Here is a 56,633-nt window from a genome sequence, read left to right on the forward strand (position 1 = left end):
GAGCTTGTTCACGCCCTCGTCGACCGTCGGCGCCTTGATGCGCAGGGTCTTGCGATACCGCTCGGCGACGATGGACTCTTCTCGATCGTCGACCACGCCGCGACGGGCGATCTTGGAGAGCTTCGCCGAGACGATCGAGCGCTTGATGGTGTCGAGCAGGTTCAGTCCCAGCACCTTGCGGTCCTCGCTCACGTACGCCAGTCCCTGCCGGATGGCGCTGGCGACGTCGGGGATCACGATCTCCTGGCCGTCCTTGAACACGGATCCGGAGAGGAACGTGCCGTAGGAGCGTCCGAAGATGCTCATGGCGAACTCGGTGCGCCCCGCACCCATGAGGCCCGCGATGCCCACGACCTCGCCGCGGCGCACCTCGATGCTCGAGCCCTTCACGACCATGCGCTCCGAGACGGTGGGGTGCTGCACCCACCAGTCGCGCACCTCGAAGAAGACCTCGCCGATCTCGGGGGTGCGGTCGGGGTAGCGGCTCTCCAGGGAACGGCCGACCATGCCGCGGATGATGCGGTCCTCGTTGACCTCGCCGCGCGAGATGTCGAGGGTCTCGACCGTGCGGCCGTCACGGATGATCGTGATCTCGTCGGCGATCTGCTCGATCTCGTTGAGCTTGTGGCTGATGATGATCGAGGTCATCCCCTTGGCCTTGAGGCCAAGAATGAGATCGAGCAGGTGCTGCGAGTCGTTCTCGTTGAGGGCCGCGGTGGGCTCGTCGAGGATGAGGAGCTTGACGTCTTTGCTCAGCGCCTTGGCGATCTCCACGAGCTGCTGCTTGCCGACGCCGAGGTGCTTGATCGCCAGGTCGGGGTCTTCGGCGAGCCCGACGCGCGCCAGCAGTTCCGCGGCCTCGGCCCTGGCCGCATGCCAGTCGATGACGCCGCCGCGGCTCTTCTCGTTGCCGAGGAAGATGTTCTCGGCGATCGACAGCTCGGGGATGAGCGCGAGCTCCTGGTGGATGATCGCGATGCCGGCCTCTTCGCTGGCCGCGATGTCCTTGAAGCGCTGCTCCTGACCGTGCAGCAGGATGTCGCCTTCATAAGTACCGAAGGGGTAGACGCCCGAGAGCACCTTCATGAGCGTCGACTTGCCGGCGCCGTTCTCGCCGCAGATCGCGTGGATCTCGCCGGTGCGCACCGTGATCGACACGTCCGCGAGGGCGGTGACTCCGGGGAACCGCTTGGTGATGGCGCGCATCTCCAAGATGGGGCCCGAGACGGCGGGCATCGTCGCTGTGCTGCTCACTGATCTTCCTCGATACGAGACTGTGGTTCAATGTGACCGTTCACATAGATGGGATACATCGTGCAACGACCGTGCGTGCCTGTCAAGTCACAGACGCCGATCGCGTCGCGACCGTGTCACGATCGTGACCCGGACGACTCACGCACGCGCAGTTCGGGAGCGAGCAGACCGAACACCGGCACCTGCTCTCCGCGGATCTGGGCGAGCAGGATGCGCACGGTGCGCCGCCCCACCTCGGGGAAGTCCTGGTGCACCGTCGTCAAGGGCGGGTGCACGTGCGCGGCGACCGGGATGTCATCGAAGCCGACCACACTCACGTCCTCGGGGATGCGCAGGCCCGCATCGCGGAACCCGTGCATCAGCCCGATCGCCATCACGTCGTTCGCGGCGAACACCGCGGTGAAATCGCGCCTGCGGGCCAGCTCCGTGCCCGCGAAATAGCCGAAGTCGGCCGTCCAGTCCCCTCGGATGGGCGGGAATGTGGGCAGGTCCGCGTCGCGCAGCGCGTCGAGATAGCCGCGCATCCGCGACTCCGCCTCGATCCAGTCCTGCGGTCCCGCCAGGTGCAGGATGTCGGTGTGGCCCTGGGCGATGAGGTGGTCGGTGATCATGCGCGCGCCTGCCACCTGGTCGGCCGACAGGCTCACGCCGTCCGAGCCCGATGCGGTCTGCAGGCTCACGAAGGGCACGGAGACCGCCATGCCCTTGAGCACGCTGTACACGCGCACCTGCGGGGCGAGCACCACGATCCCGTCGACGTGCTCCCGCACGAGCTGGCGCACCGCGGCGCCGATCGCCTCAGGGCTGCTGTCGGTGAGGTTCAGGGTGCTGACCGAGTACCCCTCCGCGCGCGCGGCGTCTTCGATGCTCGCGATCGACGACGTCGGCCCGAACTCGCCGATCGTCGCGGAGAGGATGCCCAGGGTGTTCGACCGGCTCGTCACCAGCGCGCGCGCGGCGAGGTTGGGGCGATAGTCGAGCACCGAGATCGCGTCGAGCACCTTGGCCTTGGTCTCGGGACGGATGCTCGGATGCTCGTTGAGCACTCGGGAGACCGTCTGATGCGACACCCCCGCGAGCCGCGCCACATCGCGGATGCTGGGCATCCGCGCGCGCTCCGAGGAGTTGCTCGACACGTCGGCCTCCCGGGATGTGCACGGTCACATGGGTGCTCCCATTATGCACCCCGCGCCGCGCGGCGCCCCGGCCCGGCCACGGATCGGCGTCACGCTCACTCCCGCGGAGCGAGCCCGCCGTACAGCAGCTCCTGCGTCTGCGGGTCGCGCACGACGAACACCTCCTCGCCCGCGCGGGGGATCTCGATGCGCGAGACGAGCGTGTTGATCGCGGTCTGCACGCCGTCGATCTCGATCATCATCACGACGTTCGGATTGCCGTTGACGGTCATCCCGCTGTCGTAGAGCGAGATCACCGGCACCGTCTGCGGCACCGCTCCGGCCGCGACGAGGGCCTGGTAGCGCTCGGCGGCGTGGATGCCCGAGCTCGCCTCCTTGATCTGGTCGGTGAGCTCGGTGCCGAGGAACGCCTTGGTCATCTTGCCCATGAGGCCCCGCCCCTCGACGATGTCGTCGAGCGACTTCTCGGCCTCCTGCTGACGCTCCTGCATGCTCTTGCGGGTGAACAGTCCCATGATCGACTCCCGTCATCGTGCGTATCGCAGCGGGTCGCTGCACGACCGACGCTAGAAGGCCCGGCGGTGCTCCCGATCACGGATCGCACGGCGTTCATCCGCCGTTCGGCGGCTGGTGGCCGGCTGTTCAGCCGATGATCCGCGCACCGGGCACCGGCCCGTACGCGTGCATGGCATCGCGGCCGTTCTCCGCCAGCCGGTCGCACACCGCGGAGGCGGAGGCGGGGTTCTCGCAAAGCAGCGCGATGGTCGGGCCCGACCCCGACACGATGCCTCGCAGCGCGCCGCAGGCGACCCCCTCGTCGATGACGGTCTGCAGATCTGGCCGCTCGAGCAGCGCGGCCACCTGGAGATCGTTGGCGAGTTCTGCCGCGAGCGCGTGCGGATCGCCGCTGCGCAGCGCCTGCAGCACCGGGGGCGGAACGTCGAGCGAGCGGGGCGGCTCGTCGGCGAGGGCGCCGTTGTGCTCGCGATACTCGTCGAGTCGCGCGTAGACGGCGGGCGTCGACAGCCCGCCGTCGCTCGTGACGAGCACCCAGTCGTACCGCCCGCGGGCGAGGGCCGTGGTGAGTCGGTCGCCGCGGCCGGTGCCCACCGCCGTACCGCCCATCATCGCGAAGGGCACGTCGGCGCCCAGGCGCGCGGCCAGCTCGTGCAGGCGGGTGGTGCTCAGCCCCGTCTCCCACAGGGCGTCGCAGGCGAGGAGGGCACCGGCCGCATCGGCCGATCCGCCGCCCATCCCGCCCGCGACGGGCACGGACTTGCGCAGCTCCAGGTGCACGCCGCCGGTGTAGCCGGTGGCCGAGGCGAGCAGCTTGGCCGCGCGCATCGCCAGGTTGCGGTCATCGGTGGGCACACTGTCGGGGTCGGCGGCACCGGTGACCTCGAGCGAGAAGTCGGCGGCATCGGTGGCGATGACGTCTTCGCCCAGCGACAGCGCCTGGAAGACCGTGGCGAGCGCGTGATAGCCGTCATCGTGGCGGCCTCCGACGCCCAGGTACAGGTTGACCTTGCCCGGCGCGCGCACGTGCACGGAGCGTGTGGCGGCCGGGAGCGTCATCACAGCTCCGCGGATTCGGCCCAGAGGTCGACGTCGATGCGGCCGGCGAGCTCATCGATGCGCGCCCGTTCTTCGACGGTGAGGTCGGGGGCGTCGAGCGCCGCGAGGTTCTCGTCGAGCTGCTCGGGACGCGAGGCGCCGATCAGCGCCGACGCCACGACGTCGTCGCGGAGCACCCACTGCAGGGCGAGCTGTGCGAGCGACTGCCCCCGCTCCTTCGCGATGTCGTTCAGCGCGCGCAGGGTGTCGACCGACTCGGGCTTGAGAGCTCCGGTCGGCAGCGACGAGCGCTGCTGGGCACGCTCGGCCGTGCCGTCGCCGAGATACTTGTCGGTGAGCAGTCCCTGCGCGAGGGGCGTGAACGCGATCGCGCCCATGCCGGCGGTGCGCAGCGCATCCGTGAGCCCCTCTTCGACCCAGCGGTTGAGGATCGAGTACGCCGGCTGATGGATGATCAGGGGCGTGCCCAGGCGCTGCGCCGCCTCCACGGCAGCGGCGGTGCGCTCGGCGCTGTACGAGGAGATGCCCACGTACAGCGCCTTGCCCTGGCGCACGAGGGTGTCGAGCGCACCGACCGTCTCCTCGATCGGGGTGACCGGGTCGACGCGGTGCGAGTAGAAGATGTCGACGTAGTCGAGCCCCATGCGGGTGAGCGACTGCTCGGCGCTGGCGAGGATGTACTTGCGGCTCGCGAAGTCGCCGTAAGGGCCGGGCCACATGTCCCATCCGGCCTTCGACGAGATGATCAGTTCGTCGCGGTAGGGCCGGAAGTCCTCGGCGAACAGCCGGCCGAAGTTCTTCTCGGCCGAGCCGTACGGCGGGCCGTAGTTGTTGGCCAGGTCGAAGTGGGTGATCCCGCGGTCGAACGCGTGCCGCAGCAGGGCGCGCTGGTTGTCGAGGGGGATGTTGTCGCCGAAGTTCCACCACAGCCCCAGCGAGATCGCGGGCAGGTACAGGCCCGAGGATCCCACCTGGCGGAACCGCGCCCTCTCGTAGCGGTCGGCGGCCGCCTGGTAGGGGCGGTGGAGTTCGGGGACGTTCGATCGGAAGCGCGATTCGGTCACCTGCTCAGGGTATCCCCCGCGCACGGGTATCGGATGGTCGCGGCAACGGGGCGCGATGCGCTGCCGTTCGGCGGCTCACTCCTGTACAGCGTCGGCGAGCGCGGTGCGGCCTATGGCGTGGGGATCGCGAAGAGCGGGTCGGTGGTCGGCGCGCCCGTGGGTGAGCCTCCCGCCTGCTCCACCGTCATCGCGACGGTGTCTCCTGCGCGCACATCCCCGTCGAGCAGGGCGATCGCCTGCCCCTCGGCCGGCTCGGCGAGAAGTCCCGCAGGCAGAGCGGCGCCGCCACGGATGACCCACAGCTGATAGTCCTGTCCCTCGCCGAGCAATTCCAGCCCCTCCGCGACCACGACGCCCTCGCCCAGTTCGACCGACCAGTGCACCGTGGCCGTGCCGCCGTCGTCGAGGGCGGCCGACGCCTGCGCGGCGTCTCCGGCCGCCTCGATCTTCTCCAGTGCGACGACCGACGGCGAGCGGTTCAGCTGATTGCTCAGCGCCACCGTGCCGTAACCGATCCCGGCTAGCAGTGCCAGCCCCGCAGCCAGCGCGAAAAGGATGCGCAACCCCCGCCGACGGGGCGGTTCGACCGTGGATCCGGCCGACGGCTCCCCCGTCTCCTCTGTCGCCGAGATGGCGGAATCGGGCGGCGTCTGCGGGGTCGACGCGATCTGAGCGAGCAGCCGGTCGCGCACATCGACCTCGGGAGTCGCAGGACGTACGCCGTCGGCGAGCCCGGCCGCCGTCTCGGCATCCGAGGCGGCGATAGCCCCCCACTCGGGATGCTCGCGCAGCGCCGAGAGGTACCGCGCCTCATCCGCGTGCGAAAGAGCATGCAGCGCGTGACCCGCGGCGAGCTCGGCGAACTCCTCCTCGTTCATGCCGTCACCCCCATCTCCGTGCGCAGGCGCGTGAGCCCGTCTCGCATCCGTGTCTTGATCGTTCCCAGCGGCGATCCGACGAGTGCCGCGATCTCGCTCTGGCTGTAGCCGCCGTAGTATGCGAGGACGAGGGTCTCGCGCTGCACGTCCGGCAGTCTGCCCAGCGCCGCCACGACCTGTTCTCCCGCGATGCCGAGTTCGACTTGCTCCGCGACACCGTCGTGCTCGATCGCGATGTCCTTCAGGCCCGCACGAACATCGCGATCGGCGCTCGCCTGCGACGCCCGGACCCGGTCCACGGCCCGGCGATGTGCGATCGTGAGCACCCAGGTTCTTCCCTGCCCCTTGTTCGGAGCGAACCGCGCAGCGGATTGCCACACCTCCAGGAACACCTCCTGGAGCACCTCCTCGGACTGCGCCCGGTTGACGAGCACGCGAAGGATGAGCCCGAACGCACGGGCGGAGAGCATGTCGTACAGCTCCGCGAACGCTGGCTGGTCCCCGGCGGCGACGCGAACTATGAGGGCACCGGCGTCGTCTTCCGCCGATCCATCCTCGGATACGTTCACGCCGTCGATGACCATTCCGACAAGCATGCCTCATCCTCCACCGTGAGCCGGTACCGTCACCCGAACGTGAAGGAGTAGACCTGCACTCCTTCGGACACGTCGACCTCGAGCACTCCGGTCCTGACGGCCGAGTTGCCGAGGACTCCGTAGGAGCCCGGGTCGCCATCGACTGTCACCGTCTTCTGCTTTCCGTTCGCCCCTCGGATGACGACCTCGCCGGATCCTGCCAGCACCATCCGCACCTCTGCGGCGTGGTAGGCGAGACGGATCCTGCCACCGCGCGGCGTCGACGGCTGCGCATATTGCGTCTCGATGGTCCAGTCCCCGTCGAGGGCGAAGGTGTCGTCGGCCTGCTCCGCGGGGAACGAGAACGATCCCTGCCCTGCACGATAGGGCACGCCTCCTCCGAAGTTCACGTCCTTGGACGAGCCGAGGAAGCTCTCCGGGGTGGTCGATCCCACGTCGGGCGTCTCATCGGCGACGTTCGATTCCGCGGGCAGCACCGCATCGGGATTCGCGTCGAGGAGGAGTTCTCGGATCATGCTCTCCGTGGCGGCGTAGTTGCCCTCGCCGAAGGAGATGTGGCGCACGGTGCCGTCTGCATCGATGAGGTAGTGCGCCGGCCAGTACCTGTTGCGGTAGTTCGTCCAGGTCGAGAGGGAGTTGTCGAGCGCGACGGGGTACTCGATGCCGAAATCGCGCATACCCGCAGCGACGTTGTCGGCGTTCTTCTCGAAGGCGTACTCGGGAGAGTGGATGCCGATGACCTCGAGCCCGAGGTCCCGGTACGCCTGGTCCCACGCCACGACATGCGGGATCGACCGCTGGCAGTTGATGCACGAGTAGGCCCAGAAATCGATGAGCACGACCTTCCCTCGAAGATCGTCGAGATCGATCGCCGCGCCGTCCGGGGTGTTCAGCCACTGTTCGATGCCCTTGATCGACGGCGCCGGTCCGCACGATTCGAGCTCGTCCGCCCCGTTCGTGCAGTTGTCGAGCTCACGGTTCTCATCGGTGACGAGCCCGCCGAGATCGAGCGCATCCGAGACCTGATCCGAGTCGGCGATCTCCTGCTGGATCGGTGCGGTGTAGTCCGGGAGCAGCCGCTGCAGCGCCTGCGGCAGGTTGAACACCAGCCCCACGGCGAGGGCGATCATCGCGATCCCCGCGGCGATCCTGAGGCCCCGCTCCTTCGCGCGGAAGGCGCGGATGCGCTCGACCACGCTGCGCCCGGCCAGAGCGAAGACCAGCAGGGGCACGGACACACCGATCGCGAAGGCGACGGTCAGCATGATCGTCCCGATCCCGATCCGTCCGGTGGATCCGGCGACGATGATCGCTGCGAGCACAGGGCCCGCGCAGGGGACGAACACCGCGCCCAGCGCGAGCCCCACCCCGAAGCCGCTGCCGCGATTGGTCACCTCGCGCTGCCCGAAGCGCTGGAAGGGCCGCTCCAGGATCTGCTCGAACCTCGGCACGATGAGTCCGATCCCGATGACGACGAGCACCGCGATGCCCACCCAGCGGATGATGTCCTGCGGCAGGTTGAGCAGTCCGAGCAGCAGCGAGCCTCCGAGCGTGACGAGCGTGAAGCTCAGCACCAGCCCGGCGATCACGAGGTAGGGCCGGCTGCGCCTCGCCGGAACCGGTTCTCCGTCGAACTTCGCCGACTGTGCGCCTCCGGTCAGGAAGATCACCGGGAGCACCGGCAGGATGCACGGTGAGATTCCGGTGATGAGCCCGCCGAGCAGGCCGATGATGATCAGCTCCATCAGGTCCTCGCTTCTGTCACGAGGTATTCGCGTCACAGCGCCGATCGGATTGGAATCGCCCGGATCGGGAATGCCCCCATCCGATTCCGGCCGGGCTCCGAACAGCAGTCGACGCCACGGAGAGGCCGTGGCTCAGTTCTGAAGGAGCTCGACATGTTCAGCACCAAGAAGAAGGTCACTGCGGCACTCACCCTCACGGTCGCCAGCGCGTTCCTGCTGTCCGCCTGTTCGATGGGCAGTGCGCCCGCGGAGGAGTCGCCGGCACCCAAGGCTCCGGAATCCTCCGAGGCGACGCCGGAGACGATGGATCCGGCGGCGAACCTCGTCGGTCCCGGGTGCGCCGCCTACGCGGATGAGGTGCCCGACGGCGCGGGGTCGATCCAGGGCATGTCCCAGGATCCGGTGGCCGTCGCCGCATCCAACAATCCGCTGCTGACGACGCTCGTCGCCGCGGTCAGCGGCCAGCTCAACCCCGACGTGAACCTCGTGGACACGCTCAATGGTGACGAATTCACCGTGTTCGCCCCCGTGGACGACGCCTTTGCGAAGATCGACCCCGCCACCATCGAAGGGCTGAAGACCGACAGTGCGACGCTGAGCTCGATCCTCACCTACCACGTGGTTCCCGGCCAGATCGAGCCGGCCGACATCGCGGGAAGCCACACCACCGTGCAGGGCGCGGACCTGGAGGTCACCGGAAGCGGCGAGAAGTGGATGGTCAACGACGCCAACGTCATCTGCGGCGGAGTGCAGACAGCCAACGCGACCGTGTACCTGATCGACTCGGTGCTGATGCCCCCGGCCGCGTGATCTCCCGCCGGCGTGGGATCGCCGACGCGGGGACGGTCTGGCCGTCGGCGGGTCTTCCGTCGGCGGCCGTTCCGTGTGCCGGCGGCTCAGCCTTGCACGCCGGCGAGCGCGATGCGATGGTAGTCGTCGACGGTGAGCGCCTCGCCGCGGGACGTGGGGGCGACGCCGGCACGTTCGAGCACCTCGGACGCCGCCGCGGCACTGCCGAACACGCCGGAGAGCGCCTGACGGAGCATCTTGCGGCGCTGGTTGAAAGCTGCGTCGACCACGGCGAACGTGCGGCGGCGCTCATCCTCGGACCCGCGGGGCTCGGGGGCGCGCACGAACCCGACGAGGAGGCTGTCGACGTTCGGCACCGGCCAGAACACCTGCCGCGACACGGTGCCGCACAGCCGCCACGGCCCGTACCAGGCCGCCTTCACGCTCGGCGCACCGTAGATCTTCGATCCAGGGGCGGCGGCGAGGCGCTCAGCGACCTCGGCCTGCACCATCACCACGCCGCGCCGGATGCCGGGGAAGGTCTCCAGGAAGTGCAGCAGCACGGGCACCGAGACGTTGTAGGGCAGGTTGGCGACGAGGATCGTCGGGTCGCCCGGCAGCTCGGTCACGCGCAGCGCATCCGCATCGACGACGGTGAGCGCTTCCTCCGCGGCACCGTGCGCCCTGGCCGTTTCGGGGAGGTGCGCGGCGAGGCGATGATCGATCTCCACCGCCGTGACGGATGCGCCGGCTTCGAGGATCGCGAGGGTCAGCGAGCCGAGGCCCGGGCCGATCTCGACGACCCGCTCCCCCGGCTGCACGTCGGCGGCCTGCACGATCTTGCGCACCGTGTTCGCATCGACGACGAAGTTCTGCCCCAGCTTCTTCGTCGGCGTGACGTCAAGCTCGGCGGCCAGGCGGCGGATCTCGGCGGCTCCGAGCAGCGACACGGTCATCCCGCCATTCTTCCGCATCGCACCGGATGTCTGCGGGCACTCCTAGGATCGAGCGGTGACCTCCCTCGGCGAGCTCATCGCGCCACGGCGCATGGGCACGGGCTTCCGCTGGCTGCTCGCCTCCTCGTGGACGAGCAACGTCGGCGACGGCGTCGCGCTGGCCGCCGCGCCTCTGCTCATCGCGTCGATGACCTCGTCGCCCATCCTCGTCTCGCTCGGCGCGGTGCTGCAGTTCCTGCCCTGGCTGCTGTTCGGGCTGCACGCGGGCGCGATCGCCGACCGGTTCGACCGGCGCCGCCTGGTGATGCTCGCCAACGCCGGCCGTGCCGTCGTGCTCGTCGCGCTGTGCGCATTTCTCGTGACCGGCACCGCGAACATCGCGATCGTGCTCGTCGTCGCGTTCCTCTACGGCACCGCCGAGGTGTTCGTCGACACCGCTGGCAGCACGCTGCTTCCGATGCTCGTGAAGCCCGCCGACTTCGGCATCGGCAACGCCCGCCTGCAGGCCGGCTACCTCGTGGCGAACCAGTTCGCGGGGCCGCCGCTGGGCGCCTTCCTCTTCGCCGCCGGCACGGCATGGCCGTTCCTTCTCGAAGCGGTGTGCGTGTCACTCGCGATCGTGCTCATCTCGCGGATCGCGCGGTCGTCCGTCGCGCTGGCGGCCGCAGATGAGCCGACCGAGGCGCGCAAGCCCGTGCACACCGACATCGCCGAGGGCGTGCGGTGGTTGTGGCGCAACCGCCCGGTCCGGATGCTCGTCATCATCATCCTCACCTTCAACGTCACCTGGGCGGCGCCCTGGGGAGTGCTCGTGCTGTATGCGACGGAGCATCTGCACATGGGCGCTGTGGGGTACGGGATGCTGACCGCCGCGTCGGCCACCGGCGGGCTGTTGGCGACGGTGCTGTTCGGCTGGCTCGAGAGGCACGTATCGTTCGCCGCCCTCATGCGCGTGTGCCTGTCGCTCGAAGTGCTCATGCACCTCGCCTTCGCCCTGACGACCAACGGCGTCGTCGCGCTCGCCATCATGTTCGTCTTCGGCGCGTACGCGTTCGTCTGGGGCACGATCTCGACCACCGTGCGCCAGCGCCTCGTTCCGACCGCACTGCAGGGGCGCATCGGCTCGGTCAACATGGTGGGCGTATTCGGCGGAATCGTGATCGGGCAGGCCCTCGGCGGCGTGATCGCGCAGTTCTGGGGCCTGACCGCACCGTGGTGGTTCGCCTTCGTGGGCGCGGCGATCACCCTCGTGCTCGTCTGGCGGCCAATCTCGCACATCGCCGCGGCGAAGCCGGTGCGAGCGGATGACGACGGAAGCGAAGCCGCTTGACCTTCACCCGGGGTGAATGCTGAGCATTGGTTCCATGACGACGTCAGAACAGCCGTTGCAGACGATCAGCGCATTCAGTCGCGCCGTCGGGTTGAGCACGAGCAGCATCCGCGACTACGGCGCAATCGGCCTCCTCGTCCCCGCGGAAGTACACCCGGCATCCGGGTACCGCTACTACGCCGATGCCCAGCAGCGGCGAGCGATCTGGATCCGTCGCCTGCGTGAAGCCGGACTCGACCTCGACCGCATCCGCACCGTCGTAGACGCCGAACCGCAGGATGCCGAACGCATCCTCGACGACTGGCTCGCGGAGATCGATGCCCGGGCAGCGGCTGCGTCCCAGGTCGCCGAAGACCTCCGCGCCGAGTTGCGCGCGGCAGGCGGCGCATCCCCTGCTCGGACCTGTCGCGTTCGGGTCGTTGTCGAGGCGGTCGTGGCTGCCATCCAGCAGGTCATGAGGGCGTGCTCTCGGGAGGATGACTCCTTCGCGACGGTGCTGCTCGAAGCGGATTCCGGACGACTGTCGATCACTGCGACCGATCGTCGGCTGCTCATCCGCCGAAGCGTCCCCGCCGTCACACTCGGCGATGCCGGTCGCTTCTGCGCTCGCCCTGACGAGCTGCTTTCCTGGCTCGATGCTCTCGCGCCCGGGCTATGCGAGTTCGTGATCGAATCGTCGGATGCGCGGAAACCTGGCGGCGATATCCCCCGTTCCATGCTTCTTGATGCCGATGGCGTTCCCATCGCCGTGCCATCCCGTATCGATCCGTTCCCGAGCCCGGAGCGACTGATCGACGTCGCGGACGTGCCCCTCGCACGAGCCGCCTTGCAACGAGCGGGCGCTGAGGCGCTCCTGAGCGACGCGACGACGGCAAACCTGCAGCTTGAGTTCGCGGACGGCACAGCCCGCCTCATCTCGGAGAAGGCAACGCTGACCGGACGCAGCAACGGTGAGACCCTGCGCCTCAGAGTCGCGCGATCACCGTATGCGACGGCCGTGCAGGCGACGATCGGAGATCAGCTCACCTGCACGATCTACGCGGAGCCTCGACACATCGCGTGGACCGCCCCGTCCCAGCCCGACTTCGTCGCCCTGGCCACCTACCTGCCGGCGTGAGCGCGACCGCCGTGCATCCGGGGTTCGCCGCCTGGGTGGGGGCGACGTTCGCCCTCGAGCTCGGCTCCGGCCTCCTCGCCTTTGCGCTGACCTGGACGGCATCCGGCTACGGTTCGTTCGAAGCGGCGATCCTGCTGGCGCTGACGATCGCGCCCACCGTCGTCCTGACCCTGTTCGCCGGCACGCTCTCGGACCGATTCGGCCCTCGCCGCGTTCTCGTCGTCACGACCAGCGGCATGGTGGTCATCGCCGGATCGATCGCCACCGCGACGACCGTGCTTCCGGGGGAACCCGGGGTGCTGCTCGTCGCCGCGGTGCTGATCGGCACGGTGTCGGCGTTCTTTCGGCCCGCGGCCGGTGTCTTTCCCCGACTCTTCGTCGCCGATCACGACCTCGGAATCGCGATGGCACGCGTCGGCCTCGCCAGTCAACTCGCGCGCACGATCGGGCCGCCGCTGGGCGGCATCCTCCTGGGAGCGCTGACCCTCAGCGGTGTTGCCTGGCTGGATGCGTTCGGCTCATTGGCGATGCTCGGCGCCCTGTTGCTCATCCATCCTCCGAAGCGGGTCCTCGAACACGTCGATCGCGTCACGCTGCGGGAGGCGTTCGCCGTCGTCCCCGCCATCCGGCGCGCCAGCGGCGCCGGCGCCGTGCTTCTGGGGATCGCGATCGTCGCTGGCGCCGTGATCCCGGTCGTGACCCTCGGTATCCCTCTCGCCGCGCGGGAACGCGGCTGGACCGTGGTCGATGCGGGGATCATCGAGTCCGGGTGGATCCTCGGCGGAATCGTGTGCGGAGCGTGGTTCGCGTGGCGCGGCACGATCATGCGCGTCATGCGGCCGATAACGCTGGGCCCGATCATCGTCGCCGCGGGTCTCGTTCTCCTCGCCCTCGCGTCACACCCCCTGGTCGCCACGATCGGCACGGCCGTTCTCGGCGCTGGCGTCGTCGTGTTCACCGCCCATGCGTTCCCGACGTACATCCTCCTCGCGCCGAAGGCCCTGATGACGCGGTTCCAGAGCGTCCTCATCTTCATCCAGCTGACGCCTCAGCTCTTCATCAATCCGCTGATCGGCGCGGGTGTCGACCTGTTCACGACAGCGCCGGTCATCATCGGTGCCGGTGTCCTTGCCATCGCCGCCGCCGGAGTGATGCTGGCGAACAAGCGCCTGCGCGCGCTCGGCGAGGATACCGGAACTGAAGACGGCTAGAGGGCGGCGAGCCGGGCATCCAGACCATTGCGGACGGCGGGCCACTCGTGCGGGAGGATCGAGTACGCCGCGGTGTCGCGCAGCGATCCGTCGGGCATGATCCTGTGGTTGCGGAGAACGCCGTCGAGCTTCGCGCCCAGCCGTTCGATCGCGGCGCGGGACTGACGGTTGTGGAAGTGCGTCATCAGAGAGACGGCGATGGCGTCGCAGGTGTCGAAGGCGTGTGCAAGCAGGAGGCGCTTCATCGACGGATTCACCTCGCAGCCCTGCGCATCCTTCGCGATCCAGGTGTAGCCGATCTCGACGCGACGGTTGGGCTGATCGATGGTGCAGAACGTCGTCATGCCCACGACCTCGTCGGTGGCGAGCCTGCGCACGGCGAAGGGATTCATTGCTCCCGCGTCGCGCATGGCGAGTCGACGATCGATCTCTGCGGGCACCTCGTCGGGTGCCGGGACGAACGTGTACCAGGGCGAGACGAGCGTGGCCGAGGCACGTGCGAGGTCACCCGCATGGTCTGCTCGCAGCGGCTCGAGCCGGACGCGGCCATCGTCAAGGGTGATCTCATCGAGAAAGCGCACCCGCTCAGCGTAGTGCCCCGGAAGAGTGTGGATCTGCGCGAAGATCTTTCCCTCATTTCTCGAATATTATCGCGAATGTCAGTGGCGTTTGAGATAATTAAGCATGGCAGATTTCTCCGGGCTTGTTGCTCTGATTCCGACGCTTCGGAATCGGATGCCGGAGGACGCCGGCGTGGAAGGCCTGCAGGATGTCGTGGCGCGGTTGGGCGGCGATGACGTGGTCGCCGTTCTGGAGGAGGCCGCGCAGATCGGGCTCTGGGCGCAGCAGGTGCAGCTCGTCGCATCGGGCGTGATCGCAACCCGCTCCTCGCGGGAGGCGGGGCATTCCGGGTTGGCGCAGTCGCGCGGGCATCGCACACCGGCGGCGCTGGTGCAGGAGATCACCGGGACGACGAAGGGCGAGGCCGCACGGGTCGTGCGGGTCGGCACGGACCTGATCGCACCCGCTCCGGTGCCTGATGCAGCGGCGACGGCGAATGACACTCCGGGCGCGACGCCGGACGTCGCGTGGTGGGAACCTCTGCGAGGTGCCCTCCATGCGAATACCATCTCGTCCGCCGCGTATGACGCGATCCGCCGTGGGCTCGGAGAGCCACCCGAGGCAGGCGAGGAACTGAGCGACGAAGCACGGACGGGGTTCGCGGAATCATCACGGGAGGCGTGGCGGCAGGCGGCCGAGCAACTGGTCGGCGAAGCGTCCGAGCGGACCGTGGAGGAGCTCGCTCAGGCTGCGCGCACGGTGCGGGATCTGCTGGACCCGGAAGGCGCCGAAGCGAGGTTCCTCGCCCGGTTCGAGAAGCGGTCCTTCCGCCGATGGAAGGACGCGGACGGTCTGAACCGTGCGTCGCTGATCCTCGATGACGAGGGGGCGGCGTTCCTGGACAGCGTGGAGAACGCAGCCCTTCGCCCCCGGCGGGGCGGGCCGCGGTTCGTCGACCCGGAGGAGAAGCGCGACGCGGACGCGCTCGTGGAGGATGCGCGCACGAACGACCAGCTCTCCTACGACCTGTTCATGGACATCCTCCGCGCAGGGGTCCTCGCCGACCCGGCAGCGGTGTACGGCACCCGGCAGGCCGGGGTTCGCCTCGTGCAGGTCATCGACCCGATGGGATCCCCCTTCCCGGTCGGTCACACAGAAGACGGTCTCACCGCTCTTCCCGCCGCGGCGATCGACCAGAACATCTGCAACACCGGCACCGTAGACGTCACCATCGACGCGTGCGGGAACCCGCTCGACGTCGGACGGGAACAGCGCCTGTTCACCTCCCGGCAGCGGATCGGACTCGCGATCCGTGACGGTGGATGCCGGTGGAAGGGCTGCGATCTACCCGCGTCGTATTGCGAAGCCCACCACATCGACGAATGGGATCGCGACGGTGGGCGTACCGACATCGACAGGGGGATCCTGCTGTGCCGGTTCCACCATATGAACCTCCACCATGGCGGCTGGCGCATCACCCGATCAGGCAAGAACGATTTCGAGCTCCACCCGCCAGGCGGCAAGCCCCCGATCCTCCTGTCGCCGCGTGCGGCACTGACCGTCGCATGGGCAGGGATCGACCCGCCACCCCCACGATTCCGCCCCACGGCCGCCTGAACCGGTGCGTTCACTCGAACGAGCCGTAGACCTCGATCGTGTTCGCGGCGAGCTGGGCGCCCAGCTCATCCGCATCCATCCCGAGCTCCGCCGCCATGAAGCGCACCGTGATCGGCACGAGGTACGGGGCGTTCGGGCGACCCCGCAAGGGCACCGGCGTGAGGAACGGTGCGTCCGTCTCGACGAGGATCCGATCCCGCGGCGTCACCGCCAACGCGTCGCGCAGGTTCTGCGCGTTCTTGAACGTCACGTTCCCCGCGAACGACAGGTAGTACCCCGCCTCCGCGCACACGCGCGCCATCGTGTCGTCGCCCGAGAAGCAGTGGAACACGGTCTTCTCCGGAGCACCCACTCGCGCCAGCGTCGCCAGCACGTCGTCATGCGCATCCCGGTCGTGGATCTGCATCGCCAAGCCGTGCTTCTTCGCCAATACGATGTGGGCCTCGAACGACTCGAGCTGCACCGCGTGACCCGGCTCGTCGGTGCGGAAGTAGTCCAGCCCCGTCTCGCCGATCGCCCGCGTCCGCGGATGCGCCGCCAGCTCGTCGATCACGGCGAGCGCCTCATCGAGGCGCCCGGCAGCCGCATAGGTCGGAGCATCGTTCGGGTGGATCGCCACGGCCGCCAGCACGCGCTGGTCGGACTCTGCCGCGGCCACCGCCCACCGCGACGACTCGACGTCGCCCGAGGACTGCACGACACCGGCGATCCCCACGGCCTCGGCACGATCCAGATGCTCGGTGAGGGTCAGCGGATCGTCGCCGTCCACGATCTCGAGGTGGCAGTGGTTGTCGTAGACCGGCACGGCGAGCGGCTCGGGCGGCACCGGGTAGCGCAGATCCTTGCGACCCTCACCGGATCGCTCTCGGACGTACGTCCCGGGCTCGTCAGTCATCGTGTGAACGTCACGCCTGCGACTCCACGCGCGGGAAGAGCGGGGCGAGCGTCTGCACGCGCGTGTCCACCGGCAGCTGGCTCCAGCGGCCCGCCTCGCGGATCGGCTGCGCCGTCAGCGCACCCAGTGCACCCTCGGCGCCCAGCGCATCCCACAGCTTCGCCGTGGCCTGCGGCATCACCGGCGACAGTAGCACGGCGAGAGCCCGCAGCCCCTCGGCGCACGTGTACAGCACCGTGCCGAGGCGCTCGCGCTGCGCGTCGTCCTTCGCCAGCGACCAGGGCTCGTTCTCGGTGATGTAGCCGTTCAGCTCGTCGACGATCGTCCAGATCGCCTCGATCGCCTCGTCGATGCGGAACCGTTCGATCGCCGCATCCGCCTCGGCCGCCGCATCCGCGACGACCTTCTGCACGTGAAGATCCTGCTCGGAGTACTCCCCCGCTGCAGGAACGACGCCGTCGAAGTAACGCTCGACCATCGCGATCGTGCGTGAGGCGAGGTTGCCGAAGCCGTTCGCGAGCTCGGCCTGGTAGCGCGCCGAGAGGTCCTCCCAGGAGAACGAGCCGTCCTGCCCGAAGGCGATGGCGGAGAGGAAGTAGAAACGGTACGCATCGGATCCGAAGACGTCGGTGATCTCGGTCGGAGCGATGCCCGTGAGCTTCGACTTCGACATCTTCTCGCCGCCGACGAGCAGCCAGCCGTGCGCGAAAACGCCCTTGGGCACCTCGACGCCGGCGGCCATCAGCAGCGCCGGCCAGATCACGGCGTGGAAGCGCAGGATGTCCTTGCCGACCACATGGTACGCGGGCCAGCGGCGCGCGAACTGCTCTTCATCGGAGCCGTACCCGACCGCGGTGGCGTAGTTGAGCAGCGCGTCGACCCACACGTAGATGACGTGCGACTCGTCCCAGGGCAGCGGAATGCCCCAGTCGAACGTCGAGCGCGAGATCGAGAGGTCCTTCAAGCCCTGCGACACGAAAGAGACGACCTCGTTGCGCGCCGAGTGCGGGCGCACGAAGTCGGGCTCGTTCTTGTAGAGCTCGAGCAGGCGATCCTGGAACTCGCTGAGCTTGAAGAAGTAGTTCTTCTCCTGCAGAAGCTCCAGGGGCTTGGAGTGGATGGCGCAGACCTTCAGCCCCTCGAAGGGCCCGGTGCCGTCGACGATCTCGGACTCGGGCTTAAACTCCTCGCAGCCCACGCAGTACAGCGCCTCATACTCGCCCGCGTAGATGTAGCCCGCGTCGTACAGCCGCTGGAAGAACACCTGCACGTTGCGCTCGTGCCGCTCCTGCGTGGTGCGGATGAAGTCGTCGTTGGCGACGTCGAGCGTCTCCAGCAGCGGGAACCAGCTCTCGGAAACGAGCTTGTCGACCCACTCCTGCGGAGTGACGTTGTTCGCCGCGGCGGCGCGAAGCATCTTCTGGCCGTGCTCATCGGTTCCCGTCAGCATCCAGGTGTCGTCGCCCGACTGCCGGTGCCAGCGGGCGAGCGTGTCGACCGCCACCGACGTGTACCCGTGGCCGATGTGCGGCACATCGGAGGGGTAGTAGATGGGCGTGGTGATGTAGAACGATTCGCCTGCGGGCATGGCTACGATTCTAGGCCGACGCGCGTTCGCCGCCGCGCCGCGTGACGACGGGCCGCACCGACGATCACTCGACGGTCAACCAGCGAACAGGCGGTACTCGGTGGGGTTGTCCGGCAGGTACCAGTTCCACCCCGACTCGATGAAGACGACCACGGCGTTGATCGCGATCGTGAACAGCAGCAGCCCGATCACGATCCATACCACCGTGCGCAGCACCGTGCCCTGCGGGGCCAACGGAACGACCCAGCGCCCGAGTGCCAGCACGACGCCGCAGAAGACGAGCACCACGACGAAGGTCACCAGCGCCCAGGTGTACAGGTGCATGCCCAGCACCGCGGTGCCGTAGCCGGGGTCTCCCGGGGCGATGTGCAGCAGCACCTGGCGCGACGACATCGCCATGCCCAGCACCGCGCCGAGGATCGCGATCCCCGACCCGGTGGCCAGGGTGGCGAGCGTGCTCTGCCCGCGCAGCGCCCGCACCACGATGTAGAGCGGGCCGAGGGTGACGATCATCATCGCCATCCGCTGCGCGATGCACAGCGGGCAGGGGAACTCCCCCTGCGCGAACTGGTAATAGAACATCGCCGTGCTGAGGATGCCGACGTAGGCGAGGATGAACGCCGTGTGCGCCCAGAACGACAACAGTCCGAGCAGACGCGGCGTGGCGACGGGTTCGGAGTCGAACGAGTCGGCGGACACGGGGGAGACGACCTCGGGCGTCTCGGCTGCGGCGCTCACAGGCTCACCCCCAGCGTGTCGGTCGCGTGGTGCAGGAACAGCGCCAGCGCGAACCCGAAGGCGACCGCGACGCTGAGCAGAACCACCCAGGTTCTCCGCGCACGGATCGCGGTGACCGCGGCCACCATGATGAGCAAGAACACGATCGCATCCACAACGACTCCCCTTCGTCCCCCTGTTGATCACACTGTGCCCGACCGCACGCCTCCCGGCAAGAAGATCCGCGGCGAGTCAGCGGGGTCGAGAGTCAACGCGATCGTGCGGCGAGCGCCTGCTGGTACAGGTCGCGCGAGCGCAACCCCGTGGCGGCGGCCACCTCCGCGCACGCGTCTTTCAAGCGCATCCCGTCGGCCACGAGCCCCTGCACCTGGGTGAGCGCGTCGTCCGGGGAGACGTCGACGGCGGATGCCCCCTCGACGACGATCACGATCTCGCCCTTCACGCCTTCACCGGCCCAGGCGGCGAGCTCGGCGGCCGTACCGCGACGCACCTCTTCGTAGAGCTTGGTCAGCTCGCGGCACACGGCGATCCGCCGTTCGGCGCCGAAGGCCGCCCCCATGTCGGCGAGCGCCGCGGCCAGCCGTGCGGGCGATTCGAAGAACACCATCGTGCGCGGTTCGGCCACGAGGCGTTCCAGCGCTGAACGCCTCTCCCCCGGCTTGCGCGGCAGGAACCCTTCGAAGGCGAAGCGGTCGGTGGGCATTCCCGAGATGGCGAGCGCCATGAGCACGGCGCTCGGCCCCGGAATCGCCGTCACGGTGACCCCGGCATCCACGGCCGCGGCGACCAGCCCGTATCCGGGATCGCTCACGGCCGGCATCCCCGCGTCGCTCACGACCACGATGTCGTCGTCTGCGGCGAGCGCGACCAGTTCGGCGGCCTTCGTCTTCTCGTTGTGGTCGTGCAAGGCGATCAGCCGCGGACGGTTGTCGATCCCCAGCGCACGCAGCAGCTTCTGCGTGGTGCGGGTGTCTTCCGCGGCGACGACGCTCGCGTTCTCGAGCACCTCGATCAGCCGGGCGGACGCATCGCCGAGGTTGCCGATCGGAGTCGCCGCCAGGATGATCACCCGCCCAGCATAGGCTGGAGCGGTGACCGCCCCGCTGCTTCCGCCCGTCGCCGAGCGGCCCACGTCGTGGGAGCGCACGCGCGACGCGTGGATCCTCGATCCGCGTCGGCGCCGCCTGCTGTCTTGGCTCGCACCGACCCTGCTCACGGTGTTCGCGGGACTGCTGCGACTGATCGGCCTCGGGCATCCGCACACCCTCGCCTTCGACGAGACGTACTACGTCAAAGACGCCTGGTCGCTGTGGGTGCAGGGCTATGAGGGCACGTGGGGAGACGGGGCGAACGAGCTCTTCGCCGCGGGCGACACGAGCGCGCTGGAAACCGACACGAGCTTCGTCGTGCACCCGCCGCTGGGCAAGTGGCTCATCGCGCTGGGCATGGCGTTGACCGGGCAGGGTTCCAGCGCGGGATGGCGTCTGGCGACAGCCGTGCTCGGCACTCTCACCGTGCTGCTCGTGTACCTCGTGGCCAAGGAGCTGACCCGTTCGTACACCGCCGCGATCCTCGCGGGCCTCTTCGTCGCCGTCGACGGGCTGGCGATCGTGCTCAGCCGCATCGCGCTGCTCGACGGCATCCTCACCTTCTTCATCATGCTCGGCGTGCTGTTCGTGCTGTTCGATCGACGCCGCACCATGCCCGTGCTGGAGGCGGTCGCCACCGTTTCGGACGGCCCACGGATGTGGGGGCGCGTGCTGTGGCGGCGGCCGTGGATCCTCGCCGCCGGCGCCGCCTTCGGCGCGGCAACGGCCGTGAAGTGGTCGGGACTCTACGCGCTCGCGGTGTTCGGGCTGTACCTCGTCATCACGGATGCGCTCGCGCGTCGCCGCGCAGGAATCGTGCTGTGGCCGACGGATGCCGCCTTCCGCCAGGGACCGGTGACGTTCCTCATCTACATGCTCCCCGCCCTCGCGGTGTACCTCGCGTCGTGGACGGGGTGGTTCGTCACGCGCGGCGGCTACGACCGCTCGAGCGATCCCAATCCGCTCGTGGCGCTGTGGAACTACCACGAGGCGATCATGGCCTTCCACGTCGGGCTGACCTCGGGGCATCCGTATGCGAGCCCGGCCTGGCAGTGGCCGCTGCTGCTGCGCCCGACGGCCGTGTGGGTGGGCGGCAAGGACGAGACGTGCCTCGGATCGGACCACTGCATCGCCGCGATCTCGAGCATCCCCAACCCGCTGATCTGGTACCTGGGCGTCGCCGCCGCACTGTACCTGCTGTTCCGCTTCGTGCGCGGTCTCGGCGATGGCCGCTACATGCCGTGGTCGTACGCGATCCCGCTCGTGGGGCTGGCGGCGACGTTCCTGCCGTGGATGCTCGTGCCCCAGCGCACGATCTTCCAGTTCTACACGGTGACGATGGTGCCCTTCCTCATTCTGGCGCTCGTGCTGGCGCTGCGCGATATCGCCGGGCCCCGCGATGCCCCGCGCGATCGGCGACTGGCAGGGCAGCGCACGGTGCTCATCGTCGTGGTGCTCATCATGCTCGTCTCGGCCTTCTTCTCCCCGGTGTGGGTGGGCCTCACGGTGCCGTACGACTTCTGGCTGTCGCACATCTGGCTGCCCGGCTGGGTGTGAGAATGCGCCGAGTGTGAAGCTCAGCGCTCGCGCGTGATCCCGGCCGGGTCGGAGACGGGCAGCCGGCAGACGAAGGCGCGGCAGTCGTAGGCGCGTTCGGGCTCGGCGTCCTTGCCCTCGAACACGGCGAATCCCGCGGCCGCGAATCCTGATGCCTGCGCGGGCGAGACGATCGCGACGACGTCGGCGTCGGTGCCGCGCGCCGCGCCGGCGAGAGCGCCGTGCGGGTCGTCGGTCACGACCACGAGCTGGCGCGGGGGCTCCACGAGCCCGGCGGCGACCCGCAGGATCGCGCCGTGCGCGAACGGCTGGGCGAGAGCGCGCTCGGCGACGGCGGCTACGGCCTCGGCAGCGGCCGCGCGATAGGCGTCGCCCGCACCCAGGTGCCATGCCGTGAGCGCGGCGGCGGCCACGGCCGCGCGCCCGGAGGGCAGGTCTCCGTCGGTGTCGTCGGCGGCGCCGGGGATGCCGTGCGCTGCGAGCACGGGGTCGGATGCCGCACCCGCCAGCGCCCCGTCGAGCACGGTGCGCGCGTGCTCGGCCCATCCCGGATCGCCCGTGGCGAGGGCCAGGGCGAACAGCCCGTCGGCGAGCAGCCCGAGATCGGCGAGCGTCGCGACGGCTGTGGACGCGACCCCGCCGAGGGAGGTGCGCACGATGGAGCCGTCGAGACCGCGGTTGATCTCGAGCACAAGACGTGCAGCGTTCGCGGCCCCGGCCACCCAGGGGGGCTCGTCGTAGGCGACGCCGGCTCTGGCCAGTGCGCGGATGGCGAGGCCGTTCCAGCCGGTGATGATCTTGCCGTCGACGGCGGGCGGCTCCAGCTCGGCGCGCCCCTCGGCGTCGAACGCGTAGTAGCCGCCCTCGCTGCGCATCCCGTCGATCCACGACTCGGAGTCCTGCGCGGCGCCGAACGCCTCGCCGACGCGCAGCGTCCCGAGCAGGAACGCGGCGATGCCCCGCGCGGTCGGCTCATCGCCCTCGTCGACGGCGACCTCGAGCAATTGGGCGTTGTCGGTGAGCATGCGCTCGTAGTGCGGCACGCTCCAGTCGCGCTGCGTGGCGTAGCGGAAGAAGCCGCCGTCCACGGCGTCGCGCAGGGGTGAGGAGGCCATGGCCGCGAGCGCGCGCTGCGCCGCCGCCTCCGCTTCCGGCGCCTCGCGACGCATGAGCGGATGCTGCAGCTGACGCAGCGTCGTGACCACGGGGAACTTAGGCGCTCCACCGAATCCGCCGTAGACGCGGTCCTCGCGCTCGGCGATCGTGCGCGCCGCGGCGACGAGCGCGGGGGCGTCGGGCAGCGATCCGGACTCCGCGGCGCGACCGGCCTCGGCGAGCGCATCGGCCACACCCGCCGCCGACTGCTCCACCTCGCCGCGGCGCTGGGTCCACGCCTCGCGCACGGCGACGAGCACGTCGCGGAACGCGGGCATCGGGGGTCGGGCGACCGGGGGCCAGTACGTGCCGGCATAGAACACCCGGCCTTCGGGCGTCGCGAACACCGTGAGCGGCCAGCCGAGGTTCTGCGTGAACGCCGAGGCGGCCGCCATGAACGCCGCGTCCACCTCCGGATGCTCCTCGCGGTCGACCTTCACCGACACGAAGCCGGCAGCCATGTCGGCCGCGGTGTCGGCATCCATGAACGATTCACGCGCCATGACATGGCACCAGTGGCAGGTCGAGTAGCCGATGGAGACGAGCAGCGGCACATCGCGGCGGCGCGCCTCGGCGAAGGCCTCATCGCCCCACGGATACCAGTCGACGGGATTGTCGGCGTGCGCGCGCAGGTACGGGCTGAGGGCGTCGCCGAGGCGGTTCGCCATGCTGGTCAGTTCACGTCGTTCGGGTGCGAGCCCACGCGGCCCGAGCCGTCGCCGGGGTCGAGCTCGGAGATCGCGGCGAACTCGACGTCGGTGAGGGTGAAGTCGAACACGTCGAGGTTCTCGCGCAGCCGCTCGATGCGTACCGACTTGGGGAACACGATGTTGCCCTTCTGCAGGTGCCAGCGCAGCACGACCTGTGCGGGGCTCTTGCCGTGCGCGGCGGCGGCATCGGTCACGGCGGGGATGCCGAACAGGTCGTACTTGCCCTGCCCCAGCGGCCCCCACGCCTCGATGCGCACGTCGTTGTCGCGCGCCCACGAGCCGATCTCGCGCTGCTGATAGGCGGGGTGCAGCTCGATCTGGTCGACGGCGGGCACGACGCCGGTCTCGGCGACGATGCGTTCCAGGTGCGGCACGAGGAAGTTCGACACGCCGATCGAGCGGGCAAGACCCCGGTCGCGGATGCCGATGACCTTCTCCCAGGCGTGCACGAAGTTGTCGTTCGCGGGCGTGGGCCAGTGCACGAGGTACAGATCGACGTTCTCGAGGCCGAGCTTGTCGAGGCTTTCGGCGATGGCCGCATCCGGCTCGTCGCCGTCGTGGCGGTCGTTCCACAGCTTGGTGGTGACGAACAGCTCGTCGCGCGGGATGCCACTCTTCGCGATCGCGGCCCCCACCCCCTCCTCGTTGCCGTAGATCGCGGCGGTGTCGATGTGCCGGTAGCCGACCTCGAGGGCTTCGCTCACCGCCTTCTCGGTGACGTCGGCCGGCACCTTGAAGACGCCGTAGCCGAGCTGCGGGATGGCGTGACCATCGTTGAGGGTGAGGGTGGGAATCGTCATGTCTCCAGCCTAGAACCGCCCTCGGGGGGTGCGGCGAGGATGCGGCGTAAGGCGTCGGTGTAGTCCTCGAAGGCCCGTCGGCCCTGCCGGGTGAGCGCGAGGTAGGTCACCGGCGTGCGCCCGCGGTGAGCCTTCTCGACGGAGACGTATCCGGCTTCCTCGAGCCTTCGCAGATGCGTGGAGAGGTTTCCTGCCGTCATCTCGAGCAGTTCCTGCAGGCGCGGGAAGCTCACCTGCTCGTCGGCGGCGAGGGTCGCCAGCGCCGCCGTGATGCGTAGCCGGGCGGCCGCATGGATCACGGGATCGAGCTCGGTCACGGCACGGACCGCTCGCCCGCACCCGTCGTGGCCCGGAATCGGCGCCTCGTCCGTGCGATCCACCACGCACTGACGCCCCCGGCGAGCAGGAACCCGCCGCCGCCGGCGAGCGCGTACACGAGGAAGTGCGCCGGCGCACCGGCGAAGGGCGCCGCGCAGCCGACGACGATCGCCCACACACCGAGCCAGAGCATCGGCAGTGCGTGCCAGAGCGCCCCGGCCATGAGGTACATGATCCCGGCGAAGAAGACGAACGCGCTGGGGAAGAAGATGGTGAGCAGATCGGGGTCCATGCCGTTGTGCACGAGTCCGAGCCCGAGCACGTAGACCGCGATCGTGCCTATCCACCAGCCCTGACCGTAGACGATGCCTGCGAACGCGGCCTCCTTGCCTCCGCGCACACCACGCCCGGCGCGGGTCGCCAGCGTGGTGGAGAGGATGCCTGCGGCGACGAAGAGCACCACGAGAACGGGCGCGGCGACCGCCATCGGCAGGGCGAATGCGGGCGCGAGGCCCTCGACGAGCCAGAGCGCCGCGAAGCCGAGCAGCCACGCCAGCCCCCACGCGACGAGGACGAGCGGCACGAACCCGCCCGTGCGCGCGGCGACATCGCGCTGCTGATCCGCGGCGAGCGCGAGCGCCCGTGCGGGATCGAATGCGTCGTGCGCATCCGTTCCGGAACCCTCCGGTGCCGTCATGTCATGCTCCTTCCGTGAAGACGAAGAACGGGATCATCAAGGCGGGCAGAGACATCACCAGGTCCACGAGGAAGTGGGCGACGATGATCGGTATGAGGCGCCCGTGCAGACGGTAGATGATTCCGGAGACCACGCCCCAGACGAAGAAGGCCGCGACGAAGACGGACACGGCATCCGGGGTCGGCGCGTACCAGATGTGCTGGAGCGCGAACAGTGACGAAGGGATGACGATCGCCGCCCAGACCGGCACGCGTTCGGCGAGGCCGCGCTGTGAGATCCCCCGGTACACGAGCTCCTCGGCGGGGGCGTTCAGCGGGGCGAACGTGAGGACGGCGACGACGGCGATCACCGTCCACGCCAGCGGCGGCAGCTGAGGCACCGCGGCCGGATCGAAGAAGATCGTTTCCATCGCTGCGAACATGTCCGCGCCGTGCTGGAGCCAGACGACCAACATGATCGTCGCCGTGAACGGGAGGTAGAGCACGACGAGCCAGACAAGCCCCCAGAGCACGTCGACCCCCAGACGGCGCGCCGAGAAGTCCATGAGGTCGCGCAGCCGACGCCCCGTGCCGCGCAGGCGGCGGGCGATGAGCGCCAGGCACAGGATGTTCACCGGCAGCATGGCCGCGCATGCGAGCAGCGACGGCGGCGGGAACGGCACCGCGCCATCGACGGTGCGGGTGAGCAGCCAGGCGCTCGTGCAAGTGAGGCCGACGAGCACGACGCGCAGCACCGGGAGCCCGATCGTCCAGGTCATCATCCCGCTCCCTTCGCGCCTCGGTGTCCGTTAACTTTGTAATGCAAAGTAGTTTGCGTGTCAACAGTGAGGATTCATCTCCGAGCGCTCTGCCTCGAGAACAGCGCTGACTTCCGACGACTCCCGCGCAGTCGTCGGGAGAAGAGGCGATTCTCGGGAGGATCGGCGGGCGTCATACGATGGGGGGCTATGTCTCCTCACATCTCCTACCCCGCGGAGCTGCCCGTCAGCGCCGCGCGCGAGGAGATCGCCGACGCCATCCGCGACCACCAGGTGGTCGTCGTGGCCGGCGCCACCGGATCGGGCAAGACCACCCAGCTTCCGAAGATCTGCCTGGAGCTCGGCCGCGAGCGCATCGCGCACACGCAGCCGCGGCGCCTGGCCGCCCGCACGATCGCCGAACGCGTCGCCGAAGAGCTGCAGGTGCCGCTGGGCGGGCTCGTCGGGTACAAGGTGCGCTTCACGGATCAGGTCTCCGACGCCACGCGCATCGCGCTGATGACCGACGGGATCCTGCTCAACGAGATCCACCGCGACCGGCTCTTGCGCCGGTACGACACGATCATCATCGACGAGGCGCACGAGCGCTCCCTCAACGTCGACTTCCTCCTCGGGTACCTGCGCCGCATCCTCCCCGAACGCCCCGACCTGAAGGTGATCATCACCTCGGCGACGATCGACCCGAAAAGCTTCGCGACGCACTTCACCCTGCCCGGCGGCGAGCCCGTGCCCGTGATCGAGGTGTCGGGGCGCACGTATCCCGTGGAGGTCCGCTACCGTCCGCTCGTGACGGATGCGGACGAGAGCAGCCGCGCGGCCGAGGACGCCGACGAGGTGGGAGCGATCGTCGCGGCCCTGCGCGAGCTCGACCGCGAACCACCCGGCGATGTGCTCGTCTTCCTCCCCGGCGAGGCCGAGATCCGCGACGCGGCGGATGCCGTGCGCGCCGCCTACGCCAAGGGCACCGCTCCCACGGAGGTGCTGCCGCTGTACGGGCGGCTCTCCGCTGCCGAGCAGCATCGCGTCTTCGAGCCCTCGCGCATCGCCGGGGTGCGCCGCCGCGTCGTGCTGGCCACGAACGTCGCCGAGACGAGCCTCACCGTCCCCGGCATCAAGTACGTGATCGACACGGGCACCGCCCGCATCTCGCGGTACTCGCACCGCTCGAAGGTGCAGCGCCTGCCCATCGAAGCCGTCTCGCAGGCGTCGGCGAACCAGCGCTCGGGCCGAGCGGGCCGCACCAGCGACGGCATCGCCATCCGTCTCTACGGCGAGGACGACTTCGAGGGTCGGGCGGAGTTCACCGAGCCGGAGATCCTGCGCACCTCGCTCGCCTCGGTCGTGCTGCAGATGCTGAGCCTGGGCTTCGGCGACATCTCCGCCTTCCCCTTCCTCACCCCGCCCGACTCCCGCGGAGTGAAGGCGGCGCTCGACCTGCTCACCGAGCTCGGGGCGGTCACCCTCTCCCGCGCGGGTGACGAGCCGCGGCTGACCCGCATCGGTCGCGACCTCGTGCGCATGCCCATCGACCCGCGCTTCGCCCGGATGCTCGTCGAGGCGCAGCGCACCGGCGTCGCCGCGCAGGTGCTGCCGATCGTGGCGGGCATGTCGATCCAGGACGTGCGCGAGCGCCCCTCGGCCGACGCCCCGCAGGCCGTGCGCGACGAGGCGGAGCGGATGCACGCCCGCTTCACCGACCCCACGAGCGATTTCCTCGCCCTGCTGAACCTGTGGAACCACCTGCGCGAGCAGCAGCGCGCCCTGGGTTCGAGCTCGTTCCGGCGGCTCGTACGCGGCGAGCACCTGAACTATGTGCGCGTGCGGGAGTGGTTCGACGTGCACCGGCAGCTGCGCTCCCTTGTGAAGAACGACACCGTGAAGAACGACACCGTGAAGGGCGACCGCAAGAGCTCCGGGAACGCTGATCCGGACGCGATCCATCGGGCTCTCCTGGCCGGTCTCCTCTCGCAGATCGGCATCCTCGACGAGCGCAAGAACGCCACCCCGCCCAAGGGGCAGAGTGGGAGAGCGAAGGACCCGAAGCGCCGCATCGCCGAGTACCGGGGTGCGCGCGGCATCCGCTTCTCGATCTTCCCCGGCTCGGGTCTGCACAAGAAGGCGCCGCAGGCGGTGATGGCGGCGGAGGTCGTGGAGACCTCCCGCACCTTCGCCCGCACGGTCGCGGCGATCGATCCGGCGTGGGCCGAGGCGCTGGCGGGCGATCTCGCCAAGCGGCAGGTCTCCGAGCCGCACTGGTCGAAGGATGCCGGAGCCGCCGTCGCCTTCGAGAAGGTGACGCTGTTCGGGGTGGAGATCATCCCCCGCCGCCGCGTGCAGTTCGCGCGCATCGATCGCGCCGGTGCCAGGGAACTGTTCGTGCGTCACGCGCTCGTGGACGGCGAGTGGGATCCGACTCGCCTGAACAAGCGCGTGAGCGCGTTCTGGCGCAGCAACCACGAACTGCGCCGCCGCCTGGAGAAGCAGGAGGAGCGCGAGCGCCGCCGTGACATCCTCGCCGGCGACGAGAGCGTCTTCCGGTTCTACGAGGAGCGCATCCCCGCCGAGGTGTTCGACGTGCGCTCCTTCGAGAAGTGGTGGCGGGATGCGCTGGCGGCGACGCCGAAGCTGCTCGTGATGCGCGAGAGCGATCTCGTCGACGACCCCGATCGCGAAGGCCGGGGCGAGTTCCCCACCCGCTGGACGCAGGGCGATCAGGTGCTGGGCCTGGCGTACCGCTTCGAGCCGGGAGCGCCCGACGACGGCGTGAGCGTGGTCGTGCCGCTGGCGCTGCTGCAGCAGATCCAGGATTCCGGCTTCGACTGGCAGGTGCCCGGCTTGCGCGCCGAGCTCATCACGGGGCTGCTGCGAGCGCTGCCCAAGGCGATCCGACGGCACGTCGTTCCGGCCGCGGACTGGGCCGAGAAGTTCGGCGAGCAGTTGTCCGGCCAGGGCCCCGAGGATCACGACGGACTGCCGCCGCAGTCCCTCAAAGAGGCGCTCGCACGACTCATCCAGCCCCTGGCGAACCAGCCCGTCACGACGGCCGACTTCGACGACGAGCGTGTTCCCGGACACCTGCGGATGAACTTCCGCGCCGTGGACGAGCGCGGTCGCGTCGCCGGAAACGCGCGTGCTCTCGCCGACCTGCAGGACGAGCTGGCCGACCGCTCCCGCACGAGCGTCGCGCGCTCCATCTCCCGCAGCACCCCCGACGGGGAACGCCGAGGGCGGAGAGATGCGAAGCATGCGAAACCCTCCGCCGAGGGTGCCGCCGCCGCTTCCGTCCGTGCTCCGCTCGAGCAGCAGGGGCTCACAACGTGGACCTTCGGCGACCTCCCCGAGGTGCTCGATACGAAGGTCGCCGGCGGCGTGGTGCGCGGCTACCCCGCGCTGATCGATGCGGGAAAGACCGTGTCGGTGCGCGTGGAGGCCGCTGCGGAGGCCGCGCTCGCGGCGACCCGCGACGGCGTGCTCCGGCTCGTGCTGCTGAATGTCGCCTCGCCCGCCGCCTACGTGCAGGAGCACCTGACCAGCCCCGAGAAGCTGGCGCTGGCCGCCTCGCCGTACCCGAACGTCGCCGCGCTCATCGAGGATGCGCGCCGCGCCGTCGCGAGGGGCATCATCGAGCGGACCACCGCTGGCGGGATCGTGCGCACCGAGGCGGAGTTCGCCCGGGTGCGGGATGCCGTCTCCGGCGCGATCGTCGACGAGTTGTTCGCGGCCGTCTCGCTCGTGGCCCGCATCCTCACCAAGGCGCGCGAGGTGGAGCGCGGCATCAAACGGCAGAACTCTCTGGCCCTCCTCGGCCCGCTCGGCGACATCCGCGCCCAGCTGGACGGGCTCATCCATCCGGGATTCATCGCCGCGGCGGGCATCGAGCGCCTGGCGCACCTGCCGCGCTACCTCGATGGCATGACCGAGCGCCTGCGCATCCTGGAGCAGACACCAGGCAAGGATCGCGCCCGCATGACCGAGTACGAGCGCGCGGCTCACGCCTATGCCGAGGCGGGCGGGGCGATCCCGCCGACCCCGGGTGCCCCCGCCGCGCTGACGGAGGCGCGCTGGATGCTGGAGGAGTACCGCATCAGCGTCTTCGCCCAGCAGCTGGGCACGGCGCAGCCCGTGTCGCTCCCGCGCATCCTGAAGCTCCTCGGCACCGGCTGACCCTCCCCCCCCCCGGTTTGGGGCGCACTCTCACGTTCGGGGCGGGGAATTCGCGCCCCGAACGAGAGAAGCCGCCCCGAACGGGTCAGCCAGGGCTAGCGTGGACGCATGGCCCACGCGATCGTGCACTCCAAGACCGGCGGCCCCGAGGTCCTGCGGCTCGTCGACATCCCCGTCCCCGTCCCCGCGCCCGACGAGGTCGTCGTGCGCATCGACGCGGCGGGCGTCAATCCGCTCGACGCCAAGCAACGCAGCGGCATCCGTCCCGTACCGGCGTTCACCGAGCGCCGCGTCGGCTTCGACGGCGCGGGCGTCATCACGGCGCTGGGCGCCGAGGTCGAGGGGCTCGCCGTGGGCGACCGCGTCGTCATCCGCGACACCCTGGGCACCTACGCCACGGATCTTGCCGTGCCCGCCGTGCGTGTCGCCCTCATCCCCGAAGGCGTGACCTCTGCGCAGGCCGCAGCGGTGCCGATCCCTGCAGGAACGGCGTACCAGGTGGTGCGCTCGATGGGCATCGACGAGGCGGATGTCGTGCTGCTGCACAACGGCTCGGGCGCGGTCGGGCAGGCGGCCATCCAGTTCGCCGTGCAGGCCGGGGCGACGGTGATCGCCACCGGCGGCGCCTCCTCGCAGGAGCGCCTGCGCACGCTGGGAGCGATCCCCGTGCAGTACGGCGAGGGCGTGTCCGACGCGATCCGCGAGGCCGCGCCCGGTCCGATCACCGTGGCGCTGGACTTCATCGGCACGGACGAGGCGATCGCCGTCTCGAAGGAGTTCGTCGCCGACGGCTCCCGCATCGCCACGATCGTGCGCGGACCGGATGCCGCCGAGCTCGGCATCCGCGCGTTCAGCGGCGGAAGCCCCGAGCCGCTCACCGCGCAGGAGCTGGCGTGGCGCCGCGAGGCTATCCCTGAGACGATGGCGCTGATCGCCGACGGCCGCTTCTCCGTCGAGTTCGGAGCGGAGCTGCCGCTGGCCGAGGCCGCCGAGGCGCACCGGATGCTGGAGTCGCACGCCGTGCGCGGGAAGATCATCCTGCTCCCCTGATCCCCCGCGTCATGCGGCGTAACCTGGGGCGCCCGGACTGCGGCGCCCGCGCAGTCCGACGCGAAGATGGTTGGCATGAGCTCCGACGCCCCCACCCGTTTCGCGACCAGGCAGGTGCAGGCCGCCTATGTGACGGGGCAGGCGCAGAACACCGCGGTGCCGCCGCTGTACCAGTCGTCGGCGTACGAGTTCGACTCGCTCGCCGATGCCCGAGACCTGTTCGCCCTGCGTACCACGGGGAACATCTACAGCCGCAACGCCAGCCCCACCCAGCAGCTCTTCGAAGAGCGCGTCGCGGCGCTGGAGGGCGGTATCTCCGCCGTCGGCGTCGCCTCGGGTCAGGCGGCCGTGGCCGTGACACTCCTCGCCCTGGCTGGGCCCGGCGGTCACATCGTCGCAGCGAACCAGCTGTACGGCGGCTCCGTCGATCTGCTGCAGGAGACCTTCGCCGACTTCGGGATCACGACGACGTTCGTCGATCAGGACGACCTGGATGCGTGGCGCGCGGCCGTGCGCCCGGAGACACGGGTGTTCTTCGCCGAATCGGTCGCGAATCCCATCGCCCAGGTGCTCGACGTCCGCGCGGTGGCCGATGCGGCGCACGAGGCAGGAGTCCCCCTCGTGATCGACAGCACGGTCACCACCCCCTATCTCGAACGTCCGGGCGAGCACGGCGCCGACTTCGTCGTGCATTCGGCGACGAAGTACCTGTGCGGGCACGGCACCTCACTCGGCGGCGTGGCCGTCGACATCGGCACGTTCGACTTCGGCCGCGACCCTGAGAAGTGGCCGCAGTTCACGACTCCCTATGCGCGGTTCGGCGACCTGGTGCTGTGGGAACGGTTCGGCGCCGGCCAGGCGTTCGCGGCGCTCGTGAAGTCGAAGTACGTGCATGATCTCGGCCCGTCGCTCTCGCCCTTCAACGCCCACCAGATCCTCGTGGGCATGGAGACACTCGACCTGCGCGTCGCCCGCCAGAGCGCGTCGGCGCAGCGGATCGCCGAGCATCTGTCGACGCATCCGGCCGTCGCCGCGGTGCACCATCCCGGGCTCGCCGGCAATCGGTGGCATGCTCTCGCCGAGCGCTACCTGCCGCAGGGCGCCCCTGCGGTGTTCTCGATCGACCTCGTCTCCACGGGCGACAGCGAAGACGACTTCCGTCGTGCCGAGCGGGTAGTCGAAGCGCTGCGGGTCATCCGCCTCGTGGCGAACATCGGCGATGCGCGCAGCCTCGTCGCGCACCCCGCCTCGATGACCCACTCGCACCTGTCGCCGGCCCAGTTGACCGCCGCGGGCATCTCGTGGACGACGCTGCGGCTGTCGATCGGCATCGAAGACGTCGACGACCTCGTCGACGATCTGGATCGGGCGCTCGCGCTCGCATAGCACGCGAGCATCCCCGATTCAGGTGCCCCACTCGGCCCCTCGGATGCGCGAAGACGGACGATCCGGGGCACCCGACGGCGTCGCCGCGCCGTCGGGGCCGCGGCGCGCTCCCGTAGAATCGGGAGGTCATGCCCGCCCACACGAATTACGCCGCTCCGCGCCTGGATTCCCGGCCCGTCGAGACCTTCGCCGCCACGCTCGGCGAGCTCTCCGCGCGCCTCGGCGTCGCCCCGCCCGCGCGGGCCGGTATCACGTACACGGGCCTCACGATGGCGACGGATGCGGTGCGCGCCGGCGACCTGTTCATCGCCGCACCGGGCGCCCGCACGCACGGTGCGCGCTTCGCCGAGAAGGCCCGCGCTGCCGGAGCCACGGCTGTGCTCACGGATGCCGCGGGCGCAGCGCTGCTGCCGGACGACCTGCCCGCCCTGATCGTCGACGACGTGCGCGCGGCGGCGGGGCCCGCGGCGGCGCATCTCTACCGCGACCCCGCCGCATCGCTCACGACGGTGGGCATCACCGGCACGCAGGGCAAGACGACCACCGCCTTCTACGTCGCCGCGGCAGCGGGCATGGACGACTCCGGCACCATCGGGTCCATCGGCACGACCGTGCGCGACGTGCTCTTCCCGCCCGAGCTCACCACCCCCGAGGCTCCCGAGCTGCAGGCGCTCCTGGCCGTCATGCGCGAGCAGGGCCTGCGCACCGTGGCCGTCGAGGCATCCAGTCACGCCCTCGTCCTGGGGCGCGTAGGCGGATTCGCCTTCGACGCGGGCATCTTCCTCAACCTCGGGCACGACCACCGCGACTTCCACCCCACCCAGGCCGAGTACTTCGACGCCAAGGCGCGCCTGCTCACCCCCGCGCACGCCCGCGTCGCGATCGTCGACGTCGACTCGCACTGGGGGCGACGGGCGGCAGAGCGCGCGAGCATCCCCGTGCGCACGATCTCGGCGCTGGGCGATGACGCCGACTGGCGGGCGGAGAACGTCGAACTGCGCGCCGACGGCTCGTCGTTCGACATCCGCTCGCCCGAGGGCGAGACCGTACGGTTCCGCACGCAGCTCACCGGAGCCTTCAACGTCGACAACATCCTCACCGCCGTGGCGGCCCTCGCCGAGACGGGCCGCACGCTGGAGGAGATGGTCCCGGGCATCGCCGCGCTGCCGAGCGTGGAAGGGCGCCTGCAGCGGTTCGACTTCGGTCAGCCGTTCACCGCGATCGTCGACTCGGCCCATAAACCCGAAGCGATCAATGCCGCCCTGCGAGCTGTGCGCACCACCTCCCCCGAGGGCCGGCTCATCGCCGTGCTGGGCGCCAACGGCAACCGCGACGCCGCCAAGCGGCGCATGATGGGACGATTCGCCGCCATGCATGCCGATGTGCTCGTGGTCACCGACGACAACCCCTACGACGACGACCCCGACGAGATCCGCGCGACGCTCATCGCCGGCGCCCGCTCCTCGGATGTCGAGGTCGTCGAGATCGGCGACCGGCGTGAGGCGATGGCCGCGGCCGTGCGAATGGCGCGCCCGGAGGACACCGTGGTGATCCTCGGCAAGGGCCACGAGCGCTATCATGCTCTCGCCGGCGGGGAGATCGCCTGGTACGACCCCGACGTGCTGCGCGAGGTCATCGAGGCGCTCTGAGCCGCGGACCTAGTCCGTCGGATCCTCGTCGGAGAACGGTCCGGTCTCGATCGGGGCTCCCGGCGTGTTCGACCAGGCGCTCCACGAGCCCGGGTACACCGTCACCTCGCGCCCGATGAGCGCGCCGGCGAGCGCGAGCTGCGCGGCCGTGACGCCGGATCCGCAGTATGCCGCGATCGGAATGTTCTCCCCGGCGCCCGCGGCCTCGAACCTGGCGCCGATCTCCTCAGGGGTGCGGAAGCGTCCGTCCTCGGTGAGCACCTCGGTGATCGGCAGGTTCTGCGCGCCGGGGATGTGCCCCGCGATCGGATCGAGCGGCTCGGTCTCGCCGCGGTAGCGCTCCGGGGCGCGGGCGTCGAGCAGCACGCCGGTCCACAGCAAGATCTGATCCGTGTCGAGAACGTCGCCTCGTCCGGGGCGGGTGAGCACGGCATCCCCCACGTCGGGAACGACATCGCCCTCCTCGAGCCCGCCGCCGATCGCGCGCCAGGCGCCGAGCCCGCCGTCGAGCACGCGCACGTCCTTCACCCCCGCGCGAGTGAGCGCCCACCAGGCGCGGGATGCGGGCAGCGAGCGCGCGTCGTCGTAGACGACGACGGTGTCGCCCTCGCAGATGCCCCAGCGGCGCGCCGCGCGTTCGAGATCGTCGTCGTCCGGCAGCGGGTGGCGACCCTCGGCGGCGGCACCGGCACGGGAGAGCTCGCCCTCCAGATCGGCGAACACGGCGCCGGGCAGATGACCGGCGAGGTAGTTCTCCCGCCCGTCGGTGAAGCCGAGCCGATAGCGCACGTCGAGCAGCCGCACGCGGGCGGCAGGATCCGCGAGCAGCGTGCGCAGCGCCTCGGCGGACACAAGAGGGGAAGCAGAGGGAGCGGCCATGCCTCTCATTATCATCCGATCCTCCGCTCCGATCAGGGCTGGATATCTCTGGCCAGAGGTGGACATCTCCGATCAGGGCGGGATAGGGGCGCTCAGCCCGTACGCTGGGGGATGTGACCGGTCTTCGTTGGGGCATCCTCGCCACGGGCGGGATCGCCGCCGCCTTCGCCGCGGACCTGCGCTCGGCGGGGCTCGACCTCGTCGCGGTCGGATCGCGCGACCAGGAGTCGGCCGACGCCTTCGCCGCGCGCTTCGACATCCCCCGCGCCTACGGGTCGTACGCGCAGCTCGCGGCCGATCCCGACGTCGACATCGTCTACGTCGCCACACCGCATCCGATGCACGCCCGCGATGCCCGCCTCGCGCTGGAGCACGGCAAGCACGCACTGGTCGAGAAGGCCTTCACGCTGAACCGTGACGAGGCGGAGGGCCTGCGCGCCCTGGCGGCGGAGAAGGGCCTGCTCGTCATGGAGGCGATGTGGACGCGCTACCTGCCGCACATGGTGCGCCTGCGCGAGATCATCGCCGACGGAGTGCTCGGCGAGATCCGTGCGGTGAGCGCCGATCACACCCAGTTGTTGCCCACCGATCCCGCCCACCGCCTGAACGCGCTGGAGCTCGGCGGAGGCGCGCTGCTGGATCTCGCGATCTATCCGATCTCGTTCGTCTGGGATGTGCTGGGCGCGCCGAGCACCGTGCACGCCGTGGCGCGCCTAGGCGAGACCAGTGCCGACACCGAGGTCGCCACCGTCATGACGCACGGCTCCGGTGCGGTGTCGACCACCGTGTCGTCGTCGCGGGGCGCAGGGCCCAACGCCGCCATGGTGGTGGGAACGAGGGCCCGCGCCGAGATCGAGCGGTTCTTCTGGAGCCCGAGCGTGCTCCGCGTCACGGATCCCGACGGAGTGGTTCTCGAGGAGTTCGACGGACGCGCCGCGCCCGACGGAGCGCGCGGCATGCAGCATGAGGCCCTCGCCGCCGAGCGCTTCGTCGCCGAGGGCCGACTCGACAGCGACGTGCTGCCGATCGCCGAGACCGTTGCGATCATGGGTGTGCTCGACGACATCCGCGCGCAGATCGGGGTGCGCTACCCCGGAGAGGATTCGCATGGCTGACACGCAGGACGCCCGCGTCGCCGTCTACCTGGACTTCGACAACATCGTCATCTCCTGGTACGACCGGGTGCATGGCCGCAATGCCTACGGCAAGGACCGCCAGCGGATCGCGGACGACCCGAACGACCCCGAGGTCGCCGAGCGCCTCTCGCGTGCCGCGATCGATGTGGGCGCCATCATCGACTACGCGTCCTCCTTCGGCACCCTCGTGCTCACCCGCGCGTATGCGGACTGGTCCTCGCCCGTCAACGCCGAGTACCGCAACCAGCTCGTGGCGCGCGCTGTAGACCTCGTGCAGCTCTTCCCCGCCGCCGCGTACGCCAAGAACGGCGCCGACATCCGCCTCGCCGTCGACGCGGTCGAAGACATGTTCCGCCTCCCTGACCTCACCCATGTCGTGATCGTGGCGGGAGACTCCGACTACGTGCCGCTCGCCCAGCGGTGCAAGCGGCTGGGCCGGTACGTGATCGGCGTGGGCGTGGCCGGATCCACGGCCAAGTCGCTGGCCGCGGCGTGCGACGAGTTCGAGGCCTACGACTCGCTGCCGGGTGTGGAGAAACCGCGGCCAAAGGCGGACCCGGTCGAGAAGGCGACGTCGAAAACGCCCGCGAAGTCGCGGCGGAAGCCGACGACGAAACACGATGCCGCGGCCCCCGAGGAGTCGGCATCGGACGAGTCCGAGTCCGACCCGATCCTCACCGCCGCGGCGGCGCAAAACGAGGCCACGGCGCTGCTGGAACGCGCGCTGCGGTTGGGGCATGACAAGAGCGACGGCGACGACTGGCTGCACAGCTCGGCGGTGAAGACCCACATGCGCCGGATGGACCCCTCCTTCAGCGAGAAGGCGCTCGGCTATCGCTCGTTCTCGGAGTTCCTGAAGTCCCGGGATGCGATCGCCGAGCTCTCCGAGACCGGCCACGAGCGACTGGTGCGCCTCACGGAGAACTGACGCCGGCGGTCGCCTGAGAGCGCAGGCTCCGCCACAGCACCGCGGCGAGCGCGATCGTGACGAGCCCGACGATCGCGAAGGCCAGTCGTGGATCGGTGAGGTCGGCCAGTGCGCCCACGGCGAGACCGCTCAGCACCGACGAGCCCGGCAGCGCCATCGCCCACAGACCCATCACGCGCCCGCGGATGGCCGACGGCGTCGAGAGCATGACGAAGGCGTTGGCCCGGGCGATGAACCACATCACGGTCGCTCCCACCAGCGCGAGTCCGACGAACATCGGGGGCAGCGACGGGGATGCCGCCGTGAGCACGACGGCCGCGCCCATCGCGAGCGCAAGCGCCCGGACCTCGCCGCTGCGCGGCATCGTCGGGCCCGTCGCCGAGAACACCGCGCCGGGAAGGGCGCCCAGACCGAACGCCATCGCCAACGCTCCGTACGTGCCGCCGTCGGCATGGAAGACGTCGGCGACGATCAGAGGGACCACGACGGCGATGTTGAAGCACGCCGCGGCGCACGCGGCGAGGAGCAGAGTCGCGCCCACCGCCGGCGTGCGACGGGCGAATCGCCAGGCTCCTCCTTCCCCCCCGGCCGATCCGCTGCCCGTCGTCTCGGGTCGCGTCGGCGCGAGCAGCGAGAGCACGATGATCGAGGGGACGAACACGGCGGCCGCGAGCACGAAGCACCAACCCGCATCGGCCACGACGAGCAGGAGCCCCGCCAGAGCGGGGCCCAGGACGCGCGAAGCATTGATGACGATCTCGTTCATGCTCACCGCACCGGTCATCCGCTCGCGGCCGACCAGATCCATCACGAGCAGCTGACGAGCGGGGTTGTCCACGGCGAAGGCGACGCCGTGCAGCAGCGCCAGCAGGATCAGGCTCCAGATGCGCAGGCCGCCGGTGAAGGCGAGGGCGGCCAGCGCCGCGGCCACCAGCGACTGCGCCGCAGCCGTGACCAGCAGCACCGTGCGTCGCGGAAAGCGATCGACCAGCACGCCGACGACGGGACCGAGCACGAGCGTGGGGAGCATCATGCATCCGGTCACGGCTCCGAGCGCGAGCCCGTCCCCGCCGAGCTCGACGACCAGCCACGCCATCGCGATCTGCGCCGCCGCCCCACCGGTGCCCGACAGCAGCTGCGCGAGGCTCCAGCGGCGGTAGTCCCGCACACGGAGCGCGGAGAAGGATCGTGCGAGCGCTTCAGCGGTGAACCGCGCTCGCAGGCCAGATCGTTCCACGCGCTACTGGTTGCTGAAGGCGGCGTCGAAGGAGGCCTCGGGCGGGGGCCAGAGCAGGGAGCGGACGAAGGTCACGGCTTCGGCGGCGCCGTGCAGACGATCCATTCCGGCGTCCTCCCATTCGATGGAGATCGGTCCGGAGTAGCCGATGGCGTCGAGCGCGCGGAACGCGTCCTCCCACGGCACATCGCCATGACCGGTGGAGACGAAGTCCCAGCCGCGACGCGGATCGCCCCACGCCAGGTGCGAGCCCAGGACGCCGGCGCGCCCGTTGCGCGGACGCATCCGGGTGTCCTTGCAATCGACGTGGTAGATGCGGTCCTTGAAGTCCCAGATGAAGCCGACCGGGTCGATGTTCTGCCACATCATGTGCGACGGATCCCAGTTGAATCCGAAGGCCTCGCGGTGCTCTATCGCCTCCAACGTGCGCACGCTGGTCCAGTAGTCGTAGGCGATCTCGCTCGGATGCACCTCGTGCGCGAAGCGCACGCCTTCCCCATCGAAGACATCCAGGATGGGATTCCACCGTGCGGCGAAGTCCTCGTATCCGGCGTCGATGACCTCTCCCGGAACGGGCGGGAACATCGCCACGTACGGCCAGATCGACGAGCCGGTGAAGCCGACGACCGTGTCGACCTCGAGCTTGCGCGCGACACGGGCGGCGCGCTTCATGTCCTCTGCGGCGCGCCGGCGCACACCCTCCTCGTCGCCGTCGCCCCAGACGTAGTCCCGCACGATCGCCTTGTGCCGGAAGTCGATGGGGGCATCACACACCGCTTGACCTGCGAGATGATTCGAGATTGCGAAGATCTGCAGTCCGTGGCGGTCCAGGATCTCCTTGCGCGAGGCGAGGTAGGCGTCGTCCTCATCGGCGCGCTTCAGGTCGAGATGATCGCCCGAGGCCGCCACCTCCAGGCCGTCGTAACCCCATTCGGCCGCGAGGCGAGCGACCTCCTCGAACGACAGGTCAGCCCACTGCCCTGTGAACAGCGTGACCGGATGCGTGCTCATGATGATCCCTTCGGATAGTTCTGCTCGACCCACGACCAACTGGTCTTCGCGCTCGCGAACGGCTCCATGCTGGGTTTGTCCACCTCGACGAGGACCGTCCCGTCGAAGTGTTCGGGGAGGGCTGCCAGAGCGTCGATCAGAGGAACATCTCCCAGACCCGGTTCGAGGAAGAACCGTTGCGCCATCACGTCGAAGTAGGGCGTCGGCGTCTTTCTCGCCTCTGCGGCGAGGGCGAGATCCATGTCCTTGATGTGCAGGTCCGAAATGCGGTCTCGGTGCGCTCTCACCCAGGCCACCACGTCCGCCCCGGTCCAGGCGAGATGGCCCAGATCGGGCCCTGCGGCCAGGATGCCCTCCGGGATCGCCTCCAGCACGTGGTCGTACTCCTGAACGGTCTCGATCCAGGTGCCGACGTGATTGTGCAGCGCCGCCGTCACGCCTTCGGCGGCGAGCACCTCGGCCGCCTGCCCGATCATGTCGGTCACGCGATCCAGCCGTGCCGGATCGAAGGCATGGCCGGTCGCGGCAGAGACGTCGATCCGGGGCCGCCCCGGCGCCATATCGGCGGCCAGGAAGATCCGGTCCAGTCCCATGTACAAGCTCTCCTCGGCCCGGCGTCGAATGCCGTCGAACCAGCGGAAGCGCGCGTCCTCATCGGCCGAGTGGTCGAGCCCGAACTCCTCCGGCAGCCCGATGTGCACGTAGCCGGGGGTCACGATGAGTCCGGACTCCTCCACCACGCGGGCGTAGTGCTGGAGGGTCTGCGTCGGGAGCACTTCGAGCATGACGCGGGAGAAGCCCGCCTCACGCACCTGGCCGAGCACCCGGGGCTGCTTGGCCAGGAAGCTGGGCCGGTCGAACTCCCACCCGACGCTGCCGGGCTCCCCGGTGGACTCCCCGAGCGACACGGTGATCCACTGCAGCGTGTTCAGGGAGAACTGGTCCTGTGTGAGCGTCATCGCCTCGATCCTCTCGCCATTGTCGTCGTTCGGCGCCGCGTCAGTCGCGGGTCAGGTCGGCGACCCAGCGGGCCGTATGCCTCGCGCTGTCCACCGGATCCATGCTGGCGCGGTCCACCTCGATGATGATCCAGCCGCCGAAGTCGTCCGGCAGCGCGTCGAGGATTCCCGGCAGGTCGAGCTGGCCGAGTCCGGGCTCTCGGTACAGGCCGAGGTCGGTGGCGCGCTCGTAGGTCAGCGGCTCCTCGCGGCTGCGGCGCGCGAGCTCCATGTCGAGATCCTTGAGGTGCAGGTCCTGCACGCGGTCCGACCACGTCGTGATCGCATCCTTCGCGTCGATGCCGGCCCACTCGAGGTGCCCGATGTCGAAGGAAACTCCCAGTCGGGAGCCGTCGATGCTGTTCAGCACGTGCTCGTACTCCTGGCGGGTCTCGATCCAGGTGCCGACGTGGTTGTGCAGGCCGGGCTTCACGCCTTCGGCGTTGAGCACGTCGACCGCTTCGTCGATGAGGTCGGTGAGCTCGTCCAGGCGATCCTGCGAGAAGTCGTGTCCCACGGCGGGGCGCAGCCAGCGCGAGCCGGTCTGATCCACCTCGGCGGCGAGGAAGATCGTCGACAGCCCCACGTAGTTCGACTCCTCGGCCTTGCGCCGCACCGCGTCGAACCAATGGATCCGCTCGAAGGAGCCCTTCTCGTACCGCGGACCGTGATCGCTCATCAGCGGAACCTGCACGTACCCGGGAGCGAGCGCCAGGCCCGCCGCCTCGATCATCCGCCCGTAGTTCTGAAGCGTCTGGGTGTCGAGCACCTCCAGCATGGTCGCCTCGAACCCGGCATCCCGGATCTCCCGCAGCACGTCGGGGTACTCGGCGACGAAGGCCGGGTCGGCGAAGCGCCACAGGCTCGCGCTGTCCAGATCGTCCGGATCCTCCTTGACGTTGATCCACTGAATGGCGTTGAGGGCGAACCTCAGTCGATTCGGCTGCATGCGGAGTCCTTTCGTCGTGTCACTTCAGTCCTGTGGCGGCGACGCCCTGGATGAAGTACTTCTGCAGGAAGAGGAAGAGGATGAGGATCGGCAGGAGCACGACCATGGCCCCGGCGAGCAACAGGCCGAACGAGATCGTGTTGGAGGCCTGAGACGCCACCGACAGCCCGACGGGTGCGGTGTAGGTGTCCTGCGACTGTGCCACCACCAGAGGCCAGAGGAAGTTGTTCCAGGAGGTCAGGAACGACAGGATCGCCACGGTGGCAAGACCGGGCCCGGTGAGCGGGAGGAACACGCGGAAGAAGATCCGCGCCTCACCCGCGCCGTCCAGGCGCGCCGCCTCGAGCAGCTCGAAAGGCACGCCGTGCGCGAACTGCCGCATGATGAACACGCACAGCGGCAGTGCCAGCACCGGCAGGATGATCGCGATGAGCGTGTTGACCAGGCCCAGCTGCACGACGATGAGGAACTGCGGCACGAACAGGGCGACGTAGGGCACGATCATCGCCACGATGACGAGCGGGAACACGGCGCCGCGTCCGCGGAAGCGGAGCTTGGCGAGCGCGTAGCCGGCCATGGCGCTGAACAGCACGTTGCCCACGATCGCGACCGAGGAGACGATGAAGCTGTTCATCATGTAGTCGCCGAAGCCGCGCTCGGCGAACAGCTGCACGTAGTTGCCGATCTGGAACGACTCCGGCAGCCACGCGCCGGGGTTTCCGAGGAACTCCGCCTGCGTCTTGAAGGATCCGAAGAACACCCAGACGAAGGGCAGGAGCATGAACACGGTGATGACGATCAGGACGGTGTAGTTCAGCGCCTGACGCGTCGGCGAGAGAGTCTTCAATGTTTCGGCCTCAGCATTCTGAACTGGACGATCGCGACGATGCCGACCAGCAGCAACAACAGCACCGATCCGGCCATCGAGGCGGAGACGTTGCCGAACCCGAACTGCTCGTACACCCAGAGGGCGACCGACTTGGTCGAGCTCAGCGGACCACCCCGGGTGAGCAGGTAGGGCTCCTCGAAGATGTTCAGGAACGACACGGTCTGCAGCACCGTCACCAGCAGGGTGGTTGGACGCAGCAGCGGCAGCGTGATCGACCACAGGCGCCGCCAGGCACCGGCTCCGTCGGTGGACGCTGCCTCGTAGATCTCCTCCGGCACGGCCTGCAGGCCCGCCAGGAAGAGGATCATGCACGTTCCGGTGGTGCGCCAGACGCCCATCATGACGACGGTGGTCACGGCCCAGCCGGGCTCGCCCAGCCAGTTCGGCCCCTGGATGCCGATGTCGCCGAGCGTGGCGTTGACCGGGCCGGAGATCGAGAACGCGTACTGCCAGATCACGGCGGCGGCGACGATGTTGGTGATGACAGGCACGTAGGCGGCGGCGCGGAAGAAGGTTCGGAGCCGGCGGATGCCGTTGTTGAGCATGAGTGCCAGGGCCAGTCCCAGACCCATGCTCAGCGGCACGCACAGCACCACGAACAGCACCGTGTTGAGGAAGGATCGCTGGAACCCTGGGTTGCCGATGATCGCCAGGAATCCGTCGATCCCGGTGAAGTTCACCCCGAGCGGGTCGCGGATGTCGCGCGCCGTCATGTCGGTCATGCTCGTGCCGAGCGCGAGGATCGCCGGGATGGCCGTGAAGACGAGGAAGATCAGCAGGAACGGCGCCAGGAACAGCCACGCCGTCGTCGCCTCAGCGCGGGAGCCGCCGTGCGCCTTCGCCCCTCCCCGGGGACGTCGCGAGGACGTCCCCGGGGTGAGCATCGCGCGAGTCGCGGTGGTGGACATGATCCGGGTCAACCACCCATGCCGATGGACTCGGCCTGCGCCTGTGCGGCGTCGAGGGCGTCCTGCGCAGACACGCCTCCGCGCACCACCTTCTCGATCTGCTCGCCGATCACGGTGCCCACCTGGGTCCAGGTGGGCACCTTCGGCAGCGTGATCCCGGTCTCCAGCCCCGCCTCGACGGTCTGGAGGAGAGCGTCGTCGGCGAGCTCGGGGTCATCCCACGCGGCCTTCACCGCCGGCATGTTCTTGAAGATCTCGTACCACTTCACCTGCTGGGCGGGATCGGACATCCACCGGGCGAACTTCCAGGCCGCATCGGCGTTGCCCGAATCGGTCGGAACCATCCAGCTGCCGCCGCCGACGGTCGTGGCCGCATCGCCGTCGGGGCCGACCGGCATGGGTGCCAGCGAGATGTTCGCCTCGGCCCAACCCTCGCCGTTCGCGTCGTCGAACCAGCTGTAGAACCAGGGACCACCATCGATGATCGCGGCGTTCTTGCCGGTGGTCGACCACGAGACCGTGTCGAGGAACTCGGGGCCGTCGGGCGAGGCCAGGCCGTCAGCCATGAAGCTCGCCCAGTACTCCAGCGCCTCGACGTTCTCGGGGCTGTTGATGGTCCACTCGCTCTGGTCATCGGAGATGAAGCCTCCGCCGTTCTGCGCCGAGAAGGTGAGCAGCTGCCGCGCCGTGTAGGCGTCGTAGGCCGCGTAGAGGGCGAGCGGATACTCGACGCCCGACGCCTTCAGCCCCTCGGCGAAGGTACGCAGACCGTCCCAGTCCTCCGGCGCTTCCACGCCCGCCGCGGCAGCGAGGTCGGTGCGGTAGAGCACCATGTCGGCATAGGCGTACCACGGTACGCCGTACGCGACGTCGTCGACGACCGAGTTGTCCCAGATGACCTCGAAGAAGTCGTCCGGGTCGACCAGGTCGTCGGGCACGGCGGCGAAACCGCCGGTCGCGATGAGCGAGGACTGCGTCTCGGTGAAGGCGTAGATGAGATCGGGCACCGTGCCCGCGGTGATCGCCGCCGTCAGCTTCGAGGCGAACTCGGCCTCGGGCACCTGGGTCATCGTGATCTTCACGTCGGGATTCTCAGCGGTGAAGTCCTCGAACATCTGAGGCAGTTCGGCGCCGTCGGCGCCCTGCGTCCAGATCTCCAGCGAGCCGGTGGCCGGCTCGTCGTCGACGGCGGCGGACGATGCCGATCCACCGCCTCCGTCTTCGGCCCTTCCGCAGCCGGTCAGCAGCAGCGCACTGGTGGCGACCAGCGCTATGCCGAGCATCGTCGCCCGGCGTCGCGAAGTGGTGTGTGTGTGCATCGCGATCATCTCCTTGGTGTTCGGGTCAGAGGGCCGCCGCGACCGCGCGCGCGATGCGCACGGACAGGGTGACCCCGGTGAGGGTGGAATTGCAGGTCAGTGCGGTGGGGATCACGCCGTTGCCGGCGAGGAAGAGGTTCTCGTGGTCCCACACGCGTCCGTCGGTGTCCACGACGCTGGTCCCGTCATCGACCGCGCCCATGCGGACGGTCCCGGTGTAGTGCAGCGATGCGCCCGGAGGCTGCACGGTGCGGTCATCGTCCGGGAAGTCGCCGATCACGCGGGCCGCGGCGCGCTGGATCCCGCGGGTGCGGGCGATCTCGTCCAGATCCGCCGCCGAGTACGAGAAGTGCACCGTCATGTGCGGCATCCCGAGCGGGTCAGTCAGCTCGTCGGAGAACTCGATGCGGTTCTCCTCGCGGATCTCGGTGGCGCAATACCAGCCGACGCTGAGCAGATGGCGGCCCTCGAACTCTCGCTCCATGAGCTGTCCGTGCGCCGGTCGCGCTGCGCCGATCGACGGGCTCCAGTACGAGCCGATGAACGGCTCCCCCTTTGGCGGGACAGGGATGTCGGCCTTCGTCAGTCCGAAGCGGGCCTCGTCGATCTCGACCTCGCCGTCGACGGTGGCGTGCTCGTTCAGACGACGTCCCAGCGCGTGCGGCCGGATGCCGGACGCCCACAGCAGCTGCGGCGTGCGCAGCGCATCGGCGGCGACCACGACGACACCGGCCCGCACGATCCCTTCCTCGCCCGTGACGAGGTCGCGCGTGCGCACCTCGGAGACACGGCCGTCTTGGTGCTCCAGCGCCGTGACGAGCACCCCTGTACGCAGTCGCATCCGTTCGTCGGTGCCGTCGAACAGCTCCGGGGCGATGTCACGCGGCCCTGTGCGCGCGAACGGGCGGCCTGGCCGGGAGACACCGCCCATGGGCATGAAGCCCGCCTCGCGTTCGGGGTCGGGGCTGGGGACGGCCTCGCGCAGTGCGCGGAAGATCGGCTCGGTGAAGGGGTTGTCCATGTCGGCCACGAGCGGTCCCACCGAGGTGCGCAGGAGGGTGCGCGCCACCTCCTGATCGGCGCTCCATTCCTGATCGGGCAGGAACGCGGGGATCTCCTCGGCGTACGGCCACGGTGTCGCGGCCGTCCAGTGCACGCCCATCCCGCCGATGTTCCACGCGATGGACGCACCGGGGAACTCAGCGAAGTTGTGGCCGAGGAAGGCCGCCGGGAAGACCCCGGTGGACTCCGCCGTCCAGTGATCCCCGTCGATCTCGTTCATGCTCGCCGCGCCCTTGACGTACTCGATCTGCCGCGCGCGGCGCATGAGGTCGTCGTAGGAGGCATTCATCGCGCTCTCGTCGGCTTCGACGAGGTGCTCTCCGGCCGTGCCCGTGATCTCGCGTCCGGCCTCCAGCACCAGGATGCTCGCCTCGGGCGCGTGCGCGCGCACCTGGTGGGCGATCGTCGCCCCGTTGGGTCCGCTGCCCACGATCACCAGATCGAATTGTTCCGTCATCGTCGTCCTTCCGGCCTCTCTCCTGCGCTCAGCTCTGCTCTGCCACGTCGATCCAGCGCTCGCCCGCCGCGGCTTCGAGCACCGCTTCGGTGAGCTGGGCGGCGCGCACGCCGTCGGCGAAGACCGGCAGCCCGTCGATGCGCTCTCCGGCGACCGTCGCGTAGACGTCGGCGACGAAACCGTTGAAGGCGTCCTGGTATCCCTGTGCGTGACCGACGGGAACCCGCGAGAAGCGCTCCACTCCCGGATGCGCGGTCTGCCCGTCGCGGAACAGCTGCTGGTTGCTCGCACGCCCCCCGATCCAGAGCTCTTCGGGCCGTTCCTGGTCGAAACGGATGCTCGCCTGCGCGCCGTGCAGTTCGAGGGTGAGCGCGTTCTTGCGCCCGGCCGCCATCTGCGAGATGAGGAGCGTGCCGATCGCGCCCGAGTCGAGCTCGACGAGGATCGCCACGGCGTCTTCATTCGCGACCTCGTGCCCGCCTCGGGTGTCGTACACGCGACGGGTGCGCGCCGTGAGGCGGGCGATCCGCTCGCCTGCGACGAACTCGAGCAGGTCGCACAGGTGCGAGCCGATGTCGGCGAAGGCCCGCGAGGGGCCGCCGTCGGCGGAGGTCGCGCGCCAGTCGTCGTCCTCCGGCAGAAGCATCCAGTCTTGCAGGTAGCCGCAGTCGACAGTCAGCAGCGCCCCGATCTCGCCCGCAGCGACCCTCGCCCGCGCCTCGCGGACCATCGGGTGGTAGCGGTACACGAACGGCACGGCGGCGATGACTCCCGCCTCCTCCGCGGCCTCGGCGAGCGTGCGTGCGTCGGCGTGGGTCGTGGCGAGAGGCTTCTCGCAGATCACGTGCTTGCCTGCGGAGATCGCCTGCATCGCCAGCGGGGCGTGGGTCGCGTTGGGCGTGCAGATGTGGACGACGTCGCTGTCCCCGGACAGCAGAGCGGACGCGCTTTCGGCGGCCTCGGCGATGCCGAGCTCCTCGGCGGCGCGCTCGGCGCGCTCCGGGGACGAGCTGGCGACAGCGGTCATCGTCGCGCCGACGGCTCGTGCGGCTCTGCTGTGCACGCGGGCCATGAACCCGCCTCCGAGGAAGCCGGCACGGATCGTTCCGATGCCGGTGTGAGTGACGTCCGTTGTCATGCGGACGATACTGACACAGATCACCCCACTTTTGCTAGTCATCCGGCAGAAGTTTTTTCAATGACGCGCAGAAGTGTTGTTCTGTGTCACCGAACCCCTGTGGTTTACTGACCTCATGAGCGACCAGGACCGCGTCAACGGCAGCACGGCGCCTGGCTCCGGAGAGATCCTTCAGTTGCTCCTGGATGGCCGTGCGCGCACGAAGGCCGACCTCGTGCATCTCACCGGTCTCGCACGATCCACCGTCTCCTCGCGTGTCGATGCGCTGCTCGCCTCCGGCCTCGCCGTACCCGCCGGCGAGGCCGCCTCCACCGGCGGCCGGCCTCCTGCACGCATCGCGTTCAACCCGCGTGCCGGGGCGATCGTCGCGGTCGACCTCGGCGCATCCCACGGCACCGTCGCGCTCGCCGACCTCAGCGGCAGCATCCTGCTCACCTCCACGCATCCGCTCGACATCGCCGCGGGTCCGGTCGAGGTGCTCGATCGCGTGGTGGCCGAGGCGGCCGTGCTTCTCGAGCACGATTCCGTGCGCGACATCCCTCTCGTCGGAGTCGGGATCGGCGTGCCCGGCCCCGTGGAGCACTCCACCGGGCGTCCGTACAACCCGCCCATCATGCCGGGATGGGATCGCTTCGACGTGCCCGGCTACGTGCAGCGCACCTTCGATGTGCCCGTGCTCGTCGACAACGACGTGAACATCCTCGCCCTCGGCGAGCACGCCCTGAGCTACCCGGATGCGCGAGACCTCGTGTTCGTGAAGGTCGCGACCGGCATCGGCGCGGGCATCATCGCGGGGGGCCAGCTGCAACGGGGAGCGCAGGGGTCGGCCGGCGACATGGGGCACGTGCGCGTGCCGTACTCCCCCGACTCCTCGCCCGCGGCGAAGGAGGATCGTGATCTCGAAGCCCTCGCCAGCGGCACCGCGATCGCCGCGACCCTGCGGGAGTGCGGTCAGGCGACGGAGTCGAGCGCCGACGTCGTCGCTCTGATCCGGGCGGGCAACGCGGCGGCCATCGAAGCAACCCGGCAGGCGGGGCGCGACGTGGGCGAGGTGCTCGCCTCCATGGTGAACCTCCTCAACCCATCGGTGATCATCCTCGGCGGCAGCATCGGCCGCGCGGGCGAGCACCTGCTCGCCGGGGTGCGCGAGGTGGTCTACCGACGCTCGATCACCCTCGCCACTCAGCATCTCGCGATCGTTCAGACGCAGGGCGGCGAACGCGCCGCCGTGCTCGGTGCCGCGATCATGGTCACGCGCGACGTGCTCGCGCCGGCGAACGTCGACGCCCGGCTCTCCGCGGCGCGCCGCTGAGTCTCAGCCTCGTGCGTGCACGTCGCGCAGGGCGGGTTCCAACTCCGGGTGGCGGAAGGCGAAGCCGGCGCGGGTGAGCACGGCCGGCGCCACCCAGCGGCTCTTGAGCACGAGCTCGGACTCGGTGCGCAGCACCCACATCGCCGGCTCGAGCATGAAGCGCCACGCCGGCAGGCCGATCGGCGTGCGCACGATGCGGCGCAGCGCCGCCATGAGCTCGCGGTTGTCGACCTGCGTCGGCGCCGACATGTTCACCGGGCCCGCGATCCCTGGATGATCGCGGAGGAACCGCACCGCGTCGACGAAATCGTCGACGTGCATCCAGCTGAACCGCTGCCGTCCGCGTGAACGGACATAGCCCGGGGCGGGCGGCTCGGTGGGCGCAAGGCCGATCCCGCGGTACCGGCGGTGTGGAAACCACCAGCCATCGATCTGCGGCCCGCCGACGCCCAGCCGCGCAAGCCGGAACAGCAGATCCGACACCGGTGCGCCGGGACCGATCACGATCGTCGTGCGCAGGGCGATGCGGCGTGTGGCGGGCAGGTCGCCGCGGAACAACTCGGCCTCCCACGCGCGGCCGACGTCGGGCGAGAACCCGCCGTCGACCTCCGTGTCATCCTCGGTCTGCGCCCGATCCAGCGCATAACGGTAGATCGTCGCCGTGCTCGCGTTCATCCAGACCGCCGGCGGATGCTCCGCTGCCCGGATCGCATCTCCCAGCGCCCTGGTCGTATCGATGCGCGAACGCAGGATCTCGTCGCGGTTCGCATCCGTGTATCGGCAGTTGACGCTCTTGCCTGCGAGGCCGATCACAAGGGCGGCGCCGTCGACGATCCGGTCGACCGAGGCCTGGTCGCTCCAGCGCGCATCGGGCCCCTGACGCCCGATCACGGCGACGTCGTAGCCATCGGCGCGAAGCCCGGCCGCGAGCGCATGGCCGAGAAATCCGGAACCGCCGCCGATGACGGCGCGCGGCCGAGCGGCCTCAGCCATCGGCCGCCTCGCCCGCCTCGCCGTTCTCGCGCTTGCGCTTCTCGATCTCGGCGCGCAGCCGCCACTCCTCGATCTCACGATCGAGATCGGCGATCTGCTGCTCGGTCGAGCGCGTATCGACCGGCGCCGTCGGAGCCGCAGGCGTCGCGGACGGGGTGGTGCGTTCGCGACGCATCCGCGGCATGGAAACTCCGGAGTCGCCGTACTCGCGCCCGATGACGAACCAGAGCACGCCGCCGACGAGCGGCACGATCACGACGAGGATGATCCAGAGCACCTTCGGCAAGTGCTTCACCTGATCGTCGGTACGCGTGATGATATCGATGAGCGCGCCGATCATGAGCGCGAGCACCAGCACCGAGAAGACGACTCCCATGACCCCAGCCTACGGACGCGCGGCGTGCTCGGCGGCGAGGGCGGTCGCGAATGTGACGCGATCAGCGATCGAACGAACGGCAGATGTCGCGAAACAGCGCCGAGTGCACATCGTTCCAGGCGACCGTGACCGGCTCAGGGCACGACGACATCTTCACCACGACGACGCCGGTCGGCGGATCGAGCCAGATGTACTGCCCGTGGATGCCCACGGCATAGACGTTGCCGCGGGCATTCCCCGTCGACCACCACTGATTGCGGTAGGAGGCCCCAGGATGCGTCTGCCGGATCGCCGAATCACGCGCGAGCTCCGGATCTCCGCCGGCGAGCGTCTGACGCACCCAGTGCTCGGAGACGATGCGCCGCCCGCCCAGCTCGCCGCCCGCGAGCATGAGCTCGCCCACGCGGGCCAGATCGCGGGCCGTGCAGGAGATGCCGCCGTTCGCGAAGGGGAATCCCGCCGCGTCCACCGTCACCGAGGCGTCGTCGGCGCAGTCCAGACGCTGCCACAGCCGCTCGGAGAGCACCTCGGCGTAACGCCGCCCGGTGACCTCCTCCACGATCCAGGCCAGCACGTCGGTGTCGGCCGAGCAGTACTGGAACCGCTGCCCGTGCGGACCGGAGGCGCGCAGCGATGACAGGAAGGCGTATGTGTCCTCCGGGTCGCCCTCGTGCAGCGGCCGCCATCCGGCGATGCGATCCTGGGCGCGCACGTGCGAGTCGGGGTCGCGGTAGTCCTCGCTGTAGTCGACGGCAACGGTCATGTCCATGACCTGGGCCACCGTCGCATCCCCGTACGCGGATCCGGCGAGCTCGGGCACGTGCTCGGCGACGGTGGCCGCGGGATCGATCAGTCCGTCATCGATGAGCGCGCCGACCGTGATGCCGCACAGCGACTTCGACACACTCATGAGCAGGTGCCGGTCGACGGGCGAGAACCCCTCGCGGTAATACTCCGCGATCAGCTCTCCCTTGCGCACCACGACGAGCGCGTCGGTATAGGCGTCCTCCAGGCGCTGGTCCAGGTCGTCCACCCCGACGAGGCGATCGAGCCACGGGACGCCGTTGCGGTGGCGCGGGTGGGCGGGGATCGCCGCGGTGGCGACGAACTCCGACACGTTCGCGAACGCCCAGCGGTTGTGCGGCGCATCCTGCCAGGTGTCGAGGGTGGGTTCGGACGTCGCATGCGGATAACGCGGCGGACGGGACGTGAGCGCGGGGATGATCTCGGTCACAGCAGGAGGCTCCTCTCGCTTCCCCCGGGCGTCGTCGACCCGGAAGAGGTCTCAGCGGGCAGCACCGGGGGAACGCCGGGGGTGGTGGGCATGGCGGCCAGAAGCTGGCGCGTGTAGTCGTGGGAGGGCGCGGCGAGCACGGTCTCGGCAGGGCCCGCCTCCACGAGCCGCCCCCGCCGCATCACACCGGCGGTATCGCTCATGTACCGCACGACGTCGAGGTCGTGCGAGATGAGCAGATAGCTGAGGCCCCGCTCGCGCTTGAGCCGCTGCAGCAGATTCAGCACCTGCGCCTGCACCGACACGTCCAGGGCGCTGGTGGGCTCGTCGAGTACGACGAGATCCGGTTCGGTGGCGATGGCGCGGGCCACCCCGGCACGCTGTGCCTGACCGCCGGACAGCTGATGCGGCAACCGGTCGCCGTGCGTTCCCGCCAGTCCCACCTCGTCGAGCAGCGCGGCCACGCGCCGCTGGACCTCGGTCCTGCCGAGGGCGGTGTGGGTGCGCAGCGGCTCTGCGATGCTGTCGCGAACGCGCAACCGAGGATTCAGTGCTGCTTTAGGGTTCTGGAACACCATCCCGGTGCGGGCGCGCAGGCGACGCAGCGCCCCGCCGCGCAGAGTCCCCGGATCGACGCCGTCGATGAGGCTGCGCCCGGACGTGGGCGGGATCAGGTGCAGCGCGCAGCGCGCGATCGTGCTCTTGCCCGATCCGGACTCACCCACCAGTCCGAAGGTCGTGCCCCGGGCGATGCGGAAGCTCACGTCGTCGACGGCGCGGGTGTGCGCACGGTGCGCCGTGAACTCCTTCACGACGTGCTCCACGAGGAGGGCGTCCTCGGCGGATGCGATCGTCTCCGCGTGCCGGTTCATGCTTCTTCTCCCACCAGGACGCAGGCCGCCTCGCGCAGCGCGCCGACCGGCCGCAGCATCGGATCGGTCTCGTAGCACCGCTCCTGTGCGAGCGGGCAGCGGTCGGCGAAGACACACCCGGTGATGCCCAGCAGATTGGCCGGCACGCTACCGCGGATCGCCTCCAGGGCGGTGCCACGGGCATGGCGGGCGGGCAGCGCGCCCAGCAGTCCGCGAGTGTAAGGATGCGAGGGCGCGGCGAGCACCGCATCCGCCGGACCCTGCTCGACCACGCGTCCGGCGTAGAGCACGGCCACGGTGTCGCACACCTCCTGCACCACGCCGAGGTTGTGCGTGATCAGCAGCACGCCGAAGCCGAACCGGTCGCGCAGGCTCAGGATGAGTCGGAGGATCTGGCGGGCGATCGTCACGTCGAGCGCCGTCGTCGGTTCGTCGAGGATGAGCAGCTTGGGCTCGCAGATGAGCGCCTGGGCGATCATCACCCGCTGCAGCATTCCGCCGGAGAGCTCGTGCGGATAGCTGTCGTACACGCGCTCGGGCTCGGGCAGCCCGACGTGCGCGAAGTACTCCAGGATGCGCTCGCGCATCGCGGTGCGAGTGGCGCGGCGGTGCCGGGCGAGCACGGCCCGCAGCTGGTGTCCGAGCGTGAAGACGGGGTTGAAGGCCGTGCCCGGGTTCTGGAACACGATCGAGATCGCATCGCCGCGCACCGGGGAGGGCCGGTCGAGGCGCTGCTCGACGCCGTAGAGCAGGATCCGCCCGTTCGGCTGCGCGCCCTCGGGGAGCATCCCCAGCACCGCCAGACCCGTGAGGCTCTTGCCGCACCCGGTCTCCCCCACGACCCCGAGCACTTCACCCGCGCCGATGCTGAAAGACACGCCGCGCACAGGGCGGTTGGTGAGCCGGCCGCGCTCGGCGAACGCGATCTCGAGGTCTTCGACGAGGAGCAGCTCGGTCATCGCTTCACCTGCCGGGGGTCGAGGAGGTCGCGCAGGGCGTCGCCGATGAGGTTGAAGCCCAGCACGGTGAGGAAGATGGCGAGGCCCGGGAAGGTCGAGATCCACCAGGCGGTGAAGATCTGTCCGCGCCCCTCGGCGACCATGAGACCCCAGTCCGGTGCAGGAGGCTGCGCACCCAGCCCCAGGAACGCCAGCGAACCGGCGGCGAGGACGATCGCCCCGACGTCGACTGTGGCCTGCACGATCACCGGCGTGAGGCAGTTGCGCAGGATGTGCCGCGGCAGGATGCGCCATGCCGGCACCCCGATCGCCCTGGCCGCCTCCACGTACGGCCGCTCGCGCAGCGAGCGCGCTTCGGCCCGCACGAGCCGGGCGTACCAGGGCCACCAGCATATGGCGAGCGCGAGCCCGGCGTTCAGCAGACTCGGTCCGAGCAGCGCCACCATGACCATCGCCAGCAGCAGCGGCGGGAAAGCCTGGAAGACCTCGGTGATGCGCATCAGGATGTTGTCGAGCCACCCGCCGCGGTATCCGGCGATGGCGCCGAGAGGCACGCCGATGAGCGCGGCGAGCCCGACGACGGCCACGGCGATCGTGAGGGCGGGGTTGGCTCCCATGATCACGCGGCTGAGGATGTCCCGGCCGAGCTGGTCGGTGCCGAACAGGTGCGCGAGGCCCGGGGCGATGTTGCGGGTGTCGACGCTGGTCTGGCCCATGCCCTGCTCGGGATACGGGGCGATCCACCGCCCGAAGAAGGCGAGGACCACGACGAGGAGCACGATCGCCAGCCCCGCCACGGCGAGCCAGTCGGTGCGCAGCACCCGCACCAGCCGGGTGACGGTGCTGTCGCGCGGCGGCAGGACCAGGGGGGCGATAGTGGTGGTTGCGGTGCTCATGCGACGGTCACTCTCGGATCGAGCCGGGCCTGCACGAGGTCGACGACGAGGTTGGCGAGCAGGTAGGCGAAGGCCGCCAGCATCGTGATCGCCATGATCACGGGGTAGTCCACGGCCAGCATGGCCCCGGCGGCGAAGGCGCCGATGCCCGGCCAGTTGAACACGACCTCGACGAAGAACGTCCCGGTCAGCGCGTACGCGGTGGCCAGGCCCACGATGGTCATGGTCGGCGGCAGCGCGTTCTTCAGCGCGAAGCGCCACCGCACCACGAAATCGCGCAGTCCGTATGCGTTCGCGGTGAACACGTAGTCCTCGCTGAGCACCTCCAGCATCGAGGCGCGGATCATGCGCGCCACCAGCCCCATCGGGTAGGCGGCCAGGGTGATCGCCGGGAGGACCAGGTGCACCAGGCCGTCCCCGAAGGCCGTCATGTTCCCGGTGATCAGGCTGTCGATCAACGCGAACCCGGTCACATGCCCCACCGGATCGGAGTACTCGATGGCCTTGGAGAACTGTCCCGTCGCCGGGAGGATCCCCAGCCCGCCGACGAACACCACCTGCAGTAGCAGGCCCAACCAGAACGAGGGCACCGAGACCCCGCCGATCGAGAACACCCGGATCGCGCCGTCGAGCGCTCCCCCTGGCTTGCGGGAGGCGATCACACCAAGGATGATCCCGCCGATGGTGGCCAGTAGCATGGCCGCGAACAGCAGCTCCAGCGTGGCCGGCAGCCGCGCACCCAGCTCCAGCAGCACCGGGCGCTTGGTGGAGAGCGAGTTTCCCCAGTCGCCGGTAAGCAGTCCTCCCAGGTAGCCGAGGTACTGCATCGGCAGCGGCTGGGTGAACCCGAGCTTCTCGCGGATGCGCTCCAGTTCGGCCGGCGGGGCCTTGGGGCCCGCGTAGACGACCGCCGGATCCGAGGGGATCACGCGGGCGAGGATGAACACGATCAGGGTGATGACGAACAGCACCAGGATCGCAGACCCTCCTCGCCGCGCGAAGAACCTCACCATGCCGTGCTCCTGCCGATCCGCTCGGACGAACTCACGCCGCCGGGACGATGTTCTTGAAGAACGTCGTGAACGGGTAGTTCTCGTTGAAGTCGCCGATGGTCAGTCCCGCGGGGGCGACAGTGACCGCCTGCGGATCGAAGAGGAACAACGCGGGCGCCTGCTCGTACAGCATCTGCATGGCCTGCTCGTAGGTGGCCTGCGCGGCGTCGCGGTCGGATCCGGTGAGGGTTCCCGCCTCGTCGATCAGCGCGTCGTACTCGGGGCTGTTCCAGTAGCTGAGGTTGAAGAACGGCACGTCGCTGGAGTGGAACAGGGAGTACAGGTTGTCGGAGCCCGCATCCGAGTAGGTGGGCCAGTAGTAGAGCACGAAGATGTCCTGCGCGCTGGCCGGATCGGCCTTGGCCGCCTCCCACTGCTGGTTGAACAGCATGGCGGTGACGTTCACCTCGACGCCGATCTGCGCGAACGCATCCTTGATGAGCGGCACGAACCGCGCTTCGGTGGGGTTCTCCGAGGCGTAGGTGAGCTCCAGGGAGAAGCCGTCGGCGTGCCCTGCCTGGGCCAGCAGCTCGCGCGCCCTGTCGAGATCCTGCGTGTACTGCGGCACGTCCTCGGAGTACGGGAAGATGCCCTTCGGCACCGCCGTGCGCGACTGCGTGCCGTAGCCGAGGGCACTGACGTCGATGATGTCCTCGTACGGCACCGCGTAGCTCAGCGCCTGGCGCACGAGAGGGTCGTCCAGCGGCGGTCGCGTCGTGTTCAGCAGCGCGAGGTAGTTGAACGGCGAATTGGCGGTACGGATCTCGGAACCGGTCTGCTGTGCCACGGACTCGACGTTCTCCAGCGGCACGCTCGTGGCGAAGTCGACCTCGCCGGCCGTGAGCATCTGCTGGGCGGTGACCGCGTCGGGGGTGATGGCGATGTCGACGATCTCGTAGTGCGGAGCGTCGTCCCAGTAGTCGTCGTACGCCTCGAGCACGACCTTCTCGCCGGGTTCGTACTCCTTCAAGGTGTACGGTCCGGTGCCCGCGTCGATGCCGGCCTCGAAATACTGCTCGTCTGCGGCCGCGGCCTCCAGGGCCTTCGGCGAGACGATCCATGCTCCGTAGGTGGATGCGGCCACGAGGTCCATCGGCGCGGAATAGCTCAGGTGCATCACGACGGTGCTCTCGTCGGTCGCCTCGACGGTGTCCAGGGGCGCCCAGATGAACGAGGCGCCCGCCCGCGCACGGGCCGCTTCGATGCTGGCCACGACGGCGTCCGCATCGAGTTTCTCCCCGTCGTGGAACGTGACGCCCTCGCGGATGTGGAACGTCCAGGTGAGGCCGTCCTCGCTCGTCTCCCACGACTCGGCGATCGCCGGGCGGAAGTCCTCTGCGGCGCCGTCGGCGTTCTTCCACAGCAGCGGCTCATACACGTTGCCGAGGTAAAGCGCCTCGGTCGAGAACGACGTGACCGGATCCCACGTGGTCACGGCCGCAGAGGCCGCGACGGTGAGCACGTCGAACTCGCCGGGCGAACCCTCCTGATCCGCGGCTCCCGCTGTACAGCCGACGAGCGATGCCGCCGACGCGGCGGCGAGGGTGAGCAGCGCCGTGCGCCGGATTCGGGTACGGGTGACATCCATTGTCGACCTCCAGGGAGTGGGCCACGGGGGCGGGTTGCGGCCAGTCTATGGACAAAGGA

At 69.5% G+C, this 56,633-nt stretch carries 51 protein-coding genes (1 of these 51 cut by a window edge); 13 read left to right on the plus strand and 38 right to left on the minus strand.

The window, feature by feature from the left end:
* The 8 genes from mmsA to BKA02_RS01140 form a co-directional block, all read right to left on the minus strand.
* Positions 1 to 1,236 carry the 5' portion of a multiple monosaccharide ABC transporter ATP-binding protein gene (gene mmsA / locus BKA02_RS01105; RefSeq protein ID WP_179435095.1) on the minus strand. The gene continues 315 nt to the left of window position 1, outside the view, so only the first 1,236 of its 1,551 coding nucleotides appear in the window; it begins with the start codon at positions 1,234 to 1,236; its stop codon lies beyond the left edge, outside the window.
* A gap of 134 nt (positions 1,237 to 1,370) precedes the next feature.
* On the minus strand, positions 1,371 to 2,360 hold the full coding sequence (locus tag BKA02_RS01110; protein ID WP_179435097.1) for a LacI family DNA-binding transcriptional regulator: 990 nt from the start codon (positions 2,358 to 2,360) through the stop codon (positions 1,371 to 1,373).
* 125 nt (positions 2,361 to 2,485) lie between these two features.
* A complete protein-coding gene (locus BKA02_RS01115) occupies positions 2,486 to 2,905 on the minus strand; it encodes a hypothetical protein (protein WP_179430497.1) in 420 nt (139 codons plus the stop codon).
* Positions 2,906 to 3,032: 127 nt separating this feature from the next.
* Positions 3,033 to 3,965 (minus strand): 4-(cytidine 5'-diphospho)-2-C-methyl-D-erythritol kinase, encoded by a 933-nt coding sequence (locus BKA02_RS01120; protein WP_179430499.1) that lies wholly within the window; start codon positions 3,963 to 3,965, stop codon positions 3,033 to 3,035.
* On the minus strand, positions 3,965 to 5,029 hold the full coding sequence (mgrA, locus tag BKA02_RS01125) for an L-glyceraldehyde 3-phosphate reductase (RefSeq protein ID WP_179430501.1): 1,065 nt from the start codon (positions 5,027 to 5,029) through the stop codon (positions 3,965 to 3,967). The genes BKA02_RS01120 and mgrA overlap by 1 nt, the downstream gene beginning before the upstream one ends.
* Before the next feature lie 110 nt (positions 5,030 to 5,139).
* Positions 5,140 to 5,907: an anti-sigma factor gene (locus BKA02_RS01130; RefSeq protein ID WP_179430503.1), complete on the minus strand. Its 768-nt coding sequence runs from the start codon at positions 5,905 to 5,907 to the stop codon at positions 5,140 to 5,142.
* Positions 5,904 to 6,503: an ECF RNA polymerase sigma factor SigK gene (gene sigK, locus BKA02_RS01135; protein WP_179430505.1), complete on the minus strand. Its 600-nt coding sequence runs from the start codon at positions 6,501 to 6,503 to the stop codon at positions 5,904 to 5,906. Before sigK ends, BKA02_RS01130 begins: the two co-directional genes overlap by 4 nt.
* A gap of 29 nt (positions 6,504 to 6,532) precedes the next feature.
* Positions 6,533 to 8,248, minus strand: a complete 1,716-nt coding sequence (locus BKA02_RS01140; protein WP_179430507.1) for a cytochrome c biogenesis protein CcdA — start codon at positions 8,246 to 8,248, stop codon at positions 6,533 to 6,535.
* Positions 8,249 to 8,401: 153 nt separating this feature from the next.
* On the opposite strand from BKA02_RS01140, the gene BKA02_RS01145 reads away from it, so the two are divergent.
* Positions 8,402 to 9,058: a fasciclin domain-containing protein gene (locus tag BKA02_RS01145; RefSeq protein ID WP_179430509.1), complete on the plus strand. Its 657-nt coding sequence runs from the start codon at positions 8,402 to 8,404 to the stop codon at positions 9,056 to 9,058.
* Between the two features lie 86 nt (positions 9,059 to 9,144).
* On the opposite strand, the gene rsmA is transcribed toward BKA02_RS01145, so the two are convergent.
* Positions 9,145 to 9,993: a 16S rRNA (adenine(1518)-N(6)/adenine(1519)-N(6))-dimethyltransferase RsmA gene (gene rsmA / locus BKA02_RS01150; RefSeq protein WP_179430511.1), complete on the minus strand. Its 849-nt coding sequence runs from the start codon at positions 9,991 to 9,993 to the stop codon at positions 9,145 to 9,147.
* Positions 9,994 to 10,048: 55 nt separating this feature from the next.
* Between rsmA and BKA02_RS01155 the strand changes: the two genes are divergently transcribed.
* The 3 genes from BKA02_RS01155 to BKA02_RS01165 are packed head-to-tail and all read left to right on the plus strand — an operon-like array spanning position 10,049 to position 13,651.
* Complete coding sequence (locus BKA02_RS01155; RefSeq protein WP_343045313.1) at positions 10,049 to 11,323, plus strand: MFS transporter; 1,275 nt, start codon at positions 10,049 to 10,051, stop codon at positions 11,321 to 11,323.
* Positions 11,324 to 11,357: 34 nt separating this feature from the next.
* Positions 11,358 to 12,440, plus strand: a complete 1,083-nt coding sequence (locus BKA02_RS01160; protein ID WP_179430513.1) for a MerR family transcriptional regulator — start codon at positions 11,358 to 11,360, stop codon at positions 12,438 to 12,440.
* Entirely contained in the window at positions 12,437 to 13,651 is a 1,215-nt protein-coding gene (locus BKA02_RS01165; RefSeq protein WP_179430514.1) for an MFS transporter, read from the plus strand. Before BKA02_RS01160 ends, BKA02_RS01165 begins: the two co-directional genes overlap by 4 nt.
* On the opposite strand, the gene BKA02_RS01170 is transcribed toward BKA02_RS01165, so the two are convergent.
* Positions 13,648 to 14,232 (minus strand): GNAT family N-acetyltransferase, encoded by a 585-nt coding sequence (locus BKA02_RS01170; protein ID WP_179430516.1) that lies wholly within the window; start codon positions 14,230 to 14,232, stop codon positions 13,648 to 13,650. The genes BKA02_RS01165 and BKA02_RS01170 overlap by 4 nt on opposite strands.
* Positions 14,233 to 14,386: 154 nt before the next feature.
* Between BKA02_RS01170 and BKA02_RS01175 the strand changes: the two genes are divergently transcribed.
* On the plus strand, positions 14,387 to 15,829 hold the full coding sequence (locus BKA02_RS01175; RefSeq protein ID WP_179430518.1) for an HNH endonuclease signature motif containing protein: 1,443 nt from the start codon (positions 14,387 to 14,389) through the stop codon (positions 15,827 to 15,829).
* A 10-nt stretch (positions 15,830 to 15,839) separates the two neighbouring features.
* Here BKA02_RS01175 and BKA02_RS01180 read toward each other — a convergent pair whose 3' ends face one another.
* From BKA02_RS01180 to rsmI, 5 genes are all read right to left on the minus strand, one after another.
* On the minus strand, positions 15,840 to 16,724 hold the full coding sequence (locus BKA02_RS01180; protein ID WP_179430520.1) for a TatD family hydrolase: 885 nt from the start codon (positions 16,722 to 16,724) through the stop codon (positions 15,840 to 15,842).
* Between the two features lie 10 nt (positions 16,725 to 16,734).
* Positions 16,735 to 18,312 (minus strand): methionine--tRNA ligase, encoded by a 1,578-nt coding sequence (metG, locus tag BKA02_RS01185; RefSeq protein WP_179430522.1) that lies wholly within the window; start codon positions 18,310 to 18,312, stop codon positions 16,735 to 16,737.
* 75 nt (positions 18,313 to 18,387) lie between these two features.
* Entirely contained in the window at positions 18,388 to 19,050 is a 663-nt protein-coding gene (locus BKA02_RS01190; RefSeq protein ID WP_218844396.1) for a disulfide bond formation protein B, read from the minus strand.
* Positions 19,047 to 19,205: a DUF5993 family protein gene (locus BKA02_RS01195; RefSeq protein ID WP_179430524.1), complete on the minus strand. Its 159-nt coding sequence runs from the start codon at positions 19,203 to 19,205 to the stop codon at positions 19,047 to 19,049. Before BKA02_RS01195 ends, BKA02_RS01190 begins: the two co-directional genes overlap by 4 nt.
* 92 nt (positions 19,206 to 19,297) lie before the next feature.
* Entirely contained in the window at positions 19,298 to 20,119 is an 822-nt protein-coding gene (gene rsmI / locus BKA02_RS01200) for a 16S rRNA (cytidine(1402)-2'-O)-methyltransferase (RefSeq protein ID WP_179430525.1), read from the minus strand.
* A gap of 22 nt (positions 20,120 to 20,141) precedes the next feature.
* Here rsmI and BKA02_RS01205 point away from each other — a divergent pair, with 22 nt between their 5' ends.
* A complete protein-coding gene (locus BKA02_RS01205; RefSeq protein WP_179430527.1) occupies positions 20,142 to 21,695 on the plus strand; it encodes a phospholipid carrier-dependent glycosyltransferase in 1,554 nt (517 codons plus the stop codon).
* Between the two features lie 20 nt (positions 21,696 to 21,715).
* Here BKA02_RS01205 and BKA02_RS01210 read toward each other — a convergent pair whose 3' ends face one another.
* Genes BKA02_RS01210 through BKA02_RS01230 form a run of 5 tightly spaced genes read right to left on the minus strand, consistent with a single transcriptional unit; the run spans position 21,716 to position 26,132 of the window.
* Positions 21,716 to 23,518, minus strand: a complete 1,803-nt coding sequence (locus tag BKA02_RS01210) for a thioredoxin domain-containing protein (protein ID WP_179430529.1) — start codon at positions 23,516 to 23,518, stop codon at positions 21,716 to 21,718.
* Positions 23,519 to 23,523: 5 nt separating this feature from the next.
* Positions 23,524 to 24,360 (minus strand): aldo/keto reductase, encoded by an 837-nt coding sequence (locus BKA02_RS01215; protein WP_179430531.1) that lies wholly within the window; start codon positions 24,358 to 24,360, stop codon positions 23,524 to 23,526.
* Entirely contained in the window at positions 24,357 to 24,677 is a 321-nt protein-coding gene (locus BKA02_RS14245) for a transcriptional regulator (RefSeq protein WP_179430532.1), read from the minus strand. The genes BKA02_RS01215 and BKA02_RS14245 overlap by 4 nt, the downstream gene beginning before the upstream one ends.
* Positions 24,674 to 25,375: a hypothetical protein gene (locus BKA02_RS14250; RefSeq protein ID WP_179430534.1), complete on the minus strand. Its 702-nt coding sequence runs from the start codon at positions 25,373 to 25,375 to the stop codon at positions 24,674 to 24,676. The genes BKA02_RS14245 and BKA02_RS14250 overlap by 4 nt, the downstream gene beginning before the upstream one ends.
* Position 25,376: 1 nt before the next feature.
* Positions 25,377 to 26,132, minus strand: coding sequence for a CPBP family intramembrane glutamic endopeptidase (locus BKA02_RS01230; protein WP_179430536.1), 756 nt, complete (start codon positions 26,130 to 26,132; stop codon positions 25,377 to 25,379).
* A 189-nt stretch (positions 26,133 to 26,321) separates the two neighbouring features.
* Here BKA02_RS01230 and hrpA point away from each other — a divergent pair, with 189 nt between their 5' ends.
* The 4 genes from hrpA to BKA02_RS01250 all read left to right on the plus strand — a co-directional run bounded on the left by hrpA (position 26,322) and on the right by BKA02_RS01250 (position 34,381).
* Positions 26,322 to 30,296 carry an ATP-dependent RNA helicase HrpA gene (hrpA, locus tag BKA02_RS01235; RefSeq protein ID WP_179430538.1) on the plus strand — a complete coding sequence of 1,325 codons (3,975 nt, stop codon included), beginning with the start codon at positions 26,322 to 26,324 and terminating at the stop codon, positions 30,294 to 30,296.
* Positions 30,297 to 30,404: 108 nt separating this feature from the next.
* Complete coding sequence (locus BKA02_RS01240; RefSeq protein ID WP_179430540.1) at positions 30,405 to 31,346, plus strand: quinone oxidoreductase family protein; 942 nt, start codon at positions 30,405 to 30,407, stop codon at positions 31,344 to 31,346.
* A gap of 75 nt (positions 31,347 to 31,421) precedes the next feature.
* Positions 31,422 to 32,732: an O-acetylhomoserine aminocarboxypropyltransferase/cysteine synthase family protein gene (locus BKA02_RS01245; RefSeq protein ID WP_246285951.1), complete on the plus strand. Its 1,311-nt coding sequence runs from the start codon at positions 31,422 to 31,424 to the stop codon at positions 32,730 to 32,732.
* Between the two features lie 128 nt (positions 32,733 to 32,860).
* On the plus strand, positions 32,861 to 34,381 hold the full coding sequence (locus tag BKA02_RS01250) for a Mur ligase family protein (protein WP_179430544.1): 1,521 nt from the start codon (positions 32,861 to 32,863) through the stop codon (positions 34,379 to 34,381).
* 9 nt (positions 34,382 to 34,390) lie between these two features.
* Here BKA02_RS01250 and BKA02_RS01255 read toward each other — a convergent pair whose 3' ends face one another.
* Entirely contained in the window at positions 34,391 to 35,260 is an 870-nt protein-coding gene (locus BKA02_RS01255; protein ID WP_246285952.1) for a sulfurtransferase, read from the minus strand.
* A 113-nt stretch (positions 35,261 to 35,373) separates the two neighbouring features.
* On the opposite strand from BKA02_RS01255, the gene BKA02_RS01260 reads away from it, so the two are divergent.
* Together BKA02_RS01260 and BKA02_RS01265 are read left to right on the plus strand one after the other, a co-directional pair.
* Positions 35,374 to 36,375 (plus strand): Gfo/Idh/MocA family protein, encoded by a 1,002-nt coding sequence (locus tag BKA02_RS01260; RefSeq protein ID WP_179430548.1) that lies wholly within the window; start codon positions 35,374 to 35,376, stop codon positions 36,373 to 36,375.
* Positions 36,368 to 37,324, plus strand: a complete 957-nt coding sequence (locus BKA02_RS01265) for an NYN domain-containing protein (protein ID WP_179430550.1) — start codon at positions 36,368 to 36,370, stop codon at positions 37,322 to 37,324. The genes BKA02_RS01260 and BKA02_RS01265 overlap by 8 nt, the downstream gene beginning before the upstream one ends.
* Here BKA02_RS01265 and BKA02_RS01270 read toward each other — a convergent pair.
* The 9 genes from BKA02_RS01270 to BKA02_RS01310 are packed head-to-tail and all read right to left on the minus strand — an operon-like array spanning position 37,311 to position 47,292.
* Positions 37,311 to 38,561: an MFS transporter gene (locus BKA02_RS01270; RefSeq protein ID WP_179430552.1), complete on the minus strand. Its 1,251-nt coding sequence runs from the start codon at positions 38,559 to 38,561 to the stop codon at positions 37,311 to 37,313. The genes BKA02_RS01265 and BKA02_RS01270 overlap by 14 nt on opposite strands.
* A 3-nt stretch (positions 38,562 to 38,564) precedes the next feature.
* Positions 38,565 to 39,572 (minus strand): sugar phosphate isomerase/epimerase family protein, encoded by a 1,008-nt coding sequence (locus BKA02_RS01275; RefSeq protein WP_179430554.1) that lies wholly within the window; start codon positions 39,570 to 39,572, stop codon positions 38,565 to 38,567.
* Positions 39,569 to 40,531, minus strand: a complete 963-nt coding sequence (locus BKA02_RS01280; protein ID WP_179430556.1) for a sugar phosphate isomerase/epimerase family protein — start codon at positions 40,529 to 40,531, stop codon at positions 39,569 to 39,571. The genes BKA02_RS01275 and BKA02_RS01280 overlap by 4 nt, the downstream gene beginning before the upstream one ends.
* Positions 40,532 to 40,571: 40 nt before the next feature.
* Positions 40,572 to 41,519 (minus strand): sugar phosphate isomerase/epimerase family protein, encoded by a 948-nt coding sequence (locus BKA02_RS01285; RefSeq protein ID WP_179430558.1) that lies wholly within the window; start codon positions 41,517 to 41,519, stop codon positions 40,572 to 40,574.
* A gap of 19 nt (positions 41,520 to 41,538) precedes the next feature.
* Complete coding sequence (locus BKA02_RS01290) at positions 41,539 to 42,366, minus strand: carbohydrate ABC transporter permease (protein WP_246285953.1); 828 nt, start codon at positions 42,364 to 42,366, stop codon at positions 41,539 to 41,541.
* Complete coding sequence (locus tag BKA02_RS01295; protein ID WP_246285954.1) at positions 42,363 to 43,316, minus strand: carbohydrate ABC transporter permease; 954 nt, start codon at positions 43,314 to 43,316, stop codon at positions 42,363 to 42,365. Before BKA02_RS01295 ends, BKA02_RS01290 begins: the two co-directional genes overlap by 4 nt.
* Before the next feature lie 8 nt (positions 43,317 to 43,324).
* A complete protein-coding gene (locus BKA02_RS01300; RefSeq protein WP_179430560.1) occupies positions 43,325 to 44,635 on the minus strand; it encodes a sugar ABC transporter substrate-binding protein in 1,311 nt (436 codons plus the stop codon).
* 25 nt (positions 44,636 to 44,660) lie between these two features.
* Positions 44,661 to 46,154 carry a GMC oxidoreductase gene (locus BKA02_RS01305; protein WP_179430562.1) on the minus strand — a complete coding sequence of 498 codons (1,494 nt, stop codon included), beginning with the start codon at positions 46,152 to 46,154 and terminating at the stop codon, positions 44,661 to 44,663.
* Positions 46,155 to 46,182: 28 nt separating this feature from the next.
* Positions 46,183 to 47,292, minus strand: coding sequence for a Gfo/Idh/MocA family protein (locus BKA02_RS01310; protein ID WP_179430564.1), 1,110 nt, complete (start codon positions 47,290 to 47,292; stop codon positions 46,183 to 46,185).
* Positions 47,293 to 47,407: 115 nt separating this feature from the next.
* Here BKA02_RS01310 and BKA02_RS01315 point away from each other — a divergent pair, with 115 nt between their 5' ends.
* Positions 47,408 to 48,604 carry an ROK family transcriptional regulator gene (locus BKA02_RS01315; RefSeq protein ID WP_179430566.1) on the plus strand — a complete coding sequence of 399 codons (1,197 nt, stop codon included), beginning with the start codon at positions 47,408 to 47,410 and terminating at the stop codon, positions 48,602 to 48,604.
* 3 nt (positions 48,605 to 48,607) lie between these two features.
* Here the strand turns inward: BKA02_RS01315 and BKA02_RS01320 are convergent, their stop codons facing one another.
* The 8 genes from BKA02_RS01320 to BKA02_RS01355 form a co-directional block, all read right to left on the minus strand.
* The gene (locus BKA02_RS01320; RefSeq protein ID WP_179430568.1) at positions 48,608 to 49,597 is read right to left on the minus strand and encodes an epimerase; all 990 of its coding nucleotides are present in this window, start codon (positions 49,595 to 49,597) and stop codon (positions 48,608 to 48,610) included.
* Positions 49,590 to 49,973 (minus strand): PLD nuclease N-terminal domain-containing protein, encoded by a 384-nt coding sequence (locus BKA02_RS01325; protein ID WP_179430570.1) that lies wholly within the window; start codon positions 49,971 to 49,973, stop codon positions 49,590 to 49,592. The genes BKA02_RS01320 and BKA02_RS01325 overlap by 8 nt, the downstream gene beginning before the upstream one ends.
* A gap of 61 nt (positions 49,974 to 50,034) precedes the next feature.
* Positions 50,035 to 51,207, minus strand: a complete 1,173-nt coding sequence (locus BKA02_RS01330; protein ID WP_343045314.1) for a serine hydrolase domain-containing protein — start codon at positions 51,205 to 51,207, stop codon at positions 50,035 to 50,037.
* A complete protein-coding gene (locus BKA02_RS01335) occupies positions 51,204 to 52,079 on the minus strand; it encodes an ATP-binding cassette domain-containing protein (RefSeq protein WP_179430572.1) in 876 nt (291 codons plus the stop codon). Before BKA02_RS01335 ends, BKA02_RS01330 begins: the two co-directional genes overlap by 4 nt.
* Positions 52,076 to 53,038 (minus strand): ABC transporter ATP-binding protein, encoded by a 963-nt coding sequence (locus tag BKA02_RS01340; RefSeq protein ID WP_179430574.1) that lies wholly within the window; start codon positions 53,036 to 53,038, stop codon positions 52,076 to 52,078. Before BKA02_RS01340 ends, BKA02_RS01335 begins: the two co-directional genes overlap by 4 nt.
* Positions 53,035 to 53,934 carry an ABC transporter permease gene (locus BKA02_RS01345; RefSeq protein ID WP_179430576.1) on the minus strand — a complete coding sequence of 300 codons (900 nt, stop codon included), beginning with the start codon at positions 53,932 to 53,934 and terminating at the stop codon, positions 53,035 to 53,037. Before BKA02_RS01345 ends, BKA02_RS01340 begins: the two co-directional genes overlap by 4 nt.
* The gene (locus BKA02_RS01350; protein ID WP_179430578.1) at positions 53,931 to 54,947 is read right to left on the minus strand and encodes an ABC transporter permease; all 1,017 of its coding nucleotides are present in this window, start codon (positions 54,945 to 54,947) and stop codon (positions 53,931 to 53,933) included. The genes BKA02_RS01345 and BKA02_RS01350 overlap by 4 nt, the downstream gene beginning before the upstream one ends.
* 31 nt (positions 54,948 to 54,978) lie before the next feature.
* Positions 54,979 to 56,574: an ABC transporter substrate-binding protein gene (locus BKA02_RS01355; RefSeq protein WP_179430580.1), complete on the minus strand. Its 1,596-nt coding sequence runs from the start codon at positions 56,572 to 56,574 to the stop codon at positions 54,979 to 54,981.
* Positions 56,575 to 56,633 lie beyond the last annotated feature (59 nt).

This window comes from Microbacterium pseudoresistens (genome assembly GCF_013409745.1).
Taxonomy (GTDB): Bacteria; Actinomycetota; Actinomycetes; order Actinomycetales; family Microbacteriaceae; genus Microbacterium; species Microbacterium pseudoresistens.

Excerpts from the sequence above, each read along its gene's own strand:
- BKA02_RS01285 (WP_179430558.1), bottom strand. The coding sequence starts at position 41,519 with ATGCAGCCGAATCGACTGAGGTTCGCCCTCAACGCCATTCAGTGGATC.
- BKA02_RS01340 (WP_179430574.1), bottom strand. The coding sequence starts at position 53,038 with ATGACCGAGCTGCTCCTCGTCGAAGACCTCGAGATCGCGTTCGCCGAG.
- BKA02_RS01310 (WP_179430564.1), bottom strand. The coding sequence starts at position 47,292 with ATGACAACGGACGTCACTCACACCGGCATCGGAACGATCCGTGCCGGC.
- rsmA (WP_179430511.1), bottom strand. The coding sequence starts at position 9,993 with ATGACCGTGTCGCTGCTCGGAGCCGCCGAGATCCGCCGCCTGGCCGCC.
- BKA02_RS01240 (WP_179430540.1), top strand. The coding sequence starts at position 30,405 with ATGGCCCACGCGATCGTGCACTCCAAGACCGGCGGCCCCGAGGTCCTG.
- metG (WP_179430522.1), bottom strand. The coding sequence starts at position 18,312 with ATGCCCGCAGGCGAATCGTTCTACATCACCACGCCCATCTACTACCCC.
- BKA02_RS01265 (WP_179430550.1), top strand. The coding sequence starts at position 36,368 with ATGGCTGACACGCAGGACGCCCGCGTCGCCGTCTACCTGGACTTCGAC.
- BKA02_RS01305 (WP_179430562.1), bottom strand. The coding sequence starts at position 46,154 with ATGACGGAACAATTCGATCTGGTGATCGTGGGCAGCGGACCCAACGGG.
- BKA02_RS01175 (WP_179430518.1), top strand. The coding sequence starts at position 14,387 with ATGCCGGAGGACGCCGGCGTGGAAGGCCTGCAGGATGTCGTGGCGCGG.
- hrpA (WP_179430538.1), top strand. The coding sequence starts at position 26,322 with ATGTCTCCTCACATCTCCTACCCCGCGGAGCTGCCCGTCAGCGCCGCG.
- BKA02_RS01280 (WP_179430556.1), bottom strand. The coding sequence starts at position 40,531 with ATGACGCTCACACAGGACCAGTTCTCCCTGAACACGCTGCAGTGGATC.
- BKA02_RS01335 (WP_179430572.1), bottom strand. The coding sequence starts at position 52,079 with ATGAACCGGCACGCGGAGACGATCGCATCCGCCGAGGACGCCCTCCTC.
- BKA02_RS01245 (WP_246285951.1), top strand. The coding sequence starts at position 31,422 with ATGAGCTCCGACGCCCCCACCCGTTTCGCGACCAGGCAGGTGCAGGCC.
- BKA02_RS01300 (WP_179430560.1), bottom strand. The coding sequence starts at position 44,635 with ATGCACACACACACCACTTCGCGACGCCGGGCGACGATGCTCGGCATA.
- BKA02_RS01160 (WP_179430513.1), top strand. The coding sequence starts at position 11,358 with ATGACGACGTCAGAACAGCCGTTGCAGACGATCAGCGCATTCAGTCGC.
- BKA02_RS01230 (WP_179430536.1), bottom strand. The coding sequence starts at position 26,132 with ATGACCTGGACGATCGGGCTCCCGGTGCTGCGCGTCGTGCTCGTCGGC.
- BKA02_RS01345 (WP_179430576.1), bottom strand. The coding sequence starts at position 53,934 with ATGAGCACCGCAACCACCACTATCGCCCCCCTGGTCCTGCCGCCGCGC.
- BKA02_RS01120 (WP_179430499.1), bottom strand. The coding sequence starts at position 3,965 with ATGACGCTCCCGGCCGCCACACGCTCCGTGCACGTGCGCGCGCCGGGC.
- sigK (WP_179430505.1), bottom strand. The coding sequence starts at position 6,503 with ATGCTTGTCGGAATGGTCATCGACGGCGTGAACGTATCCGAGGATGGA.
- BKA02_RS01325 (WP_179430570.1), bottom strand. The coding sequence starts at position 49,973 with ATGGGAGTCGTCTTCTCGGTGCTGGTGCTCGCGCTCATGATCGGCGCG.
- BKA02_RS01180 (WP_179430520.1), bottom strand. The coding sequence starts at position 16,724 with ATGACTGACGAGCCCGGGACGTACGTCCGAGAGCGATCCGGTGAGGGT.
- BKA02_RS14250 (WP_179430534.1), bottom strand. The coding sequence starts at position 25,375 with ATGACGGCACCGGAGGGTTCCGGAACGGATGCGCACGACGCATTCGAT.
- BKA02_RS01215 (WP_179430531.1), bottom strand. The coding sequence starts at position 24,360 with ATGACGATTCCCACCCTCACCCTCAACGATGGTCACGCCATCCCGCAG.
- BKA02_RS01140 (WP_179430507.1), bottom strand. The coding sequence starts at position 8,248 with ATGGAGCTGATCATCATCGGCCTGCTCGGCGGGCTCATCACCGGAATC.
- BKA02_RS01110 (WP_179435097.1), bottom strand. The coding sequence starts at position 2,360 with ATGCCCAGCATCCGCGATGTGGCGCGGCTCGCGGGGGTGTCGCATCAG.
- BKA02_RS01350 (WP_179430578.1), bottom strand. The coding sequence starts at position 54,947 with ATGGTGAGGTTCTTCGCGCGGCGAGGAGGGTCTGCGATCCTGGTGCTG.
- BKA02_RS01295 (WP_246285954.1), bottom strand. The coding sequence starts at position 43,316 with ATGTCCACCACCGCGACTCGCGCGATGCTCACCCCGGGGACGTCCTCG.
- BKA02_RS01315 (WP_179430566.1), top strand. The coding sequence starts at position 47,408 with ATGAGCGACCAGGACCGCGTCAACGGCAGCACGGCGCCTGGCTCCGGA.
- BKA02_RS01250 (WP_179430544.1), top strand. The coding sequence starts at position 32,861 with ATGCCCGCCCACACGAATTACGCCGCTCCGCGCCTGGATTCCCGGCCC.
- BKA02_RS01275 (WP_179430554.1), bottom strand. The coding sequence starts at position 39,572 with ATGAGCACGCATCCGGTCACGCTGTTCACAGGGCAGTGGGCTGACCTG.
- BKA02_RS01210 (WP_179430529.1), bottom strand. The coding sequence starts at position 23,518 with ATGGCGAACCGCCTCGGCGACGCCCTCAGCCCGTACCTGCGCGCGCAC.
- BKA02_RS01320 (WP_179430568.1), bottom strand. The coding sequence starts at position 49,597 with ATGGCTGAGGCCGCTCGGCCGCGCGCCGTCATCGGCGGCGGTTCCGGA.
- BKA02_RS01115 (WP_179430497.1), bottom strand. The coding sequence starts at position 2,905 with ATGGGACTGTTCACCCGCAAGAGCATGCAGGAGCGTCAGCAGGAGGCC.
- BKA02_RS01130 (WP_179430503.1), bottom strand. The coding sequence starts at position 5,907 with ATGAACGAGGAGGAGTTCGCCGAGCTCGCCGCGGGTCACGCGCTGCAT.
- BKA02_RS01255 (WP_246285952.1), bottom strand. The coding sequence starts at position 35,260 with ATGGCCGCTCCCTCTGCTTCCCCTCTTGTGTCCGCCGAGGCGCTGCGC.
- BKA02_RS01355 (WP_179430580.1), bottom strand. The coding sequence starts at position 56,574 with ATGGATGTCACCCGTACCCGAATCCGGCGCACGGCGCTGCTCACCCTC.
- BKA02_RS01145 (WP_179430509.1), top strand. The coding sequence starts at position 8,402 with ATGTTCAGCACCAAGAAGAAGGTCACTGCGGCACTCACCCTCACGGTC.